The organism is Hymenobacter baengnokdamensis (assembly GCF_008728635.1).
Classification (GTDB): domain Bacteria; phylum Bacteroidota; class Bacteroidia; order Cytophagales; family Hymenobacteraceae; genus Hymenobacter; species Hymenobacter baengnokdamensis.
In genome coordinates this window covers 2806990-2864029 of record NZ_CP044285.1, presented here as the reverse complement: position 1 = coordinate 2864029, position 57040 = coordinate 2806990, and the positions used below count along the sequence as shown (strand labels likewise).

Sequence of the window (57040 nt, the reverse complement as noted above, 5' to 3'; positions counted from 1 at the left end):
GCCGCCAGCATCTGTGGGGCAGCTTTGGGCCGGCAGCGCTGGCTATCCTCAACCCCATTATGAAGCCCACGCGGCTGATTGAGTTTAAAAGCGGCGACGTACAGGGCATTACCTTCGACGAGTACCTCGACCGCCAGCACATCACGGGCCAGATGCGGGCCAGGTACAGCGGACTGAAATTTGAGTTTCTGGGCTACAAAAAAGGCGAAGTAAAAAAGACGCTGCTGGGCCGCGTCAAGAGCGGCGTGGTCAACGGTCTGGTTATCCGCGACCAGAACCCGCGCCCCGACGGCCGCTTCGTGGTGGGCGAGCTGACCTCGCGGCGCGAATTGCAGTTTTCGGTGTTTACGGCCTGGCGGCAGGGCCTGCTCAGCGGCCTGCTCAACAGCACCGGCGTGCCCACCAAGCTGGCCCAGAAATACAGCGAGTCGTCGGATAAAGGGCCGCTGCCGCCGCACTAGCAACACCCTTTTCCTGGTCCCCGAGCTTTACTCATCGTCATCCTTGCGCTTGGGGGTGAGCTGCAAAAAAGCGCCGCGCCGGGGCGCCGGCATGGCCGACTGCTCGCCTTTCACCGACTTCCAGACTACTTCATTGAGGTCGAGGTCGGGCACGGCATCTTCGTGCGCAAAATCAAATTTGGCCGACCGCTCGGCGCTGCGGTTCCAGGCAGTGTTGCGGGTATCGAGGGGCACCTGGGCAGCTTTGGCCTGGTAAGGAGTCGCGTTGGGCGCGGCCTGGAAGAGGCCGAATAGCGGGCGGGCCGCCGCGTCGTACTGGCTCATGGGCGGCAGGCCCAGCAGCAGCTCGATAGTGCACATCACGCCGGCCGTGGTGTAGAGCGTGTGGTCTGCGGCCTGGCGGCGCACGTAGGGGCCGATGACCAGGGCCGGCGAGCGGTGGGCGTCGATGTGGTCGGGGCCGTTCTGGGCATCATCCTCCAGTACAAAAATGACCGACTCGCCCCAGATACGGCTGTGGGCAATGTGCTCCACCAGCTGCCCCAGCGCCAGGTCGTTGTCGGCCACGGCCGAAACCGGGCTGACCTTCCCCAGTCGCTGCCCACTGGTGTGGTCGTTGCTGAGGCGAATGGTGCTGAGCTGCGGCACCTTGCCCACGGCCAGCAGCGAGTCGAAGTCCTGCGCCCAGATGCGCACCCGCTCCACGTCTTTTACATCCAGGTCAAAGCCCGGCGACCTGGGGCAAACGTGTCCGCGCAGCGACTTAAGGGGCGTTTTGCCATTCTCGGCAAACTCGCCGTAGGTGCGGTAGCTGAGGCCGGCGCGCTGGCAGTAGTCCCAGATAAAGCCGTCGCGCGGGTAGGCAATCTTGCGGGTACCCTCGAAGTCGTAGGTGCCCCCGCGCCCGCCGTAGCTGATGGGCCACGACTTCTCCACGTAGTCGGTGGCGTAGGCGGCGGTGCTCCAGTTGTGGCCGTCGGCGCTCACCTCGGCGTTGACGTAGAAGTTGTCGAGCAGCACAAACTCGCGGGCCAGGGCGTGGTGGTTGGGCGTCACTTTTCGCGGAAAAATGCAAAGCGAGGAGTCGCCCTCGCCTTCGCGCACATCGCCAAAAATCTGGTCGTAGGTCCGGTTTTCTTTGATGATATAAAAGACGTGCTTGATGGGCGACTTCTCGCCCGCCCGGCGCGGCACGGGGTTGCCGGCCTCGCCGAGCGCCAGCTTTTCGCGCTCCTTGGTGAAGGGCGTATTGGCGTACACCTGCTGCGAATAGCTTTTCAGCCGCGCCGCGTCGGGCACCGGAATAAAGGAGAGCGTGCCGGTAAACAGGCTGCCGATGTACTGAACCGGCCCATCGGCCAGGCCATTGCCGAGGTGGTGGCCGCTGCTGTCGGTTTTCTTCACCGGCTGCGGGCCGCCGGGGTTGGCCTGGCTGGAAAAGCCTTTCCCATTGGCTACCAGTATTTTATTACCCAGCGTGCGCACGCAGGTGGGGTACCAGCCAGTCGGGATAAAGCCCCTGGCCGCGCTGCGGCCGGGCTGGCGCACGTCGAACACCGCCAGGCAGTTGTTGTCGGCGTTGGCGATGTAGAGCGTCTTTTCATCGGCTGAGAGCGCCAGGCCGTTGGTAGTCGAGCCGGTGAGGCGCGTAGGATATAGCGAAGTGGAGATATTTTCCAGCACCTTCCAGCTCTTCACATCAACTACCGAGACGGAGTTGTCATTGGCATTGGCCACGAACAGATAGCGCCCGTTGCGGCTCTGAATCAACTCATTGGGGTGGCTGCCAGTGGCCAGCCGGGCCCGGATGCGGCCGGTGGCGCGGTCGTAGGCCAGCAGCTTGTCGCCGCCCCAGAGCGTGATGTAGAGTGTTCGGCCGTCGGCCGACAGCAGGCAGCCGTACGCTTCGGCGCCCAGCTTCAGGCGGCTGAGCGTGCGCCTGGCTTTCAGGTCGAGCACGTAAAGCGCGCTGTCCTCCTTGGTCACGGTGTACAGGCGCTGCCCGGCGGCGTCTACGGCAATGCCGACGGGGCTGATTTTGGCCCTGGGCCAGGCCGGGCCGAGGCGCAGCGTGTCGGGCGCGCCGAGCTTGCGGCCGGCTGTGGGATAGGTCAGGATAATATTGTCGTTGCCGCCCGAGGCGTAGAGGCGGTCGCCCTTCGCACTGAATGCCAGCCCATACCAGGCTTTGCCAATAGGGCGCTCGTCGAGCAGCTTTTCAGTAACCGGGTCAATGAGCTGGAGCTTTTGCTTGCCCTGTCCGTTGTTCGTGATGGCCAGCATCTTGCCACCCGGGGCCAGCTGCATATTCAGCGGCAGGTCGCCGAGGGGCAGCGCGGTGCCGGCCGGCGTGAGCGACCAGCCATTGGGCAGCAGTATTTTCCGGGCCTGGGGGTCGTTGGTAGGCCGCTGGGCCTGGGCTGCGCCCGTGAGCAAGGCCAGAACAGCAAGGGAGAGCACGCGCTTCATAGCAGGAAGGTAAAAGTGGCAACGCGCAAAGGTCTGCCCGCCAGGTGACTTCCGGGTTAAGCCATTGTTAGGTAAGCGGGCCGCCGCCTCAAAACGTGAGCCCGAGCATAGTGGTGGCGGCCGCATCGGTACGGCGGGCTACTTTGTCTTTGACATAGACCTCGTTGCGGTCTACAAATTCTTTGACTTCGGCCCGCAGGATGACGCGGGGCACGGGCAGATAATCGAAGCCCAGCGAGTAGCCCGTGGTGTGCAGGCCGCCCACCCGCGTAGGGGCCAGCACCCCGCTCGGGTCATGGTAGTATTCGACACGGCCCACCAGGCCGGCCCGCTCCCAGAGGCGGCGGCGCACGATAAGTACCCCGCCCTGCCAGGCATCGTAGCCGCCCTTGCCATCAAGCTTTTCCTGCCAGCCCGTGTCGTAGGCGGCGGCAATTTTCCATTTCCTGGAAGGGTCGTAGGTGAGGTAAAAATCGTGAAAATAGCGGAGGCGGATGCCCAGCGAGTCGGGCACATTGCGGCCCTCTCCTACAAAAGTGCTGGAGTTGAAGAGCAGCTTGGCACTGGGCCGGAACTGGATTTGGGTGCCTATGGCCTCGTTCTGGTTACGGTCGCGGATAACCTGCCAGCCGTTGACGGCCAGCACCGAAAACAGCCACTTCTTGCCCTTGTCATACGTGAGCTTGGCCCCGGTTTCGTAGTAAGGACAGTTGTCGGCCATGATGGAGCGCGTCAGGGTGAGGTTATCGCGCGAGTTGGGGCCTTCCAGGCCAATGTGCGAGAGAAAGATGCCCGCATCGAGCCACAGGCTTTTGGCCACGCGCACGCCGCCCCAGGCCTCATAGATGTTTTTGAATACTCCCGGCTCGGCAGCGTAGTTGGCATCGGGGTAGGTGCCGGTCTGGATGGCAAACGTGCCGCGCACCCGGTCGCTGGTGTAGCGGGCGCCGAGCAGAGCCAGGTTCACGGCAATCTGGTTGTGCAGGTTTTCAGAGTAAATAAAGCCGGGCCGCTGCAAGCTCGCCGGGTTGTTGAAATCGTAGCCGTAGTACACGCCCACGTAGCCAAAAAACTCGGGCTTGGGGTCGGCCCTGGCCGTGTCGGCGGCGGCAGCGGCCGTGGGCGCAGCTGCGGTGGCCGTAGGGGCGGCGGGCGGCGCCGTAGTGGTAGTACTGGTAGGCGCCGGCGGAACCGTTTGGGCCAGGGCGGGCCGCAGAAAAGCTGTGCTGAGCAGCGCGGTGGCAAAAACTCGGATAGAAACGGGCATAGGCGCTTATTCGCGGGTGAGGTGTAATTCGGGGCGCTCGGGGATGAGCAGCGGAATATTTTCGATGGTGAGCGAGGAGTTATCCAGTCCAAAGCTTTCCTGCTGGCTGGCCCCCAGCCAGCGCAGCACGCCCGCCAGCCGGGCCACCAGCCGCTGCCAGCTGGTCAGCGACTGCGCGTAGGGCAGCGTGCGGTTCAGAATCACGAACTGGAAATCGCCCACCACGTCCTGGTCGCGCAGCGAGTTGTAGCGCGAGGTGATATCGACCTCCTTACTCTGAACCAAATCCGTGACCACCTGCCGGAACATATAGTTAATGGCGTGGTCGACCCGGAAGCCCAGGTGAAACTCAATGCGCACTAGGTCGTCGGGCAGGATAGTGTCGACGTGGTAAGTCTTCGTATAAGGCTCATCGGTCGTTACGATGTGGATAAGATAGTACACATCGGCCCGCTTGGGGCTTTTCTGAAAAATGCTGTGCGTAATGCCCCGCTCAATCTGGCTCGGGTCTACCGAATCGGTGAGGTACACGAGGTGAGTAGCAAACTTGGGCACCGATTCATCCCGGCTCAACTCCTTAAGCAGGGGCAGCCAGTCGGCCAGCGGCACGTATTTGACAAAAGCCTCGCGCAGGCGCTGGCCCTGAATCCAACTCACCATCACGGCCAGCAGCACTAGGCTCATGAGTACGCTCACGTAGCCGCCTTCGGGAAATTTGCGCAGGTTGGCAATCAGAAACGAGCCTTCGACGGTGAAATACACCAGCAGCAGCAAGCCAATCCAGACCGGGCTAACCCGGCGCAGGTACAAAAAGAAGGCCAGCAGCACCGTGGTCATGAGCATGGTAAAGGTGATGGCCAGGCCGTAGGCCGCCTCCATATTCGAGCTTTCGCGGAAGTGCAGCACCACGCCCACGCAGCCCGCGCACAGCAGCCAGTTGAGCGAGGGCACGTAGGCCTGCCCGCGCAACTCAGTGGGGTACAGCACCTTCACCTTAGGCCAGAAATTCAGCCGCAGCGCCTCAATGATAAGCGTGTACGAGCCCGAAATGAGCGCCTGCGAGGCAATGATGGTCGCCAGCGTGCACAGCCCGATGGCCGGCAGCAGGCCCCAGGCCGGTATCATGGCAAAGAAAGGGTTATTATCGCCGAGCGGCTTGCCCATATGCTGGAGCAGCCACGCGCCCTGCCCCAGGTAGTTGAGCACCAGGCATATTTTTACAAACGTCCACGACACGTAGATATTCGGCCGGCCCACGTGGCCCATGTCGGCGTACAGCGCTTCGGCCCCGGTGCTGCACAGGAAAATAGAGCCCAGCAGCCAGAACCCACCCGGAATAGTGGCCAGCATGTGCAGGGCGTAGTACGGATTGAAGGCCCGCAAAATGCTTAAATCGTGCAGCATAAACTGCACACCAAGCACCGCTATCATACTGAAAAACACGAGCATGACCGGCCCGAACAGCTTACCGATTATGGCCGTGCCGAACTGCTGAATGGCAAACAGCCCCATCAGGATAGCCAGCACGATGGGCACCGTATGCAGGTGGGGCCGCAGAATCCGCAGCCCCTCAATGGCCGACGACACCGAGATGGGCGGCGTGATGACCCCATCGGCCAGCAGCGCCGCCGCCCCCACGATGGCCGGCAGGTAGAGGTATTTGAAATTGAGCCGTTGCAGCAGGGCGTAGAGCGACAAAATGCCGCCCTCGCCGTTGTTGTCGGCCCGCATGGCAATGAGCACGTACTTGATGGTCGTGAGTAAGGTAAGCGTCCAGATAATGGCCGACACGGTGCCCAGCACCACGTCTTCCGTCACGGGCCGGCCCTCAAACACGCCCCGCACGGTGTAGAGCGGCGAAGTGCCAATGTCGCCGTACACAATGCCGAGGGCGATGAGCGTACCGGCCGCCGATGCCCCGGCTTTTAAAGCCTGGTGACCACCGGACTCGTCAACGGCAGGCAGGGTGGAAGGAGGAGAAGTTTGCATAGCCAGGCTGCTAGAGTAGTTTGTCAGCGGATGTCCGGCACTTGCCGGCCGTGCTTCCTACGGCCCTTACCCGCGGAGGTTGACGGCAGAAAAGCAACCGCCTGCCTGCAAGAACGAACAACCCTGCTCTTACTCGATGCGCGCTGGCTGGTTTATTCGTAGCTCATAATTTATTCATTTTATAGCACAGCATCGCTAAAATTCATTAAATAGTAAATTTATTATATTTTAAATACCCAATAAACAGCCACCTGCTCGAAGTGCGGCAGCTTACTCTCCGACCGCTACAGGCGAAAGTTGACGGCGAAGATGAGGCGGTTCTCATAGTCGCGCAAATCGGGCACGTAATGGGCCGGCAGGGGCTGGTCGGCGTAGCCGCTGGGCGAAGTAGTGCCGCCCGGCCCGGCGAAATAAGGCACGTTGGCCGAGCGGTGCAGGTACTCCACCCGAAAGGTGACGTAGTCGCTAGGCATCACATCGAAGGTAGCGGTTGCCTCTTTGGCCGTGAGCTTGCTGGCATCGGTATCGGTGAAGCCCACCACCGACGGGTTGAAGCTGAGGTAGCGGCCAGGGTTTTTAACAAAGCCCACGCGGGTAGTGAGCGCCAGCTTATTTTTGGCAAACCAGATGCGGTTGGCCAGCGACGAGCCCACCATGTAGTTGTCGGCCCGCTTCACCTCATTGCCGGCGGCATCGGTGCCGCTCTGGAAGCCGTAGTGCGTGTTCAGACTAAACGCGGCCTGCGTAATGCCGCGCAGCGGGCCCTTCTTGTCTTTGTGGTAATAGCGCGCCACAATGGAGTTGTCGTGGTGAAAGCGCTGGATATTAGGGTAGGCCGCGCGGCCCACGGCCAGCGAGTCGGCGCCGGGGCGCGAATCGTTGCCGTAGTAGAAGTTGGCCACCAGCTGGATATTTTCACTGGGCCGGTAGTAGTTCGAGTTGCCCAGCGCCGGGCGGTTGTTAACCGTGTTATAGGTTTGCCAGCCGTTCATCACCCACAGCTCGGTCTTGAAGTTTTTGGCCGGATAAAACTGGGCCCGCGCCCCCTGAAAATAGAAGGGTGTAAAATCGCAGACCAGCGAGCGCTGGTAGCTCCAGTTTTCCTGGGTCACGTAGCTTTCCAGGCCGATGTAGCTCATAAAAATACCCAGCTCCAGGTTCAGGCCATAGGCCACGTTGAAGTGGTAGCCGGCCGCCGCCTCGCGGATATACTTGAGGTTGTTGGTGGTGATACCGGTGCCGACGTTCACGCCGTTGGCCCCGATGGTAGTGCCCGTGTTGCGCCCGCGCAGCACCGAGGCGTCGGTTTCCTGCACCACGTTCAGCATGGAGCCGGTTTGCAGCCATAGCCGGCCGATAATATTCTTGTAATTGCTCTCGATGCCGATGCTGGCCAGCGCCAGCGAAAACTCCTGGGTGCGGCCCGTCACGGCCGAAATCGTCTGGGTATGGTCGAGCGGATTGGCGAAGTTGTAGTTGTAATAGCCATCCAGAAAAGTGGTGGCCGTGAGCACAGTTTCACCCGCCTGGTCCTTAAACTGGAGCGGGAAATTCTGTTGGCGGTTCTGGCCATTGACCCAGCTCAGGTCCATGCCGTCGAAGGGCACTTTGGCCATTACCGTGTCGGCTTTGGCGGGAGCCTTTGCCGCAGTGGCAGCCAGGCGGGAGGTGGCGCTGGGTTCGGTAGTCTGAGCCAGAGTCTGAGCCAGGGCTGCACTACTGGCAGTAAGGGCGGCTAGTAAGCCGCAAGCAAAGAGATTATTCATTCAAGAGCCATGAGAGGGCAAGCCAGCCTATGCCAATTTCAGCCCTTCATTTAGTGTCCGGGAAATCTTACTTGCTAAGCGCCTTTCTTTCAAGCAGTAATAATAAAATAATCGAGGCTTTAAACCGGTTTTAATCCCCCAACCAAGTCATTTTGACCCAGCGTCTGGGCATAATAGCCCGGTTTGAACACGAACAGCCGCCCGGCCAGTCGTGAAATTTTCCCGCCTCTGCGGGTGTTTTAACTGCTCGTCACGAGGGGCGAACTTCACTACCGCGCCCGGATAGCCCGGGCCGGGCCGTACCTTTGCCCCGCCACTGGTATAGGCCAAGCTAGCCGTTTAGCCAAACCTTTCGTACCGCGCCTCGCTCGCTACCAGTGGCCGCAACCGGCCCCGCCATGATTTCCATTTCCGACCTCGACTTCCATTTTGGCTCGCGCACCCTCTACGATGGGGCCAGCCTGCACATCAAACCCAAGGATAAAATCGGCCTGGTAGGCCTGAATGGTACCGGCAAATCGACCTTGCTGCGCCTACTCGTGGGCGAGTACAAGCCCGACGGCGGCTCCATCTCCATGAGCAAAGACGTGAGTCTGGGCTTCCTGAACCAGGACTTGCTGAGCTATGACTCGCACGAGTCTATCCTGGTGGTGGCCATGCAGGCCTTTGCCGAGGCGCTCGAATTGCAGAAGAAAATCGACGAGATTCTGCTCAAGTTTGAAACCGACTACACCGATGACCTGGTCGATAAGCTCGCCAACCTACAGGAGCGCTTTGAGGCACTGGGCGGCTACACCATGCAGTCGAAGGCCGAAGAGATTCTCGAAGGCCTGGGCTTCTCGACCGACGACTTGCAGAAGCCGCTCAAGACCTTCTCGGGCGGCTGGCGCATGCGCGTGATGCTGGCCAAAATTCTGCTGCAACAGCCCTCGCTGCTGCTGCTCGACGAGCCTACCAACCACCTGGACCTGCCGAGTATCAAGTGGATTGAGAACTATCTAGCCGGCTACGAGGGCGCGGTAATTATTGTGAGCCACGACCGCGAATTTCTGGATGGCACTACCAACACCACCGTGGAAGTGAGCGGCGGCAAGCTGCACCCTTACGCCGGCAACTACTCGTTCTACCAGGAAGAGAAGGTATTGCGCACCGAGATTCAGCAGGGCGCCTACGACAACCAGCAGGCCGCCATCAAGCAGGCCGAGCGCTTTATTGAGCGCTTCAAGGCCAGCGCCAGCAAGGCCAAGCAGGCCCAGAGCCGCGTGAAGGCGCTCGACAAGCTGGAGCGCATCGAGGCCGTGGCGCCCGACGCAGCCAAGGTGAATTTCAAGTTTACCTTCTCGCAGCAGCCCGGCCGCCACATCCTGCGCATGGAACATGTAGGCAAAAGCTACGGCGACAAGCTCATTTTCCGCGATACGCACTTGCACATCGAGCGGGGCGATAAAATCGCGCTTATCGGGGCCAACGGCAAGGGCAAATCGACGCTGATGCGCCTGGTGGCCGGGGCCGAGCAGCCTACCGCCGGCAAGCACCAGTTGGGCCACAATGTGATTATGGCCTTCTACGCCCAGCACCAACTCGAAAGCCTGACCATCGACAACGAGATTATCCAGGAAATGAACGAGGCCGGCTCGAAGCGCAACGAGATGGAATTGCGCGGCGTGCTGGGCTCGTTTCTGTTCACGGGCGATGATGTATATAAGAAAATCAAGGTATTGAGCGGCGGCGAGAAAAGCCGCGTAGCGCTGGCCAAAACCCTGATTTCGGAAGCTAACTTCCTGCTGCTCGACGAACCGACCAACCACCTGGATATGCAGTCGGTGAATATCCTCATTCAGGCCCTGGAGCAGTACGAGGGCACGTTCATCGTGATTAGCCACGACCGCTACTTCGTGGAGAACGTGGCCACCAAAACCTGGTACATCGAGGATTTTCAGCTCAAGGAATACCCCGGCACCTACCACGAGTACGAGCAGTGGCAGGACGAGCGCGAGAAAGCCGCTAAAAAAGCGGGCCTCCCCAGCCCCTCGGCCGCCAAGCCCGCCCCAAGCCGGAGCCTAAAGCTGACCCTACCCCCGCCAAAACGCCCTCACCCGACCAAAAGAAAGCTCTGCGCGAAATAGCCGAGGTAGAAGCCAGCATCGACAAGCTGGAAAAGGAGCTGGCCATCTACGAAAAGCAATTGGCCGACCCCAAAATCTACCAGAATGCTTCGCAGTTAAAGGACACTACCCTCAAATTTGAGCAAACTAAAAAGGAATTGGCGCGCCAGAACGACCGCTGGGAAATGCTGGCCGAGATGTAATGTTTTCAGTAATAGAAAAGCCCTGCTGGCATCTGCCAGCAGGGCTTTTCTGTATATTAGGCTAGCTCTATTGAGCTGCCAGGATAGTTTTCCAAACGGCGGCCGAAGTCATTGCCAACGTGGTTTCGCTCAGCTTTTCGTAGGTATCGGTGGGTTGGTGGTAATGCCTGAATAGCGGGGCCTGCGCTAGTATTTGCATCAGCTTAGCAGTGTCTGCCTGCTGTGCAATTGCCTGGAAATAGTGCTGCGCAACCGCCATATCCTGGTCTGTGATGCACGTAACAGTAAAAGCATCGCGCATCCCGGCTTGGCGAAAAGGCACGTGGTCGGCGGTATTCGTCACTATCTGGTCAAACCGGTGACAGCCCACCTGCTGCCAGGCGACTGCCTCAAACCGCTCCAGTAACGGCCCGCTGCGTGTGGCCTCCACGGGCCATAAGGCAAACTTATTACCCATACCAACCATTTCCAGATTTATTAATCCGGTTAGGTCTGCTACGCCATATTGCGCCACGTAGGCGCGCGAGCCTTTCAGGCCCGTTTCTTCTTCATCGAAAAAAAACACCCGCACGCCCGCTTTGCTGCCTGCTTCCAGATGCCTGCGAATAATATCAAGGCCGACGGCGATGGCCGAACCATTGTCATTCGCACCGGCCGAAACAGGTACGCGGTCAAAATGAGTACCTACGCCAACCTTGGTTTCTGGCCGGCCCAAATCAACGAACAGGTTAGTACCAGTGGCATATTTCTGCATTACGCAATGAACCCCAAGTGCATCAAGGTGCTCTCTTATTAAAGCACTACGCCCGGCATTGGGCTGGTTATCAAGCAGCTTTACGATTTCCAGAAGTCTCATTGACTTGAAAACAAGAGTATTCCTGAGGTTAGCCGGTTGTAGCTAATAGTACAACAAAATATGTGTCGTCAGAAACGTCGATTACTTATGAAGGCGCTATTAGCGTACTTAGAGCCTGTCCAGAAAATGAAAGATTTTCTGATAAGCGTCTTTCAGCTCATTCGCGTTCGGGCTGTGCTGCCCTTCGGGCACAAATAGCACTTCATTTTTCTTCGGCTCCTGTTTGAGCAGCGCGACAAACTTTTCAAACGTTACGGGCGGAACCTGGTCGTCCTTACCACCTTGCCAGATAAAAAAGGGCGGGTCGTTTTTATCGAAATACGTGATGGGTTCAAATTTGCGGATGTATTCTTTCGGCGCATAGTCGGTAGTTTCCGGGAAAAGCGCGACGCCGATTGCCTTCATTACCGGCACGTCGTTGCTCATAAATACTTTCTCGACGACGTCCAGGCCATCGACCGGCCCCGAAAAATTAACTACGGCGGCAATTTTAAGGCCGCTGGATAATTTAAAGGGATAAGTCGGGTCGTTGGCCGTTACCGCTACCAGGCTGGCAATGTGCGCCCCGGCCGAAAAGCCCGAAACCACTATCTTATCCAGGTTCAGCCGATAAGCTGCGTTATTAGCTTTTAGAAAATTCAGGGCATACGTCAAATCTTCCGAGGCAAGGGGAATACCGCGTTTGATACGGTAATTCATATTCACCACATTCATTCCTTTTTTCAAATACGGCTGAATGTACCTTTCCTCTTTCGACTTGTCGCTGACGTAATACCCGCCGCCGTGCAGAAAAACGATGGTCAGGTTTTTATTTCCCAGCTTCTGCGCGTCCCTGGAAAGATAAATATCCATCGTTTCTTCCTTATCAGTGCCATAGGCTACATCCTTGGTTATGGAATAAGTCGTTGTTAGCTGCTCGGGGGTTTTATCAGCCAGCGAAGCCAGCTTAGGCGAGCAGGCGCTTACGGCCAACGAAATAGCGAAGCTGAGAGAGAGGATATTCTTGTTCATGGAAAGGCTATGCGCTGGGTCGTAGAAAGGTAGACCTCAGCCGTTTTCAAGCTACCGGGGCGGGCAGGTACCGGGTGCCACGAATATAAGGGCCGATTCCCCAGCCAGGGTTTAGGCCTGAGCGCCAGCCGCCAGCAGGGGCGGCCTCCAGGCGCCCGGCCCGGCAACTGAATGGGCCGTGCGTAACGTTGTAGTATCGTTCAACGGCTCGTGAAGCAACGCTTCGCGCTACTACCTTATGCGTTTTCGTCTTCTTTGCCTTTCGCTGCTGGCTACGGCCTGCGTGCCCCTGGGCACTCCCATCACCAACCCCAACCTGCCCGCCAGTCAGCAGCAGAAACCCGCCGAGTATTACGCTGACCGCACCTTGCGCTACCAGGACTACATCTATGACCCCAGCGTGCGCAGCGTGCAGTGCTACGTACCCACCGGGCAGGCCAACGGCATCTTCAACCCGCCCATTGTGCCCCTGAGCCAGGACCAACCCGTGACGCTGGAGTTTGACGTGCTGGGCGAGCAGGCGCCGCGCCTCACGGCCAAGCTTATTCACTGCGACCTGAACTGGGCGCCCTCGCAGCTCACCGACATGCAGTTTTTGAGCGAGATAAACGAGTTTACGCTCACCAACTACCAGACTTCCGTTAATACCAAGACGCCCTACTACCACTACACCCTGCAGGTGCCCCGCGTAAAAATCAGCGGCAACTACCTGCTGCTGGTGCAGAATCAGGCGGGCGTGCCGCTGGTTTCGCGCCGGATGCTGGTGTATGAAAATCAGGTGGTTGCTACGCTCCAGCAAGGCATTCCGGCCGGCGGCCTGGATGCCCGCTATGCCTATCAGCAGCTCGATTTTACCATCAACTATAGCGCCGTGGAGCTGGTGAACCCGGCCGCCGAGGTGAAGGTGGTGCTGCGCCAGAACTACCGCTGGGATAATGCCCACTACAACCTCACACCCACCTTCGTGCGCGATGCCGAGCGCCGGCTCGAATACCAGTATATCAACTACGAGAACGCCTTTCCGGGCCTGAGCGAATATAGGTATTTTGATATGCGTTCACTACAAGCCAACGGCCTGGGGGTGTCACGACTGCTGCGCCAGACCAACCCCGTGCAAGTAGAGCTGCTGGAAGAAACGACCCGCAATGGCCTGACTTACAACCAATACGTGGATGCCAACGGTCAGCGGGTATTTGAAAACCGGGAGTATGGCAACGGCGCTTACAACGGCGACTACGCCCAGGTAACGTTCAACCTGAAAGCGCCGCAGCCCGCGCCCGGCCCGGTGTATGTGTTCGGGGCCCTCAGCGACTGGCAGCTGCGCGACGAGTTCCGGCTGACCTACGACTCGACGCAGCAGCGCTATACCGGCCGCGCACTACTCAAGCAGGGGTACTACAACTATAGCTATGCCGTGGCCCCCAGGCGGGCTGGCGGCGTGCCCGACGAAGTATACTTTGAAGGCACCCATACCGAGACGGAAAACTTCTACGACCTGCTGGTATACTACCGCCCGCCGGGCACCCGCACCGACCTGCTCATCGCCTACCAGGCCCTCGACCTCAATAAGCGCTAAGCACCGCCTGCCCGCGCCATAAAGCCGTGTTACCCGCAATCCGGGCGGCACGGCTTTTGCGTATATCACCTGGATATACTAACAAATGTTAGCCAAATAAATTAGCACTCAGACGCTTGAAGTTCCACTTCTTTAACCAGACTTAATTTCATGCTTTTAGCCTACTAAATCGCGGAATATTAGGCTAAATTTTTCTTGCCAATATTTTTAGCTTAGCAATCTTTTTTGTATCTTTGGCTATGCGTAAGACCCAGCTCCCGACCCCTCTGCCCGTGCAGCAGTTTGCCCGCTGCATCGACGACACTGCCCGCCCCACCGGCTATATTGGCGACTGGCCCCAGGCCGGCCGGGTGTACCCGGTGCGGGTACTGCCCCATGTGCGCACCGGCAAAAAACAGGTGCACGTACTAGGCTTTTATGCCGAGCGGCCCTACGGGGCCTTTGCAGCCCACCGCTTCGAGGAAGTGGCTACTCTGTGGATGAACTAGCCCCGCTGCCAAATGCCGGCAGCCCGCCCCAGCCAAGTTGTACGCGGACTTACAAACCGCGCCAAGGCTGACTAGTCAACAATGCTGCGGGTTGGGTAACCGGAGTAACTGCAAGAGCCCGCTGCACTTGGTGCAGCGGGCTCTTGCAGTTATAATATGTTATTTTTTCTATATTATCACCTGCGCGGCCACGTCGAACGTGGCGGCTGGTGGCTTGGGGTGCATTTCGGCCAGCGCAGCCACTACGATTTCGGCCACGGCCAGGTCACGGGCCCGCTTGTCGTTGGCGGGTATCACATACCATGGGCATTCAGCCGTGGAGGTAGCGGCCAATGCTTCCTGGTAGGCCACCTGGTAGCCCTCCCAGAGCTGCCGTTCCTTAAGGTCGCCGGGCTCAAATTTCCAGCGCTTCTTAGGATTGTCGAGGCGGGCCTGCAGGCGGGTAGCCTGCTCTTCTTTCGATATATGCAGAAAAAACTTTAGTACCCGGGTGCCGCTGTGGGTGAGCAGCTGCTCAAAATGCACAATATCCTGGTAGCGCTGCTGCCAGACGAAGGGCTCGATGAGGCCGTGCACCCGCGTTACCAGCACGTCTTCGTAGTGTGAGCGGTTGAACACGCCAATGTGCCCCCGCCCCGGCGTACGCTGGTGGATGCGCCACAGAAAATCGTGATTCAGCTCCTCGCTGCTGGGCTGCTTAAACGCCGCTACTTCTACGCCGGCCGGGTTTACGCCCGTGAGCAGCGCCCGAATGGCCCCATCCTTCCCACCCGTATCCATGGCCTGAAACACCAGCAGCAGGCTGCGGTGGTGTTCGGCATAGAGCTTTTCCTGGTAGTCGCTAAGCTGTTTGCGTAGCTCATCCAGGCGCTTATCGACCTTCTTTTTATGGTCAAATGGCTCATTGTTAGCCGGGTCGATGTCGGCAAGGCGCAGAGGTTTGCCGGGCTGCACAAGCACGGCGGGCGTAGTAGCGGAGGGGGTAGCTGCCATAGAAAAGTGACAAAAAAACGGCCAACAACAGCCGCCGGTTTATTAAACGAAAAAGCCCATTGGCAACGTTGTATAAATAAGCTGCTGGCCGCCAACAGCCGTTCTTTCTGGCGCTGATTTTGCACTTTCCAGCTGTCTCTATCCTGACTTTTCGCCATGACTAATCTTCCCCGCTTTTTTCGTCGGCTGGCCGTTACGCTCGGGCTGCCGACCCTGCTGCTGGGCTCAGTAGCATTGCCCGCTAATGCCCAGGCCCAGACTCTCGCCGCTGACGTGCCGGCCAGCCAGGCCGAAGGCATTATTCGCGAGATTACCGATGCCGTGGGTTTACAGCCGCGCTTCGAGCTGCGGGCTACTACCCAGGTCGATAATGCGGCTGCCGTGGTGTACGATGGCCGCCGCTACCTGCTTTATAACCCGAATTTTCTGGCGGCCGTGAACCGCGCCGGCCACACCGATTGGGCCGGCATCAGCATTCTGGCCCACGAGATGGGCCACCACCTCAACGGCCACACCCTGCGCGCCGGCGGCTCGCAGCCGCAGGATGAGCTGGAGGCCGATGAGTTCTCCGGCTTTGTGCTGCGGCGCCTCGGGGCTAGTCTGGCCCAGGCCCAGGCGGCGATGGCCGCCGTGTCGCCCGAGGCGGGCTCGGCTACGCACCCCGGCCGGGCACCGCGCCTGGCGGCCATCAGCCGGGGCTGGAACCGCGCTACGGCCCAGATTGTAGCCAGCACCCAGGCCGGCAGCGCCCAGCCCTCGGCGCAGCCTGTTGCCATTGCGCCGCGCCCGGTGCAGTCCAGCGCCCCGGCCAGCTACGATGACATGGCGGAGTCTGCTCCCGCTGCCGTGGCCCTGGCCAGCAGCCCCAACGCTGCCCCGGTGCGCGTGGTGGGGCAGCTTACTTTCCGCGACAACCCCGAGATGCCTTTTTACCTCACCAGCTCGCTGAATGTCGTGCGCCTGGCCGATGAAAGCAGCGCCGCCGAGGATAACGCCGTGCGCGATGCCGAAGTAGTGGGCCACCTGCGCCGCACCGGCAACGCGGCCTTCCCCTTTGTACTCGAAGATGCCCAGCAGCGCCCGCTGTTCGTGACGCCCCGCGGCGACGTGTACAACCAGGCCGGCCAGCGCGTGGCCAAGCTGCACGACTAAAATCAGTGAGCAGTTAGTAGTGAGCAGTGAACAATGAGCCTGGCCTCAACTGTTCACTGCTCACTACTAACTGCTCACTGATTTATAATGCCCGAATTACCCGAAGTCGAAACCTATCGCCGCTTTATTGATGAAGTGGCCGTGGGCCAGACGATTACCGGCCTCGATATAGTTGATAAGCATGTGCTGGCCGTGCCCGAAGACGAGTTGCGCGCCGCCGTGCTGGGCCGCACCATCACGGGCACCGGCCGGCTGGGCAAAAACTGCTTTCTGGAGCTAGACAACGGCCGCCTGCTGGTGCTGCACTTTGGCATGACGGGCGACATTGGCGCTTACCGCGATGCGCCCGATGCGCCGCGCTTTACCCGCGTAGCCTGGCAGCTGAGCGACTCGGGCTTAAATCTCGCGTTTATCGACCCACGCAAGTTTGGTCGCATCCGGCTGGCTGATAGCGTCGAGGCCTATCAGAAAGCCAAAAAGCTGGGCCCCGACGCGCTGCAAATAAGTGCCGCCGAGCTGCACCAGAAGCTCAGCCGCCGCAAGGTATTGGTGAAGCCGCTGCTGCTCGACCAAAGCCTCACCGCCGGCCTCGGCAACTGGATAGTGGACGAGGTATTATTTCAGGCTAAAATTCACCCGGAGCGGCTGGGTTCTTCCTTAACTCCAATGGAAACTGCGTTACTGCACGCGGCTATTCAGGAAGTGCTGACAACCGCCATCCGGCACGAGGCCAATTACAAGCATTTTCCGAAGAAATTCCTGATTCATGCCCGCGAATGGGACGACTCGGCCACGCCGGGCAGCGATGCGCACACGTTTTGCCCGCGCCATGCGAAAGTAAAAATAGAGAAATATTATGTCGGCGGCCGGGCTACGTACACCTGCCCGGTATGCCAGCCGGCGCCAGTTTCAATGCATATTACTGAGGCTGCTCGCGAAAATAAAAATGCCTGAACACGCCCCAAATCCGATAATGAGCACTAGCAGCATACTTAAAAGATAAGGCGCTGGCCCCACCTTGTCAGGACCTTGACCAATATGCGTTAAAGCCAGTACCAGATTCACCAGTGCCTGACCCAGATAGATGAAGCCAAACATGAAAAGGGCAGATTCAGCAATAACTTTTGTAGCTAGCCCCAGCACAATAGCTGTAGTCAACAAAATCAACAGATTATTGCGAATAATGCTGTTAAAAGTGGGCTTTTTCATCAGCTGGCAAGGCTACGTTTAATTTTTATATTCCTGGCTATCAACTAAATAATCCGCCGCACATACTCCAACCTATTAGTAATAAAACCAGGCCAATAAGCAGGATTATCAAACAACCATTTCATTCAGGCTTATTAGATGACATGCTATTACTTCCAGCTGTTTTCCATTAGATAATTCCTAGGCGCTCACCGCGTAGCTCTTCCAGCCGCGCCAGCTTTTCCTGGTCGCGGTAAAAAATATTCATCGTTTCGAACGGAATAATTTTCAGGTCCTTGCTCACGATGTGCACGCAGGATTTTTTGACGGCCCGCACGTCGAAATTCCAGGCGTCCATAAATTGCAGAATAATTATCCGGAATAAATTATCGTAGCCCAGATTGGGCGCCGATACCTGCGGCAGGCAGCATAGTAGCTGGTTGATTTCGGGCACTACCGTATCTACCGTATTAGCGGTGCTGAATAATCTCAGCATATGCTGGCGCAGGCGCGGGTCGCGCTCGTACACAATGGTATTACCCCCGCTCTGGAGCAGGTCGGCGGGGTCGACGTAGCGGGTGAGCGGGAAAACTTCGCCGTCGAGTTTGAGCGCGTAGGCCATCGCCAGCGCGTCGGGGTTGCAGGGCACGGGCAGCAGGTCGGCGGCCGTGAAAACCGGGCTTTGGTCGATGATGCCCTGGCGCACTTCGGTGAGCGAAAACGAGTCGGTTTCGGGGTTAAAATTGTCGAGCCGCCCGGCGGCCTGCGTGGGCTGAAACGTGACGCCGCGCACGCAGCGCTGCTTCAGCGCGTAGTCGATAATGTCGCCCATCTCATCGTCGTTCAGCCCTTTTTGCAGAGTCACAACGAGCGTCGTGCTGAGGTTATATTTATTCAGATTAGCAATTGCCTGCTGGCGCACCTGGCGCAGGTCGCGCCCGCGCATGGTGAGCAGCACGTCTTCGCGGAACGAGTCGAACTGCAAGTACACCTCGAACGCGCCCGCGTAGGTAGCCAGCCGCGCCACGAAGTCCTCATCTTTGGCTAGTCGCACGCCGTTGGTGTTCACCATCAGGTGCTTGATAGGCTTGCGCTTGCACATATCCAGAATTTCCCAGAACTGCGGGTGCAGCGTGGGCTCACCGCCCGAAAGCTGGACCACGTCGGGCTCGCCTTCGTTGGCCACTACCAGGTCGAGCATCGCCTCTATTTCTTCGAGCGTGCGGTGGCGCCCGTGGGTGGGGCTGCTTTCGGCGTAGCAGGTGGGGCAGGTGAGGTTGCAGCGGTCCGTCACCTCAATCACGGTGAGGCAGGAGTGCTGCTCGTGGTCGGTGCAGAGGCCGCAGTCGTAGGGGCAGCCGTAGTGCGTGGCCATGTTGAAGCGGCGCGGCGTCTCGCTGGGCTTCACGTAGTTGCGGATGCTTTTGTAATACTCGATGTCGGTGGCGATGCGCACCCGCTGCCGCCCGTGCTCGGGGCAGCGCTTAAGCATGAACACGTTGCCGTCCTCAAACACAATTTTGGCCTCGATGCGCCGCAGGCACTGCGGGCACAGGCTCAGGGTGAAGTCGTAGTAGGTGTAGGGACGTTCGGGCATGGGAAGAGAGGAAAGAGCTATTTCTACTCAGAATAATGGAAGTTGTGCCTGATTGATTACTAAATCTTTGGAACTTTTCTTAACACGCCCCATAGCAGAACGCGATGAGTTACAATCCTTCCGCACTACACGCAAAGTAGCTTTATCACGATGATAGGATATAAAACTTTGCACTAATTCCTGGTCTTTGAAGACAATCATATTGTCTCTCGTAGTCCGATACTCCAAATTATCTAATACGATATTTTTTACCTCTTTAAATCTGTCTATTATTATTGAAAGTGTATTAGGTTGCCTATGGTCTACTGCTAAATCCTCCCACTTTGAAAGTGTACTTGTCTCTTGGCATTTGACTTTACCTTGAATAGAATATTTTTTAAAGTATTCTTGCTTCAAAAGCATTAATTCCTTTTGGATGCAATTTCTACACGCAGTACTAAACAATGACTCTGGCGTATATTTTTTCCTATTAATTATCATTAAATTAGGAAATGTAACAACTTGTATTGTCGCTATAGAAAACCTCAAAACACTTCGTATCAAACTGAACTTTGGAAACAATTATATCTTTTACGACTGCCATTTCTGAGTCGCTCTCAGATTCTTGTACTATTTCGTCAACTTCTTCTACATGCGGCACTTGAGCCAGGCTAAGCTGATACTCATAATTAAGCAGAGCCATTAAGTCTTCAAAATCATTGTTACTCAACGATTGGCCGAATTTATAAGAATTGAGTGTATTCTTGTAGTGGAGCAATGCGTCCTTTTTAAAGGAGAAACTTCGCTCACCAATTTTGATAGGATGTTTCATACGTTATATAAATAGCAATCCCCGAAACTCCACCGTATCCACCACCGCTACCTTTGGAAACTCAATTGCCCGCAACGGCAGAAAGTCGCGGTCGTGGCTGACGATGCACACGGCGTTGGCGGCAATGGCACAATCCACGAATTTATTGTCGTCGAGGTCGCGTAGCACGTTGAAGCGAAAGCGCGGCGTAACGCGCTCCAGATTCGCCAGATTTTCCAGCGTCATCATCGTATCATAGAAATACTGGTCGCCCATGTGCCGGGCTATTATCTCACCATATTCCAGTAGAATTTCCGTAGTTACGCACAGCGTAAAACGCTTATCCAGCAGGACATCAAAAACCAGCGATAACGGGAGCGCGGCGAGATGGAAACGAGCAGCACATTGGTATCCAGCACAATCTTGAGCATGGCTTATTGTGGCTGAGGCGGCGAACTACTACGCATTTTGGTGCGTAGAAATTCTTCCATTGTGTCGTCAGTCCATCCTTTTTCTTCCCAAAACTGGTCGGCACGACGGGTCAGCTTTTCGGCAAAATACCGCGCTAGCAAATGCTTAATCTCTACTAAGTCTGCCTCGGGCAAGTCGCGCGAATAAAGTCGTAGCAACTCCAATTGCAGATTGCTGAAGCGGGGCGAAGTTTCGGGAATCGGTTGCATAGCGTTTCTCACTAAATTAAACGGCCTAATGTACTTCCAACGCGGCACTTGCCTCACGAGTGCCCTGCCGCCACCACCCCCAAACATAGTATCCCAGCCCCGCTACGCAAGCCCACTGTATCGCCGTGAGGCCCAGGCCCGGCAGCGCCACCGTGGGCTTGAGAAACTCTATTAATAAGCGAAACAGCAGGTACGCGCTCAAAAATAGCTCGAAGCGCCGGCCCTCGGGCAGCGGCCGGCGGCGCTCCCGCAGCCAGAGCAGGCCCGCCAGCAGCGCCAGAAACGTGATTTCATATAGATTGGTGGGGTGCCGCCGGATACCATCGCCAAAATCTATTCCCCAGGGCAGGCGGGTGGCAGTGCCGAAGGTGCCGTCTTCAAGGCCGCTGAAGTGGCAGCCGAGCCGCCCGATGGCCAGCCCCAGCGCCAGCGGAAATACCATAAGGTCGCCGCTGCTGGCCCGGATGCCGAGGCGCTTTTTGGTCAGCTCCACCCCCACCAGCCCGCCCAGAAAGCCGCCCACGATGGTTTTGTTGGTGGTGTAATAGAGCCAGCCGCCGGGCGGGTGCAACAGCAGCGCTGGGTGCTCAAGCAGGCCCAGCAGACGCGAGCCGAGCAGGGCGCCGGTGGCCGCGCCCACAAATATCCATTGCCGGCCGTGGTCGCTGATGCGGTCGGCCGTGCGGGCGCGCAGGATGGTATAGAAGCGGTAGCCCAGTGAGTAGGCCAGCACCTCGCACAGCAGGTGCACAGGCAGATGGAAGTTGCCCCAGGCCAGCTCAACGGGGTAGCGCATAGAGCGCAAGGTATGTCTGAACCGCGGATTTATCGGATTACTCGGATTCGTCGGATTTTGTGAATGATTAGGGTTGTCTGAACCGCGGATTTGTCGGATTACTCGGATTTTGATGACAAAAGGCCGCCCAAGTGGGCGGCCTTTCGAAGGTGGCGGTGAGAAAGAGCCAATCGGTAATCGTCACCAAAATCCGATAAATCCGCGGCTCGGACAAACTACCGGCCTACCATGGCCATCATGGCTTCGGGGTAGCGGGTGCCGGCGGCGGCACCGGGCGGCAGCAGCTCATCGAGGTGGCGCAGCTCGTCGGGGCTCAGCGTCACGGTAAGCGCGCCCACGTTTTCTTCGAGGTATTTCACACGCTTGGTGCCGGGAATGGGCGCCAGGTCGTCGCCCTGGGCCAGCACCCAGGCCAGCGCCAGTTGACTGGCCGTTACGCCTTTCTGCTGCGCCAGCTCGCGCAGGTGGCTTACCAGGCGCAGGTTTTTGGCGAAGTTCTCCCCCTGAAAGCGGGGCGAGTGGCGGCGGTAGTCATCGGGCGCAAAGTCTTCGAAGCGCTGAATTTCGCCGGTCAGGAACCCCCGACCCAGTGGCGAATAGGGCACTAACCCTATATGCAGCTCGCGCAGCGTGGGCAGAATCTCCTGCTCCACGTCGCGGCTCCACAGGCTGTACTCGGTTTGCAGCGCCGAGATGGGGTGCGTGGCGTGGGCCCGCCGGATAGTGTCGGCACCGGCCTCGCTCAAGCCCAGAAAGCGCACTTTCCCTTCTTCCACGAGCCGGCTCATGGCCCCTACTGTTTCCTCAATGGGTACGGTGGGGTCTACACGGTGCTGATAATACAGGTCGATGTGGTCGGTGCCGAGGCGCTGGAGGCTGCCCTCACAGGCCTGCCGCACGTACTCAGGGCGCCCGCTTATGCCGCGCCGGCTGGGGTCGTTGGGGTCGCGCACGATACCAAACTTAGTGGCGAGCACCACGCGCTGGCGGCGCGTTTTGTCTTCTTTGAAGAAGCGGCCCAGCAGCTCCTCGTTGGTGAAGGGACCGTACATGTCGGAGGTATCGAAGAAGTTAACTTCGAGCTCCAGGGCGCGGGCCAGGGTGCGCAGGCTTTCGGCATCGTCGGGCTGGCCGTAGAAATCGGACATGCCCATGCAGCCGAGGCCGAGCGCAGAAACGGTGAGGCCGGAACGGCCCAGTTGGCGGGTTTGCATAGGAAAAAGGGGAAAGAACAGGCTAGTAATTGGGGTTTTCGCGGAGGGGCGACTCCGCGGCGTAACGTCAGCTAGTAACTCGCAAAGTCTTTTTTTGATTTAGCTGCGGGGCGCTTACCTGCGCAGAACCTGGCGGCGCCTACGCCCCCCGAAGCCGCCGCCGGATGCGGCCGTACCTTTGCGGCATGAAAAAACTGCTGCTTTTGCCGCTGGGTGCGGCGCTCGGATTGCTGAGCCTGGGGCTGCCGGGCTGTGGAAACAAGACGGCTACTACGACCGAAGCCGCCGCGCCCGCCCAACAGGCCCGCGCCCTCGAAGACAGCCTGATGGCTCACCACGAGCAGGCCATGAGCCAGACCGAACAGCTTTTTGCCCTCAAAGCCCAGCTGCTGGCGGCCAAAGTACCGGCCAACGCGCCGGTCATCAGCAAGATGCAGGCCGCCGACCACGCCATGATGACCTGGATGCACACCTACCAGGCCCCCGACAGCACCGCGCCGGCACCCCAGCGCCTGGCTTATCTGCAAGACCAGCGCAAGCAGCTTACGAGCATTGAGCAGCAGCTGCGCACGGCCCTCGATTCGGCCCAGGCCACGCTGCACCGGGCCACCGCGCCCGTGGTGCCCGCCGCCAAGCCGGCTCCTGTGGCCAGGTAGCGCCGGGCGAACCCGCCGCTGCCCGCCGGGGTTTACCAAGCTGGGCCGCCGGCCCGGTAGCACTGTTATTTTATTGTAGTTTATATGTTGTTGAAATTTCTGCCTCTGGCAACGCTGCTGGCGCTGGCCAGCTGCGGCGCTGATGATACCGCTAGCTTTGGTGCCGATTCTCAGGCTGCCAGCACGAGTACCTTGCCCTACATCGGCAATTCGGAGCGGCAGGCCGTGCCCGGCCACGACTCCGTAACGGTACACGCCACGGTGCCGGCCTTTCGCCTGCACGACCAGGACGGCCGGCTGGTGACCAATCAAACCCTGGCGGGCAAGGTCTACATTACCGATTTTTTCTTCGCCACCTGCCCCGGCATCTGCCCCAAAATGCAGAGCGAGCTGCTGAAAGTATATAAGCAGTACGCCGCTAACCCGAATGTAGTGTTCGTGTCGCACACCATCGACCCCGAGCACGATAGCCTGCCCGTGCTGCGCGACTATGCCCGCCGCCTGGGCGTGGCCACACCTACCAGCACCTGGCGCTTTGTGCGGGCCAGCCGCGATACCGCCTACGCTCTGGCCAAAGCGTACTTCACCGGGGCCATGCCCGATGCCCAGGCGCCCGGCGGCATTGCCCACGCCGGCACCTTCGCTCTCGTCGACGACCAGGGCCACGTGCGGGGCCTCTACGATGGCCTTAACCCTCAGGAAACCACCAAGCTGCTCGAAGAGCTGCCCGTGCTGCTGGCCGAAGTAAAGGCCCGACGCAGCACGGCAGCTTTGTAATATATTTGATTTTTACTATGTATTACAAATTATTGCCGGGCTGCCGTTTCCCGCTGTTAGTCAAACGTGTAGGCATGGCAGACCACGAATAACTAACAACGACCAACCGCTTTATGTCTTTCGCTACCCTTACCCCTTTTCTGCTGCTTGGTCTGCTGGCACTGCCCGGCTGCTTCACCAACAAGGGGCACCAGGGCGAGCGCCTATACGGGCAGCACTGTGCCAGCTGCCACGGCGAGCAGGGCGAGGGCATCGGGCAGCTGGTGCCGCCGCTGGCGGGCTCCGACTACCTGGCCCGGCACCCCGGGCAGCTGGCCTGCATTGTGCGCCAGGGCTTAAAGGGGCCCATCGTGGTAAACGGCGTGGCCTACAACCAGCTGATGCTGGGCGTGCAGGATACGACCACCCACCGCAAGCTCTCGCCGGCCCAGATTACCAACCTGCTGAACTATATCGAAACGCATTGGGGCAACCACCCCGGCCCCGCCGGGGCCCGCACCATTGCGGGCACCGAGACCGAGCTGCACGCCTGTGGCGAGCGCTAGATTACCTTTGTTTCAGGCTTTGCCTGCTGAATTGCCCCTTGTGAGCTGCCGGGGCTGGTTTACCCGGCACCCGCTACTGGCAATCGGCCCCTACTACCTACCAACGGACAACGAGCAACTAATTCTTATTTCCTCATGGGTCTCTTTGACTTTCTAAAAAACAAACCTGAATCGGCCGCGGCCACCCCTTCGGCCCCCGCCGGCAGCGAGGCAGGGGCGGCTGCCAAGACCGGCCCGCGCTACCAGGGCTCCAAGTACGTAGCCCCGGTTGAGCCCGCCCCGGTGATGCCGCCCCTGTCGGGTACGCCGGCCCCGCCCCCCGCGCCCGAATTCCCGTTTGAGCCGCAAAATGTGCTCGAACACCTGCTGCTGCTGGCTCCGGTTGATGAGAATGCCCGCCCGGCATTTTACCAGGCGCTGCTTCAGGAAAATATTCTGATGGTGCTGGCCCCCGACGAGACTATCGGCACCGGCGAAGTGCAGCTGACCGAAGGCCAGCAGATTCAGCTGCAGGTGCTGCAGGATGGCCGCCTGCCCATCTTCACTTCCGAGGCCCGGCTCAGCGATGGCAACATGGACGCCAGCGCCATTGCCTGGGTAGCGATTCCGGGCCAGGCCTTTTTTGGCATGACTCAGGGGCAGGACTGTGTGCTGAATCCTTTCTCGCCCGCCGGCAAGCTGCTGCCCGCCGCCGAGATTCAGGCCCTGCTGTCGGGCCAGCTCACCCAGGGCGGGGGCCTGCCCGCCGATGCGCAGGTAGTGCTCAGCGCCCCCGAGCTGCCCGAAGGCCTGGCCGGGTCACTGACCGAGTTTGGAGCTGGCAATGCCGACATCCGGGCCATTTACGTGGCCCAGATGCAGCTGGCCGGCGATCCCAGCCAGCCCCCGCGCCTGCTGCTGGGCTTCGATACCATCAGCCACGACCCCGAGTTTATGCAGCAGCTGGGCCCGGCGCTCGAAGGCCGCACGGGCAGCTTCCAGCACGTCGATTTGATGCTACTCGACCTGACCTCGGACGAAGGGGTAAATCCGTATTTCCGCCAGCCCGAAGTGCAGCCCCTGTACGTGGCATAAGCCCGCAACCGGTTTTCTAAACCAAGAAGGTCAGGCTGCCTGGGGCAGCCTGACCTTCTTGGTTTATTTTCCAGGGCACCGGCCCGGCTACACTACTAAGGTGGCCTGCTCCTCGGCGGCCTCCTGGCGCTTCAAAAACCTCCTGAACAGCGGCTGCAGCCCCACATAGAGCGCCAGCACTACCGGAATGGCGGCCACAAGCCAAATCATGAGGGCCCCCAGCTCGGCCCGCCAGAGCAGGTGCAGTACGTGGCTCCAGCCATTCACCTTTACCATCATTTTAATCTGGGCCATGCTGAGGTGAGCTACCTCGTGGCCGTGCCCGAGCAGCGTAGCGCCCCAGCGCAGAAAAGGCAGCAGAATAAGAATCTGCACCGGGCTTAGCAGGTGGCATACCAGCTGCATAGCCGCCACGTTGAGTCGCAGCTTCAGGGCTACGGCCGTGCTCACGAGCGTGGTGATGCCAAAGGTGGGTGCCAGCCCGAAAGCCACGCCCAGGCCGGCCGTAAGGGCCAGGCTGCTGGGCTTGAGGCCGGCCTTGAGCAAGCTCATGAAGGGGTCAATCAGGCGGCGCTGAATCCAGGTGCGGGGCGGGGGCTCGGGCAGGGCCCGCACCCCGGTGGCGGAGATGGAAGTAATTGTCATGCGTAACTAGCCCAGGGAATACGTGTTTAGTAGCGCGCCTGCCCGGCGGGCAGCCGTGCTTTCCCGACAGCCGCCCTTTGTACCGAGTCTGGCGCAAAATGTTGTCGGACCAGCAGTAAGTATCTCATGCCCAAGACCTCAACTTTACCTGGCGCTCCGTCGCACCGCCATTTTCCGTGGTGGCTGGAGCTATGGCTGCTCCTGCGCCGCGCCGCCCGCGAGCTGGCTGCCAACGACCCGCTGCGGCTCGGCGCGGCCACGGCCTTCTTTACGTCGTTTGCGCTGCCGCCCATTCTCATCATTCTGGTGCAGCTGCTGGGCTCGGTGTACTCGGCGCACGGTGCCCGCGTACTGCTGCTTACCAAGCTGGGCGAGCTGATTGGCAGCACCGCCACCGGCCTCGTGGGCCAGACCGTGCACAACGTGGCGCACGCCAGCCGCAACCGGGTTATTAGCTGGCTGGGCTTTGCGTTTTTGGTTTTTATTGCCACTACGCTCTTTACCATTATCCAGCACTCGCTCAACCAGCTCTGGCACGTGCGGCCACGGCGGCAGCTCAGTCAGGTATCGGTGGCTCTGCGCGAGCGGGTGCGCTCGGCGGGCGTGCTGCTGGCCACGGCGGCGCTGTCGATACTGGCTTTTTCGGCCGATGCGGCGCTGGCCATCTTCGCCGATTTTGTATCCGACTTCGACCCTACGTTTGCCTTTTACGTGCTCTGGGTGCTGAATCTGGTGGTGAGTCTGCTCATCCTGGCGGCGTGGTGTGGCTTCGTGTTCCGCACCCTGAGCGCGGCCAAAGTACCGTGGCCGGCCGTACGGCGCGGCGCCCTGCTCACGGCCGTGCTTATCGAGCTGGGCGAGCGGGTGCTGGGCCGGCTGCTGGTGGGGCGCGACCTCGGCCCCATCTACGGCCCGGCCGCCAGCTCGGTGCTGGTATTGCTGTTTGTGTTTTACTCGGCCATGATTTTCTACTACGGCGCGGCCTTCACCAAAGCCTACGCCCACCATGTCGGCCTGGATATTCGGCCCAAGAAAACCGCCGTGCGCTACCGCCTGGTGAATGTGGCGGAGCAGCTTGCTGGTTAATGATTAATGGTTAATTGCTTAATTGCTTAATGGTTAGTGACTAATAGTACTGAGCGTGGCGAGTTAGCCGCAATGGGCTCGCAGACAGTCTTAATTACCATTAATCATTAACCACTAATCATTAACCATTACTCCCGACCTTTGCCGGATGCAAGCTGACTCCGCCGTTCCGGCCTCTTTTTCTGATTTTAACCTTTCGCCCGAATTGCTGCAAGGCCTGGCCGAGCTGAATTTTACCCAGCCTACGCCCGTGCAGGCACTGGTACTTCAGCCCGCGCTCGACGGGCAGGACGTGGCCGGGCAGGCGCCCACCGGCTCGGGCAAAACCGCCGCCTACGGCCTGGCCATCCTGGCGCAGGTTGACCCCGCGGCAAAGGCCGTGCAGGCCATCGTGCTGGTGCCGGCCCGCGAGCTGGCGCTGCAAGTGCGCGACGTGCTGAAAAGCCTGGGCAAGTATATGGCGGCCCCCGGCCTGCGGGTGGCGGCGCTCTACGGCGGCCACGCCATGCGCGACGAGGTGCAGACTTTGCAACAGACGCCGCACGTAGTAGTGGCTACGCCCGGCCGCCTGCTCGACCACCTCGAAAAGCGAAACATCATCCCTAACCAATTGAAAGTATTGGTATTGGATGAAGCGGACAAGCTGCTCGACCTGAAGTTTCAGGAGGAAATGGCGACCATCATCAGCCGGCTGCCGCGCCGCCGCCAGACGCTGCTGTTCTCGGCCACCATGCCCGATAAGGTGCTGGCGCTGGTGCGCGACTACCTAACCCGCCCGCGCATGCTGACCGCCGCCGGCGGCCTCAATGGCGAGATAACCGGCGCAGCCCTGCCCGCTTCGCTCACCCTGCGCGGCCACGTGCTGAACGCCGTGGAGGACAAGCCCGCCGCGCTTTACCACCTGCTCCAACAGCCCGAAACGGGCCAGACGCTCATCTTCGCCAACACCCGCGACAAGGTGGAGGAGCTGGCCCAGTTTCTGCGCGGCCGGGGCGTGGCCGCCGAAGTATTGCACGGCAAGCTGCCCCAGCCCGAGCGCGACAAAGCCCTGATGAAGCTGCGCAACAACTCGGCCCAGGCCCTGGTAGCCACCGACGTAGCCGCGCGCGGCCTCGACGTGCCGGCCCTCGACACGGTGATTCAGTACGACCTGCCGCACGATGCCGAAACCTTTCAGCACCGGGCCGGCCGCACGGCGCGCGCCGGGGTGGCCGGCACCGCCCACCTGCTGGCCACCCCGCCCGAGCAGGCCCGCGTGCAGGCCTGGCCCAGCGCCCAGGGTGCCCAGTGGAAACGCCTGGTGCCGCCGCCCATGCCGCCCGCCAACGCCGCCAACAAGCTGCCGCGCCCCGAAACCGTGACGCTGCACGTCACGGCCGGTAAGAAACATAAAGTGAGCGCCCACGACCTGGTTGGCGCCTTCGTAAAAGTCGGCGGGCTTGAGCATCACACGGTGGGCCGCATCGAGGTATTCGACTTCTATTCCTACGTGGCTGTGCCGCGCAAGCAAGCGGCTGAGCTGATAGAGAAACTGAACGGCGCCAAGATAAAGGGCGTGAAAGTGCGCGTAACGGAGGTGGCGTAAAGCAAGCCTTTTTCTATGCCCATCGCCCGCAAGCCAGGTGGCCGCTGGCAGCGTGGCTTGCGGGCGATGGGCTTTAGCGCTGCGGCGGCTTCGACATCGAAAAGGGTGCATCTTCTATTCCGATGCCCCGCGCTTTATTGGGCTGGCTGCCCATTTCAAAGTCCAGGGTCGCGCCCTGCACCAATTCCCGGTGGCTGAGCCAGTTGCGGGTATATTCCTGACCATTAACAGTCAAGCGGTTGATATAGCGGTTTTCGGCATTATTGGCGGGCGCGTTCAGCACTACGTCGTGGCCGCCGGGCAGGTGCAGGGTGGCTTTGGGGAAGAGCGGCGCACCAAGCACGTACTGGTCGGTGGCGGGGCATACCGGGTAAAAGCCCAGCGCCGAAAACACGTACCAGGCCGAGGTCTGGCCGTTGTCCTCATCGCCGCAGTAGCCATCGGGGGTAGGCTGGTAGAGGCGATTGAGCACCTCACGGGTCCAGTACTGCGCCTTCCAGGGCTGGCCGGCGTAGTTGTAGAGGTAGATGACGTGCTGAGCGGGCTGGTTGCCGTGAGCATACTGGCCCATGTTGGCCACCTGCATCTCCCGGATTTCGTGGATGACCTCGCCGTAGTACGAGGCATCGAACGTGGGTGGCAGGGTGAACACGGAATCGAGCCTGGCCGCGAATTTTGGGCGGCCGCCCATCAGGTTTATCAGCCCCTGTACATCGTGAAACACCGACCACGTGTAGTGCCAGGCGTTGCCCTCGGTGAAGGCATCGCCCCACTTAAACGGGTTGAAAGGCGTCTCGAACGTGCCGTTCTGGTTGCGCCCGCGCATGAGGCCGGTTTGCTTGTCAAACAGCTGGCGGTAGTTCTGGCTGCGCCGGGTGTAGAGGTCGATTTCCTTTTGCGGGCGCTTTAACGCCCTGGCCAGCTGCGCGATGGCAAAGTCATCATACGCATATTCGAGGGTACGGGCCGCGCTTTCGTTAATTTTGACATCGTAGGGCACGTAGCCGAGCTTGTTGTAGTAGTCGACACCGGCGCGCCCCACTGCCGTGAGCGGCCCGGCGTGGTTGGCATCCTTGATGAGCGCCTCGTAGAGCGTGTTGGCATCGCGGGCATCGGCGGGGCGCACGCCCTTGAGGTAGGCATCGGCCACCACGGCGGCCGAGTTGTTGCCCACCATCACGTTGCGGTAGCCGGGGCTGGCCCATTCGGGGAGCCAGCCGCCCTCGCGGTAGTCGTTGGCGAGGCCGGCCTGCATGTGGGCATTTTCCTCGGGATAAAGCAGATTCAGGAGCGGAAACAAGGCCCGGAACGTGTCCCAGACGCCCGTATCGGTGTAGAGGTAGCCGGGCAGCACCTGCCCGTTGAAGGGGCTGTAGTGCACGGGTTGGCCGGCCGCATCCAGCTCATAAAAGCGGCGCGGGAACAACAGCGCCCGGTAGAGGCACGAGTAGAAGGTGCGCTGCTGCTCGGCGCTGCCGCCCGCTAGTTCGACGCGGCCCAGCACCTGGTTCCAGGCGGCCTGGCCCTTTTGCTTTACTGTCTCAAAATCGTCAGTACCAATCTCCTGGAGGTTGCGCTCGGCCTGCTCGGGGCTGATAAAAGAAGAGGCTACCCGGGCCTGCACCTGCTGGCCTTTGCGCGTGCGAAATCTTACGGTGGCGCTTACGTGGTCGGCCGTGAGCTCAGTGGCCCCGGCAACGGCGGCCTTCCCATTGAATACCTGTGCGCTGCAAAAGGGCTGGTCAAATTCCACTACGAAGTAGTTGCGAAAATTGGCAGGCACGCCGCCCCGGTTTTTTGTGGTGTAGCCGATAAGGCGGTTCTGGCCGGGCAGCACCCTGATAAACGAGCCTTTATCGAGGGCATCCACGACGACGTACGCGCTGTCGGAGCGCGGAAACGTAAACCGAAAGCGGGCAGCCCGCTCGGTGGGTGCCAGCTCGGTGGTGACGTTATAATCAGCCAGATAGACGCTGTAATAATAAGGGCGGGCCACTTCAGCCTTGTGCGAAAACCAGCTGGCGCGCTCCTCTTCGTCTACTTTAAGGCGCCCCGTACCGGGCATCAGGGCAAACTGGCCGTAGTCGTTCATCCAGGGCGAAGGCTGGTGGGTTTGCTTAAAGCCCCGGATTTTGTCGGCTCCGTACTGGTAGGCCCAGCCATTGCCCATTTTGCCGGTTTGTGGCATCCAGCAGTTCATACCCCAGGGCCGGGCAATGGCCGGGTACGTATTGCCGTTGGAAAACTCGGGCTTAGAATCGGTGCCCATCAGCGGGTTTACCAGGTCGGCAGGTGCCTGCGCCCGGCCTGCCCGGGCAGTTAGCAAAGCACCCAGACCGAGCAGCACAAAGAGCTTAAGCATAGAAAAGCGGACATCTGAAATGGTTGGCTTGCTCACGGCCAGTGAGCTCGCAGGCCGCTATGACCTGCTCATACATAGCAAATTTACTATTTTTTACCGCTGGTAATCCCCGGCCAGGTATCGGTGCGGAAGGGCACGGCCGGCAAGCCTGCGGTATTGTACAGGTTGCCCGTCGGGTTGTCGGCCCAGTCGTAGCGCACCGCTACGGGGGCCGCCACCTGGCTGCTTTGCACTACTACCTCCTTGCCCGCCAGCCGGGCCGTGGCCCAGTAAAATTGATGGTCGGCTCCGGCTACGGCAAACCCTTGCAGGGTGGGGCCGCCTCTGGCCAGCAGGCCCGCGCCGGTATTTGCAAACTTCAGGCGAACGGCCGGCCCGGCTATAGTCATGCCCGCGAAGGTGGGGCCGCTGTACACCAGGTTTGCCTCGTCGTACACTACATGGCGGGCGGCCAGGGCCAGGCGGCGGCCCACCTCCTGCTTGTTGTGGGGGTGAATGTCAGCCGCTTCGCCGATATCAATGGTGGTGGCCATGCCGGTGCAGGGTAGCCGCAGGGCCAGCGCCTGCGCCTCCCGCAGCTCGGCCCATTCCGACTCGGCAGGCTGAGGCTGAGTGGGCTGCCAGTTGGCCAGCTGCACAAACAGAAAGGGCAGCTCCGGGCCCCAGTGCCGGCGCCAGTCGGCAATCAGGGCCGGAAAAAGGGTGCGGTACTGCTCGGCCCGCTCCACGTTGCTTTCGCCCTGATACCAGATTACGCCCGTGAGTGCCAGCGGCTGGAGCGGCGCAATCATGCCATTGTAGAGGGCAGTGGGCTGCATTTGGGGGCCGCCGGGCAGGGAAGCGTCAGTGCGGATATCGGTGTTTTTGTGCGTAAAATCGGCAACCCTCGCCTCAAACTCCGGAAAATGCCGGAGGCCTTCGGCGCTGGTCCAGGCCTCGGCGGGCGTGCCGCCCCAGCTGCTCACCACCACCCCCACCGGCACCTGATATCGCTGCCAGAGGTCGCGGGCAAAAAAGTAGCTCACTGCCGAAAACTGCGCCACCGTAGCCGGGCTGCACACCTGCCAGCCGCTGCCGCTTACCTCGGCCTGCGGCTGGTAGGCCACGGCCGGGCTCACGGTAAAAAACCGGATGCGCGGCCAGGTAGCCGCCGCTATTTCCTGGTCGGCCTGCTGCACGGGCTGGTAGCCGTTGGGGTTGCTATCCTTCACCTTAAACTGCATATTCGACTGCCCCGAGGCCAGCCACACATCGCCGAGCAGCACATCGGTCAGCTCCAGGGTGTTCTGGCCCTTCACCGTGATAGTATAGGGCCCGCCAGCGGGCATAGCCGGCAGCGTGACCTGCCAGCGGCCGGCCGAATCGGGTGCAGTAGCCCGATAGGTCTTCCCCAGAAAGCTGACGCTGACAGCCTCGCCCGGCGCGGCCCAGCCCCAGAGCGGCAGCGGCTGATTGCGCTGCAGCACCATGTGGCTGCCCACCAGCGCGGGCAGGCGTACGGTAGCGTGGGCGGCTGATAGGGTCAGGCCGGTCAGGCAGACTATAGCCGCCAGCTTATTACGAAACATAAAATGGGAACGAGAAAAGTATCGGTGCCGCCGGGACGAAGGTCGGGCCGGTAAGTCAATTAGCTCAGGTAATTTTTAGCAAAAGCCGCTCCCCGCCCCCTGGCAAAAGTCTTTTGCCGGGCGGGGCATTTCAGAAACGAATACCTTGTGGGTTCGTTTCTGAAACATCCTGCCCACATGGCCATTCCCACTTCCTCTTCTCCCACCCAGCCCGCCAGCGCGGCGGGCGCTGCCACCGAAACCCCACGCTATACGTCGGCCCTGAGCGCCGTGACGACCTTGTTTTTTCTCTGGGGGTTTATTACCTCCCTCAACGACATTCTCATACCGTATCTGAAAGCCATTTTTCAGCTTTCCTACACCCAGGCCAACCTGATTAACCTGTGCTTTTTCGGAGCGTATTTTCTAATGAGCATTCCGGCCGGCAAGCTGGTAGCGCGGGTGGGCTATCAGCGCGGCATGCTGCTGGGCTTTGTGGTAGCGGCCGTGGGGGCCTTTCTGTTTTACCCGGCGGCCGCTCAGCGGGCGTATCCGCTGTTTCTGGGGGCGCTGTTTGTGCTGGCATCGGGCATCACCCTGCTGCAAGTGGCCGCCAACCCCTACGTGGCCATTCTGGGGCCGCCGGCTTCGGCTTCGGCCCGCCTCACGCTCACGCAGGCATTCAACTCGGTGGGCACCACGCTCGGGCCGGTACTGGGCAGCGCCTTTCTGCTTAGCCGCCTGCCCGCACTGAATACTGCTACTACGGCAGCCAGCATTGATGTGCGGGCAGTGCAGCTGCCCTACCTGGTAATTGGTAGTATGCTGCTGCTCATCAGCTTGCTGCTGAGCCGGGTAAACCTGCCCCAGCTCATACCGGCCGAAGCGGAAGCCTCGGCCGCCAGCCACCGCCGCGCCTGGCACTACCGCCACCTGATGCTGGGCGTACTAGGCATTTTTGCCTACGTGGGCGCCGAGGTAGCTATCGGCTCGCACCTGGTAAGCTACCTGGCCCTGCCCAGCGTGCTGGGCCTTGCCCCGCAGGCGGCCGGCCAGAAAGTCGCCTTTTACTGGGGAGCGGCCATGGTTGGGCGCTTCGCCGGGGCCTACCTGCTGCAAAAATTCTCCCCTACCAGGCTGCTGGCGTTCAACGCGGCGGGTGCCATAGCGCTTATTCTGCTCTCCATCAGCTCGACCGGCGCGCTGGCCATGTGGAGCCTGCTGGCAGTGGGCCTGATGAACTCGCTCATGTTCTCGACCATCTTCACCCTGGCTGTAGCCGGCCTGGGCCGGCACACTGAGGAGGCTTCCGGGCTGCTGTGTACGGCTATCGTGGGCGGGGCGCTGGTGCCGATGCTGTTCGGGGCCGTGGCCGATGGGCCGGGCTTGCGCTGGGCCTTGGCGCTGCCAATGCTCTGCTACCTCTACATCGGCTGGTATGGGCTGCGCGGTAGCCGGCCGGCCGCTGCGGTAGCGCCCGACCCCATTTTTCACTAAAATAAAGCGAAAGCCAGCCGCCCGACTGCGGACCCAGCCTGGCCTCGGGTTTGCCACAAGGAGCGCTGCCGTACCTCCCGCTCATGGCGCGGCAGCGCAAGCTCCGGCGGAACTATTGCGGCGAAAGTACGGTCGGGTTTCACTAGCGGGCGCACCCGTACTTTTGTAGCCTATGAAGTTTACTGTTGGTCAGATAGCCCAGGTAGTGGGCGGCACCGTAGAGGGCGACGCAAATGCCGCTGTTTCGAGCCTGGCAAAAATTGAAGAAGCTGGCGCGGGCGCGCTGGCCTTCCTGGCAAATGCCAAGTACGAATCCTTTTTATACACTACGGGCGCTACCGCGGTGATGGTCAGCCCCGGGCTGGTGCTGCGCCAGCCCGTGAGCGCGGCCCTCATCCGGGTAGACGACCCCTACCTGGCGTTTACCAAGCTGCTTGAATTTTACCAGCAGGCAACCCGCACGGGTCGCCGCGGCGTCGAGCAGCCGGCTTTTATGGGCGAAAGCTCTACTATCGGTACGGGGCATTACCGGGGCGCTTTTTCGTATATCGGTGAAGGCTGCGTACTGGGCGACGATGTGCTTATATTCCCCCACGCCTATATTGGCGACCGGGTCACCATTGGCCAGGGCTCAGTTATTCACGCCGGAGCCAAGATTTATGCCGATACGGTTATTGGCCGCTACTGCGTAGTAAAGGCCGGGGCCGTGGTAGGCACCGATGGCTTTGGCTTTGCCCCCCAGCCCGACGGTTCCTACAAAGCCATTCCGCAGATTGGCAACGTGGTGCTGGAAGACTTCGTGAGCATCGGGGCCAATGCCACCATCGACTGCGCCACGCTGGGCTCGACGGTGGTGCGGCAGGGCAGCAAAATCGACAACCTGGTGCAGCTGGCCCACAACGTCGAGATTGGCCGCCACACCGTAGTAGCGGCCCAAACGGGCATTGCCGGCTCGGCAAAAGTGGGCGACTACTGCGTACTGGCCGGGCAGGTGGGCATGGCGGGCCACATCTCGCTGGCCAACAAAACAACCGTGACGGCGCAGTCGGGCGTCGGCAAAACGGTAAAGCAGGAAGGCACCATTCTGCAGGGCTCTACGGCCTTCGATTTTAAGCAGAACCAACGGGCCCAGGTCACCTTTCGGCGGCTGCCCGAACTCGAACAGCGCGTGGCTCAGCTCGAGAAGGCCCAAAGCACGCCGGAAAAGCTTTAGCTTTGCACTGGCTTAGTTGTCAGTTGCTAGTTGTCAGTTGTTAGCTGCCCGTTGTCGGCAGGGTAAAAAGCGGCGTAAGCAGCCTGTCTTTCAACCCACTGCTTACGCGGCGCATTCCTCTGATAACTGACAGCTGGCAGCTGACAACTCGAAAAATGAACGATAAACAACACACTATCAAGGCGCCCGTAACGGTACGGGGCATTGGCCTGCACACCGGCGCGGAAGCGACCATGACGTTTTGCCCCGCTCCGGTGGGCCACGGCTACAAGTTTCAGCGCGTCGATTTGCCCGGCCAGCCCCTCGTCGATGCCGACGTCGACAACGTGGTGGACCTTTCGCGCGGCACTACCATCGAGCAGAATGGGGCCCGCGTCAATACCGTAGAGCACACCCTGGCCGCCCTGGTCGGCCTGCAGCTCGACAACGTGCTCATTCAGCTCAGCGGCCCCGAGCCGCCCATCATGGATGGCTCGTCGTATGAGTTTATCCGGGCCCTGAACTCGGTAGGCTACGAAGAGCAGAACGCGCTGCGCAACTACTACGAGATTCCGGATACCATCCGCTACATCGACAGCGCCCGCGGCGTGGAGATTGCCGCCCTGCCGCTGGCCGACTACCGCCTCACGGTGATGGTCGACTACAACTCGCCGGTGCTGGGCTCGCAGCACGCCACGCTCACCGATATCGGGCAGTTCAGCGATGAGATTGCCTCGTCGCGCACGTTCTGCTTTCTGCACGAGCTGGAGCAGCTCTACAAGTCGAACCTGATTAAGGGCGGCGACCTCTCCAATGCCATTGTGGTGGTAGACCGCGTAGTGGGTGAAGACGAGCTCGACGAGCTGGCCGCCATGCTGGGCAAGCCCAAAGTGTCGGTGAAAAAGGAAGGCATTCTCAACAACGTCGACCTGCGCCACAAAAATGAGCCGGCCCGCCACAAGCTGCTCGACCTGGTGGGCGACCTTGCCCTGGTGGGCCGCCCCTTAAAAGGCCAGATTCTGGCCGCCCGCCCCGGCCACGCCGCCAACGTAGCCTTTGCCAAGCGCATCAAAAAGAAGATGCTCGAAGGCAACACCAGCCCCGTGCCGGTGTACGACCCCAGCCGCGAGCCGGTGATGGACATCAACCGCATTATGCAGGTGCTGCCCCACCGCTACCCGTTTCTGCTGCTCGACAAGGTGATTCACCTCGACTCGCAGATGGTAACGGCCGTGAAGAACGTGACCATGAATGAGCCTTTTTTCCAGGGCCATTTTCCGGGCAACCCCGTGATGCCGGGCGTGTTGCAGGTGGAGGCCATGGCCCAGACCGGCGGCATTCTGGTAATGAACACGGTGCCCGACCCCGAAAACTACTGGCAGTACTTTTTGGGCATCGAAAATTGCCGCTTCCGCAAAAAGGTGTTGCCCGGCGATACCATTATCTTCCACTGCCAGCTTACCTCGCCCATCAAGCGCGGCATTGCCAAGATGAAAGGACAGGCCTTCGTGAATGGCAAAGTGGTCATGGATGCTGAAATGAGCGCCGCCATCGTTCGCAAGGATAACGTGTAGTCATTTAACATTTACCAATTAACATTTAACAGCCGTTCTTTTTGCCTTGCTTTCTGGACGATGTGGAATGTTCTTTCAAAAGTTGTTAATTGTTAACTGTTAATTGTTAATTGAAAAAATGATTTCCCCTCTCGCTCATATCCACCCTGCCGCCCGGCTTGCGCCGGGAGTTACCGTCGAACCGTTTACTACTATTTATGGTGACGTGGAGATTGGCGAAAACACCTGGATTGGGCCAAATGTGACCATCATGGACGGCGCCCGCATCGGGGCCAACTGTCAGATATTTCCGGGTGCTGTCATATCGGGGATACCCCAGGATTTGAAATTTGCCGGCGAAATAACCACGGCCCATATCGGCGACTACACGGTGCTGCGCGAGTGCGTGACCGTGAACCGGGGCACCATAGACCGCGGCCGCACGGTGGTAGGCAGCCACTGCCTGCTGCAAGCCTACGTGCACATTGCCCACGACTGCCTGGTAGGCGACCACTGCGTTATCTCCAACGCGACGCAGATGGCGGGCCATGTGCAGGTGGGCGACTGGGCCATTATCGGCGGCACCACGGCTATTCATCAGTTTACAAATATAGGCGCTCACGCATTTATTGCCGGCGGTTCGCTGGTTCGTAAAGACGTGCCGCCCTTCGTAAAAGCCGCCCGCGAGCCGCTGGCCTACGCCGGCGTCAACTCGGTAGGGCTGCGCCGCCGGGGCTTCAGCGAAACGCAGGTAAACTCTATTCATGAGCTGTACCGGGCCTTGTATCTCAGCGGCTTACCCATGACCGATTCGCTGAGCCGCATTGAGGTAGAGCTGCCGCCTTCGCCCGAGCGCGACCAGATAGTGGAGTTTGTGCGAGCCGCCGCGCGCGGCATCATCAAGGGCCCAAGCCGCGGCAGCTTGCCGGAAGAAGGCGCCGAATAATGTATCTCAACGCCCAGGCCCTGGGCCGCCGCTACGGCCGGCAATGGATTTTCCGGCGGCTCAGCCACGACTTCCGCCCTGGCACCGCCACGGCTATTCTCGGCCCCAACGGGGCGGGTAAAAGCACCCTGCTCAGTATTCTGGCCGGGCAGCTGCTGCCTACGGAAGGTCAGGTAGCCTATTCGCTGGCCGGGCAGCCGCTAGCGGCTACCGAAGTGCCGCGCCACCTCGCCTACTGCGCCCCCTACCTGGAGCTGCCCGAAGACTTTACCCTGCTGGAGCTGCTGGCGTTTCATACCCGCCTGAAGCCACTGCGGCCAGGCCTCACGGTAGCCGGCCTGGTCGATATTATGTACCTGCACAAAGCGCGGCACCAGGCAGTGCGCACGTTTTCGTCGGGGATGAAGCAGCGCCTTAAGCTGGGGCTGGCCCTGTACACGGCGGCGCCGCTGCTGCTGCTCGACGAGCCCACCACCAACCTCGACGCCCAGGGCGCGGCCTGGTATCAGGAGCACGTAGCCCAGGTGCGCGATGCGGACCGCCTGGTTATTGTGTCGTCCAACGTACCGGCCGAATACAGCTTTTGTGAGGCGCAGGTACGCATTACCGACTTTCAGTAAGGATAACGTTACGGCTTATTTTTAGGCTACTCCAACGTGCTCGCCTGGGCACCTGGCGCGAGCATAAGGTATGGGCCTTCGATACGTTTGAAGGGCTGGATGCCGTGGTGCCCCTGCCGGCTATCGGAGTGGGGCTGACGCTGGCCGACATCTACCGCAAGGTGCCATTGACGGCTTGAGGCTGGCTTGGGGCAACTTATTGGCTGCGGCCCGCCAACCCATTTCGGCGTTGGCCGTATCTTCGCCCTACGCTCAAAAACCTTTTCAACTACCCTCTACTGCCCTTTTGCTATGCGACAGTACGATAACCTGGACGACGACGAACTAGACGACGACGATAAGCTCGACACTTTTGCCCGCACTGGCGGCGCTAAAACGCACGGCACCGGCGAAGACCAGCTTTCGGCCAAATACGCCGATTACCTGATGTGGCGCGACACGGGCTCTTCGCACGACGAAGCCCTCGACCTTGCGTCGATGACCGAAGAGGAATTTGCGACCGCCGAAGCGGCCGAAGACCCCGACGGCAGCAGCGGCCTGGCTCCCCTCGACGAGGAGGACGACCTCGATGCCGAAGACGATGATGACCTTTTCGGGAGCTCTCCGCGTGGCCGCAGCCGGGGCGACGACTACGACAGCGACTTTTAATTATGGATAATGACGAATGGGTAATGGGTAGTGCCGTTTATATAGGCAGAATGCATTACCCATTACCCATTCGTCATTACCCATTACTCACTGGCCTCATGGGTAGATACTTGCGCGCTGCGCCCGGTGAAAGCCCCAGCCGTTGGCGGCGCTCATCTGCATCTCGAACAGCACCTTGTGGGTAGCGTAATCGACCTCAATAATCTTGCCGCCCAGGCCACTGCCGTTGGGCACCTGGTAGCCGGGGCAGAACATGATGTGGTTGGTAGCCGGCAGGAACTGCACCCGCGACACAATAGCTGAATACGTGTCCTCGCCCCGCTCCTTGCCGTACGTCCATACTTGCTGCACGGTGCGCCGAATCGGGTCTATGTGGTACTGCACCACCCGGCTGTAGTGCTCGGGGGCATTGTGGATAAAGTTGCGATTGGTACCGTTATCAAACAGCAGCAGGTCGCCGTTGGGCATCGGCAGGGTAGAATGCTGGTACCAGTTCCACTCAAAATCGGGGTGGTTGGCCGAGCCATTTACCACGGCCGTATCGGTAATGGCCCGGCCGCTGGCATCGAGTGGGGTTAGCAGCAGCTGGCTCAGGTCCTGGCCCTGGTGGTTAGGGCCCCAGCCCCGGTGCGGGGCCAGCACCCACTTCACGTGGTTGTCGTAGGTGAGCTTGACTACTGCCTGGTAGCGGGCCGACACCACGATGGTATTATCAGTAGCATCATAAAACAGCGCGTTTACGTGGGCCCAGTCGGTGGGGTCGGGCTCCAGGGCATGGCGGGTTTCATTCAGGCTCTGCTTGAGGTCCCACTCCTGTACTACGCGGTTGGCGTGGCGGTCTATCTCCACAATATAATCTTCGTCGGTGGGGCTGCCGTCGGGGTGGGTGCTGCCCACTTTACTTACTGATACCAGAAAATTGCCATCGGGCTTCTCATACATTTCGTGGTGGAAGGTATAGCCGGGCAGGCTCCACTGATTTACTATATTGCCCAGGGGCGATACCTCGTACAAGCCACTCGTGGTTTTATCGCCAAAGTAGAAGTTGCCATTCTGAAGCCGGGCAATGCCGCAATCGTACGAAAGCTGCTTTAACACCGGGTGGCTGCTGTAGTCGAGCAGCCACCGGATGTCGCCGTAGTTGTCTACAATAAGCGGCACCTGCGGGTTGGAGGCGCTGAAGTTGCTTACCAGCGTAAAATTGCCGCCCAGTGGCAGAGTTGGTGCGGTAGTTACCGTAATGGCGGTAGGCATTGCGGGCGGTAGCGCCCCGGTATGGATGGTAAGGGTCGTATCGGCGAGGGCCAGCCCCTGGGCATCGGTCAGCTGCACCTCTACTTTGTTATCGAAGTCGGCATAAAGCCCCAGAATGGGCACCGAATGAGCAGTACCGCTATCGTCGAACTGCTGCACCACGTCGGAGTCGGCGCCGTGCTTGCCGTGTACGACCAGCTTGGTGCGGCCCGCCACCGGATAGGTAAAGGAAAGCTGCGCCGCCAGGGGCGCATAACCCGTTGGGTTAACCACCACCGCGCCGGGCGCCAGCGCCAGCTGCGCCGTAACATGGGTAGCCGGCTGGGGAATTACCTCTTCGTGGTGGCAACCAGCCAGCGCTACTGCGCCTAGTGCCAGCGTTGCATAATAGAATTTCATGTGCAGAAAAGAAAAGTGTTTGGGTAGGTAGTGTGCTCGAAAGCACAGACCGCAAGACACTGGCTTCTCGGCAAAGTTTAATACGGGTAGTAAGAATATTCTAACACATAGTTTCTTTACACAAGATTGTAGCTGAGAATGAGCTGATAAGGTTTTCAAGGGTCATTAAATGAATTTTTAATGCATTAGCCAGACTATCTTACAACGCAAAAAGCGCCGGCGGCACATAGCCGCAGGCGCTTTTTACTTCATTCAAAACTAATAAATATCCTACTTGCCTCCAAACACGCGCTTGAGGATGGCGGTGGACTGCGCGGCCGGGTTCTGACGGATTTTGGCTTCCTGCTGGGCCAGCAGAATAAAGAGGCCATCGACCGTTTCCTTGGTCACGTAGTCGGTGAGGTTGGTGCTGGCGGGCGTCATGAGCGGAATCTTGTTGTAGCGCTCGATGAGCTTGCTGTAGGCCGCGTTGGCCCCTACCTGGTCGAGGCTCTGCACGATGCTGGGGCGCAGCGCCGCGTTGAGGGCCGCCTCCGAGTTTTTGCGCAGCAGCTGAGTGGCCGCATCTTTCTGCGAGCTGGTCACGAGCGAGAGCGCGTCGGTGAGGGTCAGCTGCTGCACGGCGTTCAGGAAAATATCCTTGGCCTGGGGCGCGGCGGCTTCGGCGGCGCGGTTGAGCAGATTGGTAGCCTGCTCCACGGCCTGCTTGCCCAGGGGCAGGGCGCCGAGCGTGGTAGCCACCAGCTGCGCATCGGGCGGAAACTGGATGCGAATGTCGTCGTTGAGGTTAAAGCCATCAGGCTCGGAGGCGAAGGCCACGGCTTTGGTCACGCCGGTAGTGAGGGCTTCGCGCAGGCCGCTGGCCGCTTCGGCCTGCGTGAGGGGGGCTGCCGGGGCGGGAGCCGGCGTAGCGACGGTCGTCGATTTGGGGGCCGTCGTGGTAGTTTTTTTGGCCGTAGTCGCCTTCGCGGGTGCTTTCTTTACAACCGTTGCTTTCTTGGCAGTCGTTTTCTTGGTAGTTTGGGCTAGGGCCGGCACGGCAGCCAGCAACGCCACCAGAAGGAAGAGGTTTTTCATATTTACCTAAAAAAGAAAATGCGCGGCCTAAAAAACCAGACGGCCGACGTGGCTGTCCTGCAAGCATCGCGCTGCAAAGTTCTCTATAAAACCCTGCCAAACTATTCAGGCTACGCTCATGGACGTTGAAATAATGACAATCGGCGACGAGCTGCTCTACGGGCAGGTCGTGGATACCAATTCGGCCTTCATGGGCCAGCAGCTCGGCCGCCTGGGCTTGCGCGTGCGCCAGATTACGAGCGTGAGCGACCGCGCCGACGAGATAGTGGCCGCCCTCGACCAGGCCCGGCAGCGCGCCAAGGTTATTCTGACTACCGGCGGCCTCGGCCCCACCAAGGACGACCTCACCAAGCACGTGCTGGCCCGGTACTTCGGCCGCGAGCTGGTGCTGCACGAGCCCACGCTGCACCACGTGGAGGAGATATTCAAGCGCTTCAACCGGCCCATGCTCGACGTGAATCGCCAGCAGGCGCTGGTGCCGGCCGGCTGCGAGGTGCTGCCCAACGCCGTGGGCACCGCGCCCGGCATGTGGCTGGAGGACGGCGGCACGGTGTTTATCAGTATGCCCGGCGTGCCGTTTGAGATGAAAAAGCTGATGACCGACGAGGTGCTGCCCCGCCTCCAGGCGAAGTTTCAGCTGGCGCCCATCGAGCATGTGGTTATCATGACGGCCGGGCTGGGCGAGTCGTTTCTGGCCGAGAAAATCAAGGACTGGGAGGCCGCCCTGCCGCCCAACGTGAAGCTGGCCTACCTGCCCAGCCTGGGCAGCGTGCGCCTACGCCTCACCGGTACCGCCGACGATGAGCCGAACCTGCGTGACCGCATGCTAAAGCTACTGCCTGCTCTGCGCGAGCACATTGGCAGTTATATATTCGCCGAAGAAGATATTCCGCTCGAAGTAGCGGTGGGCCGGCTGCTGCAAGCGAAAGGCTGGCAGCTCGGCACCGCCGAAAGCTGCACCGGCGGGGCGGTGGCCCAGCGCATCACCAGCGTGCCGGGCAGCTCGGCCTACTTTCGGGGCAGCGTGGTGGCGTATGATAACGACCTGAAAGAAAGCCTGCTCGGCGTAGAAGCCACCACTCTGGCCCAGCACGGCGCCGTGAGCGAGCCTACTGTGCGCGAGATGGCTGAAGGTGCCCGTGCCCGCCTGGGCTGCGACGTGGCCCTGGCCACCAGCGGCATTGCCGGCCCCGGCGGCGGCACGCCTCTCAAGCCGGTGGGTACTATCTGTATTGCCTGCGCCACGCCGGCCGGCACCGTGAGCCGGCAGTTCAGCGTCGACCGCGGCCGGCAGACCAACATCGAGTACACCACCCAGGCCGTACTCATCCTACTGTGGCAGCAACTGGCCGGGCACCACGAAGCCGCCCTGCTGAAGGTGTGATTGAAGCGGTTCAGGAATGCGGAAAACCAATCCTGAACCGCTTTATTTTCAGCATTGCTACAGCTCCTACAGCTCAGCGGGCGCTCCCGGACATCCACTCATCCGATTTGCCGCTACCTTCGGGCAGCAATCAGCTGGAATTATGAGGGATTTTACTATTTTCATAGTTGTACTTTTCAGCTACTTAACCGGCTACTCGCAGGGTCGGGATAGGGCTTTTGCCGTGCACAAGCTGTTTGTGCAGAAGCGCCACGGCAGCGAAACCACGGCGGCCACCCTGAAGTTTTACGTGGGGATAGAAGGCATTCTCTATGCTAATCAGCTAACGAAGTTGTCGCCGGGCGCACCTAATCTGGCAGCGCAGGGCAAAGAGCTGATTCAGGGCAGAGAGGTATTGCCGGGCGGGGCACTGACCGGCGGCTACCGCTTTTCGCCGCGCTTCAGCCTGGAGGCTGGCGTTCAGGACCTGCCCGTGCTGACGGGCTACACTTATGAGTGGGAAGACGGCAGCAGCTACCTCGGTTTCGGCCAAAGCTATACGCACGACTACCTCTACGTGCCGGTGCGCGGGGTGGTGCAGGTGCTGGGCCTGGGCGGCCGCCTGGGGCTGAGCGTGATGGCGGGCGGCGGCCCGGCCTGGACCGGGTCGGACGCCAACGCCGTTATCAGCCCCTACGGTACGGAAGTACACTACACCGACGGCAACGGGGGCGTCGGCGTCGGGCCTGCGGCCCCCTCGGGCACTACTACGCTGGCAACGGCCACGCTCGGGCTCGCGCACGAAGCCACTACCATCGCCGTTTTCGAAGCCGGCCTGCGCGGCAGCTGGCGCGTGCGGCCGCACCTGCACCTCGACCTGACGGTACGGCAGCTGTGGAGCCCCGTGCGCTCGGCCCGCGACATCCGCCTCGACCTGCAAACGCCCACCGCGCACGTAGCCACTACCCTGACTACGCCCGTGCAAAGCCTCGCCAGCGGCCTAAGCGTACGCTATTTATTCTAGCGCGGTTTGGAAGTCGCTGGACTGTAGCGCGGACTTTTAGTCCGCCAGTAGGTCGGCCGGAGGCGGGCGGACTAAAAGTCCGCGCTACTTGACTGGCCGTACACTAACTCCGCAATTGCGCTAGGGATTTAGTTGAGTTGGCTGAAAATTGCTGGCAGATGAGGCAATTGGCTGGTGTGGCGAGTAGTTCGAGCACGGTCGGGTTGTTTTTCAGCATAGCCCTATCAGGCGCAATGGGTCAGCTTGCAGGCGTAGGCGGCTGCCGCTTACGCCTCCGAACAGCATCAGGGTTGTCGGCGCAGGTCGGCAATGGTCATGAGCGCAAAGTTGCTAGTACGGGGCAAAGGAGCTGGCCAGCTGCTGCTGAAATATCCCAGCCAGGCCGGGAGCCGTGCCGCGCGGGCAGGCTGGGCGGCCATGATGCGAGTCGTGCAGGGAATAAAAAACGGCGGACTGGTGTTGCCAATAGCCCAGCTTAAAAGAGCCAGCTGTTGGGCGGGCCAAGCACTAGCCAGCAAGGACGTCGGACGGGCAGATTATTGAGATAAAACTTTTTTAAACAAAATGCTGGCCGGCTTCCTTAATCGCAAGCTCTTGAGTACGCTCAACCGACTTCCAGAAGTAAGCTGGCAGCGCTTTGCCAAAATCTTTTGCCGGCAGCACCCAAACCTAAACAGTATTTGCTGGTAATTTGCTCGTATTTCCAGTTTTTCGGGGAAAGGCTTCAACAATACATAATAATTTTTACATATTACTTTACATCTCAAACCTTAGCTACTCACTTTTTTTTGCAATGGCTGAAGACCACAACAAGCACGCTCCCGCATCCAACACCACGGAGCATTTCATGAACGACCCGTCGGCGGCAAAATGTCCGTTTCTGGCGGGCACACTGCCGCAGCAAACGGCCGGCGGTGGCCCCCGCAACCGCGACTGGTGGCCCAACCAGCTGCCGCTCAACATCCTGCGCCAGCAGTCGGCCCTGTCGAACCCGCTGGGCGAGAACTTCAACTACGTGGAGGAGTTCCGGAAGCTCGACCTGGATGCCGTGAAAAAGGACCTGTTCGAGCTGATGACCACCTCGCAGGATTGGTGGCCGGCCGACTACGGCCACTACGGACCTTTCTTCATCCGCATGGCCTGGCACAGCGCCGGCACCTACCGCATTGCCGACGGCCGCGGGGGCGCCGGCGCGGGCATGCAGCGCTTTGCCCCGCTCAACAGCTGGCCCGACAACGCAAACCTCGACAAAGCCCGGCTGCTGCTGTGGCCCATCAAGCAGAAATACGGCCAGCAGATTTCCTGGGCCGACCTCATGATTCTGGCCGGTAACTGCGCCCTGAAGTCGATGGGCCTGAAGCCCTTTGGCTACTCGGGCGGCCGCGCCGACGTGTGGGAGCCGATGGAAGACGTGTACTGGGGCTCGGAGCGGGTGTGGCTCGGCGACAAGCGCTACACCGGCGACCGGCAGCTGGAAAACCCGCTGGCCGCTGTGCAGATGGGCCTGATTTACGTGAACCCGGAAGGCCCGAACGGCAACCCGAACCCGCTGGGCTCGGCCCGCGATATCCGCGAAACCTTCGGCCGCATGGCCATGAACGACGAGGAGACCGTGGCCCTGATTGCCGGTGGCCACACCTTCGGCAAAACCCACGGCGCGGCCGACCCCGCCAAGTACATAGCGCACGAGCCGGCCGCCGCCGGCATCGAGCAGCAGGGCAAGGGCTGGCTGAACTCTTATGGCACCGGCAACGCCGATGACACCATCACCAGCGGCCTGGAAGGCGCCTGGACCTCCACCCCCACCAAGTGGGGCAATGGCTACTTCGACAACCTCTTCGGCTACGAGTGGGAACTGACCAAGAGCCCGGCCGGCGCTCACCAGTGGAAGCCCAAAAACAACGGCGGCGCCGGCACCATTCCCGATGCCCACGACCCGAGCAAGTCGCACGCGCCGTTTATGCTGACCTCGGACATCGCCCTGCGTGAAGACCCGATTTACGAGAAAATCTCCCGGCGCTTCCACGCCAACCCCGAGGAGTTTGCCGATGCCTTCAGCCGGGCCTGGTTCAAGCTCACGCACCGCGACATGGGCCCCCGCTCGCGCTACGTAGGCCCCGAGGTGCCCGCCGAGGTGCTCATCTGGCAAGACCCGATTCCGGCGGCCGACTACGCTCCGGTTGACGAGACCGACATCGTAGCGCTGAAAGACCGGCTCCTGGCCTGCGGCCTCTCTGGCGCGCAGCTCATCCGCACGGCCTGGGCTTCGGCCTCCACATTCCGCGGCTCCGACAAGCGCGGTGGCGCCAATGGGGCCCGCATTCGGCTGGCGCCCCAGAAATACTGGGAAGCCAACAACCCGGCCGAGCTGAGCCAAGTGCTTGATACGCTGGAAGGCATTCAGCAGGAATTCAACGCCGCGCAAACGGGCGGCAAGCGCGTGTCGCTGGCCGACCTGATTGTGCTGGGCGGCTCCGTGGCCATCGAGCAGGCGGCCAAGGAAGCCGGCTATGAGGTGCAGGTGCCCTTCGCCCCCGGCCGCACCGATGCGTCGCACGAGCAGACCGACGTGCAGTCGTTCGAGGCGCTGGAACCCCACGCCGATGGCTTCCGCAACTACCTGCGCGCCAACCACGAGGCCGCTGCCGAGGCGATGCTCATCGACCGGGCGCAGCTGCTGACCCTCACCGCCCCTGAAATGACGGTGCTGGTGGGGGGCCTGCGCGTGCTGAACACCAATTACGATGGCTCAAGCCACGGCGTGTTCACCGACCGGCCGGGCACGCTCACCAACGACTTCTTCCTGAACCTACTCGACCTGGGCACCACCTGGCAGGCCACTTCCGACGCCGACCAGGTGTTTGAGGGCCGCGACCGCAAAACCAACGTGGTGAAGTGGACCGGCACCCGCGTCGACCTCATCTTCGGCTCGAACTCGGAGCTGCGCGCCATTGCCGAAGTGTACGGTACCCACCACGCCGGCCCGAAGTTCGTCCACGACTTCGTGGCCGCCTGGACCAAGGTGATGAACCTGGACCGCTTCGACCTGGCGAAAGCGTAGGGCCAAGCCAGCGAATGGCAAGTAGGAACCGGCAACGGGCCACCACTTGCCTGCTATACTAAAAAACGCCGCCCTGGCAACGGGGCGGCGTTTTTTTATACTTTTTTGAGCCTGCTTAGTCGGCTGCAACCAGCTGGCGACCAAGCCCGAATTTGCGACGAGTGAGGACCAGCCCCGGCCCGGCCGCTCGGCTGGCCGGGGCGCAAAGCCTGGTTACTAACGCCGGCTTCAGCGGTGGCCCAGGGGTGGGCAATTGCCTTGGCTAGTAAGCCAGAAGCTGTCACTAAGCGTCCAGCTAAGTCTTTCTACTGATAAAAGTCGGCTGCTTCGTTACCAACCTGCCCCGTACGCCAGGCAGTTCATCTGCCCAGGCAGCCGGCCCGGAACGATGCCTCGCGCCAGCAGCTTGGAAAGCAAGGATGCCCAAATTTTGTGGCAGTCGCCCGCAAACCCACCTGCGAGTTAAGCTGTATTCTACCTGGATTTTCGTCTACCTAACCAACCCTACCCTAATGGCTACCCAGGAAAACTCTTCGGACCAGAACGGACACGATACGTCCGCCAACGCGACCGGCACCGCCGTCAACGGCGTGGGCTCGTCGCAAGACCAGCGCACTGCCAGCGGCGAAACCGCCCAGACCCTGACCACCCGCCAGGGCCATCCCGTTTCCAACAACCAGAACCTGCGCACTGTGGGCAACCGCGGCCCGGCTACCCTGGAGAACTACCAGTTCATCGAAAAAATCAGCCACTTCGACCGCGAGCGCATTCCCGAGCGGGTGGTGCACGCCCGCGGCGCCGGCGCCCACGGCGTATTCGAAGCCTACGGCACCGTGGGCGGCGAGCCCATTGCGAAGTACACCCGCGCCAAGCTCTTCAATACCAAGGGCAAAGAGACGCCGGTGTTTGTGCGCTTCTCGACGGTGGGCCACGGAGGCCACTCGCCCGAAACGCTGCGCGACCCGCGCGGCTTCGCCGTGAAATTCTACACCGAAGACGGCAACTGGGACCTCGTGGGCAACAACCTGAAGGTATTTTTCATCCGCGACGCCATCAAGTTCCCCGACCTGATTCACTCGCAGAAACCCGACCCGGTGTTTAACCGCCAGACCGGCCAGCGCATCTTCGATTTTATCTCGAACACCCCGGAAGCCATGCATATGGTGGCGTTTCTGTTCTCGCCCTGGGGCATTCCGGCCAACTACCGCCAGATGCAGGGCTCGGGCGTAAACACCTACAAGTGGGTGAACGCGCAGGGCGAAGCCGTGCTGGTGAAGTACCACTGGGAGCCCCAGCAAGGCATCAAAAACCTGACCGCGAGCGAAGCCGAAGCTATTCAGGCCAAGAATTTCAATCATGCAACCCAGGACCTGTTCGACAACATCAAGAAAGGCAATTTCCCAAAATGGGAACTGTGTGTGCAGATTATGTCGGACGACGATCACCCCGAGCTGGACTTTGACCCGCTCGACGATACCAAAATCTGGCCCGAAGACAAGTTCCCCTTCCTGCCCGTGGGCATGATGACGCTGAACCGCAACCCCGAAAACTACTTTGCCGAGGTAGAGCAGGTGGCTTTCGGCACCGGCGTGCTCGTGGACGGACTTGATTTCTCAGATGATAAGATGTTGCAGGGCCGCACCTTCTCGTACTCCGATACCCAGCGCTACCGCGTGGGCCCCAACTACCTGCAGCTGCCCATCAACGCGCCCAAAAAGCACGTGGCCACCAACCAGCGCGACGGCCAGATGACGTACCACGTTGATGCCGCGCCCGGCCAGAACCTGCACGTCAACTACGAGCCCAGCAGCCTCAACGGCCTGAAGGAGTCGCCCGCACCGGGCCCCGACCACACGCCTTCGTATAGCGCCAAGCTCGTGCGCCAGACCATCGACCGCACCAACAACTTCGGGCAGGCTGGCGACCGCTACCGCAAGCACGAAGACTGGGAGCGCGATGACCTCATCAACAATATGGTGGGTGCGCTGGCCGATGCCGAGCCGGTTATTCAGGACAAGATGATAGAACTGTGCACCAACTGCGACGCTGATTGGGGCCGCCGCCTGGCCGAAGGCATCAAAGCGGCCAAAGCCAACAGGCAAGCCGAAGGCAGCAGCCAGTACAACGAGCGCGAGGCTACTCAGGCTGTAGCGCAGGCCGAGGCAATGGCCCACGACGCCAAGCCCTACTAACTCTGTAAAAAGCAGTCAGCAAGAAACGCCACCCCGTTGCCGGGGTGGCGTTTTTATTGGGGGCCAGGCTGCGCTCAGCGTACCGCTGCAGGAACTTCTTGCCCGGCTTATCCCCACCAAAAACTTCCGCCACAAAGGCATGTGAATCATATATATTAAATATTATATATTATCTGTATACCAGCGCCGACGCAGCCAAAACGCCACATTTACCAGTCCGATAAGCGCGGGCACCTCAATCAGCGGGCCGATAACGCCGGCGAACGCCTGCCCCGAATTCAGCCCGAATACGCCGATAGCTACCGCCAACGCCAGCTCGAAGTTGTTGCCGGTGGCGGTGAAGGCGATGGAAGCATTTTCGGCGTAGCCCGCACCCAAATATTTGCCGGCGGCGAAGCTGATGCCGAACATGATGACGAAGTAGAGCGCCAGCGGCAGCGCCACGCGCAGCACATCGAGCGGCATCTGCACGATAAGCTCGCCTTTCAGGCTGAACATCACGACAATAGTCAGCAACAAAGCAAGGAGCGTAATGGGGCTGATGGCCGGCAGGAATACCTGCTCGTACCAGGCGTTGCCTTTGAGGCGGCGCAGAATAACCCGCGAGAGAAAACCGGCCGCAAATGGCACGCCCAGGTACACCAGTACGCTTTGGGCAATTGCCCCGATGCCGATGGCGACGGGGTAGCCTTTAAGCCCAAAATAAGGAGGCAGCACGGTGATAAACAGCCAGGCCAACACGCTGTAAAACAGCACCTGAAAGATAGAGTTGAGCGCCACCAGCCCAGCCGCATACTCGCGGCTGCCGTCGGCCAGGTCATTCCACACAAGCACCATGGCAATGCAGCGGGCAATGCCGATGAGCATAACGCCCATGCGGTAGTCGGGCCGGTCGGGCAGCAGCCAGGTGGCCAGCCCGAACATCAGCAGTGGCCCCACCACCCAGTTGAGCACCAGCGACAGCCCAATGAGGCGCGTGTTGCGAAATACCGTCGGCAGCTGCTCATATTGGACTTTGGCCAGCGGCGGGTACATCATCAGGATGAGGCCCAGCGCCAGCGGCACATTAACGGTGCCCACCGAAAAGTACTTGACGGCCCGGTTCAGGCCGGGTACGCCGTAGCCCAGCGCCACGCCCAGGGCCATCGCCAGAAAAATCCAGAGCGTGAGGCCCCGGTCGAGGCCCGACAGCTTTTTCTCAGCTATGGCCCCACCGGGCGGCCGGGCTATTGCATTAACTTCCATAGTATAAAGGATATATCACACCCCGACCAGCTCGCTACGACGCTCCAGCAGCAGCATGTCGCGCCACACGCCGGCCAGGCGGCCGATGCGCTCGCGGCGGCCCACCACCCGAAAGCCCGCCGCCTGGTGGAGGCGCACGCTGGCTTCATTTTCGGGGAAGATACCGGCTTGCAGCATCCATAAGCCCTGGGTTTCCGACTGGGCCACGAGGGTCGCCAGCAACTGCCGGCCTACGCCCTGCCCACGCGCCTCGGGGGCCACGTATACGCTTACCTCGGCCACGCCGGCGTACGCGCAGCGGCCCGATACGGGGGTGAGTGCGGCCCAGCCCAGCACCTGGCCAGTTGCTTCGTCGAAGGCCACCAAGCGACTGTGGGACAGGTGGCTGCTATCCCATTCCTCCCAGGCAGGCGCCTCGGTTTGGAAGGTGGCATGGCCAGTAGCAATGCCTTGCAGGTAAATGGCCCGCACCCGCGGCCAGTGCGCAGCAATCAGCGGCTTTATAGTCATTTTATATTTAAAATACACTATTTTTAACAGCAGTTGCTGCCCGGTGTGCACGCTGCAGCAGCCGTAGCCAGCGGGAAAGCCATGGGAGCCGGTTGTAGCGCTACGGCTGCCGCAGCGGGGGCAATGCAGCACTGGCTATTGGTCGCTTCGTCGTACTCGTGCTGGTAGCGCGGGTCGTTGAACTCCGCGTCTTCGTGGAAATAATAGACCTCCCACTCCACGCCATCGGGGTCGTTGACCCAAAATTTATCCTGCTTGGCGTAGCAGCAGGCCGTGCCTATTTCTTCGCGGGCGACCAGGCCAATGGCACGGGCCTGCGCCAGGCGCTGCGCCATCTCGGCTACGGTTTCGACCTGAAAGCCCAGGTGCCCGAAGTTGCTGGCTACGCGTGCCGGGTTTTCGACAAATGAAATGATAAGCGCCGGCTTGTCGAGCACGTATTTGGCGTAGCCGCGCCGGATTTTGGCGGCCGGCTGCCCAAAAAAAGCAGTGTAGAAGTTGACCGTAGCGGCCAGGTCGGCCACGTACAGCGAGACGTGCATCCGGGGAAAAGTGACGCTATCCATTGCATTGAAGATATAAAAGGCTGGGAAATACTTAGCAGGCGCAGGCATCGCCGGGGCTGCACGCCGGGTTGGCAACCGCAGCGGCAAAGAAGGCGGCGAACTGCTGCTGCACCTGCAGCAATAAGCTGGTATTCAGGCAATAGCAAACCGTTAGCCCGTCGATTTCGCCGCGAATCAAATCCAGCGCTTTCAGCTCCTGCAAGTGCTGCGACACCGTGGCGCGCGCGAGGGGCAGCTCAGCGGCGATATCGCCCGAGATGCAGGTTTGCTTGCTGGCCAGCAGCTGAATGATGGCCACCCGCGCCGGGTGCGCCAAGGCCTTGGCCAGCCGCGCCAGCTGCTGCTGCTCGTCGGTGAAAGGAGCGGTTTTGGCGTACGTCATAGCTACAAGGTAATGTATGACGCAAACATACGTCATACATTAGAATAAGGCAATAACGTACATTAGTACACCGCGAAAATACAACAGGGCTGCCGGAGACGGTGGCCCTGCTTCGTTTGGGGCCGCCCCGTATATTTGCCGCCCTACCACCCACCTGCCTATGGCTTAGACCACTGATTCATATCGCACTTATCAAGTGCTGCTGCTCGTTGCTGCGAAACCGACCAAATTTTCCCTCAACTATACGAACCAGCAAGCTGCACTCATGCCAAGAGGCGTGAGGCTGTTTGTCGTATAGTAGGTTCTTGGTCGGACCTCGCAGCGGCGAAGGAGGCTTCACGCCTCGACTCGTTTATAAACCGCTGCGAAACCGACCAAGTATGAAGCGATTATTGAGCAGCCTTGTGCTGCTATGGCTGTGCTGCGCGTCAGCTACAGCCCAGATGGCTGGCTATCCTAAACCAGTACCTGACACTCCCGACCAAATCTTTAACGACCAGCTCTATCGGTGGTGGTGGGGGTATAGTGACTACCAAGTCCGAATGAATCTTGAATCAGAGCCTGGCTGGGAAGTGAGCAAGCCAGTTGTAGATGACACCTACAAAGACCCTGACTTTACATTAGTAACAGCTCAGTATGCAGGCAGTAGCCCCATCTTCCTGTTCTTTTCCTTCTTCAAAAACCAACTGTACGTGCGGGGGTATGAATACCCTGAAAATCATCCTAACGCCCAAGAATGGGACAGAGAATTAGCCAAACTGTCTTATGACCCGTTGGCTAAGAAGTGGTATGATTCTTACCTGCGCTCAGAAATATCCCGCCTATATTACCAAGGCAGAGTGCTATACACAGTTAGGATATACTCTAGTGAATCAGCCAGTAGGCAGAAAAGCTCACAATAAGAAACGGCCCCGATAATTCGGGGCCGTTTCTATTTCGTCTCTTTCGGTGGTTTCGGCTTAGGCTTGCTCTTTCGTTGCACTGGGGGCGGCGGCGTCTTAAGCAGGTGCCGCAAGCCCTTGTTCAGCTCTTCCAAGGACATGCCGCCCTGCTCGTCTGTGTTCGGAAGTTGGGGATGGCTAGGCATGAGCAATGAGCGCCTGGTAAGTAAGGCGGCCTGCAATATTACCTAAAATCTTGTTGAAACGTTCGCTCGTCTCCATCCTCCGCGTGTTCCACCGGCGTGAGAACTCGTTCACGTACGTTTGAAGGTGCTCCAAGCTAACGTGGTGGTAAATACCATCAATCATGCGCTTGAAGTGGCTCCAAAAGCCTTCTAGGCCGTTAGTGTGCGCCATACCATTCACGTACTCCTTCGCGCTGTGGCGCACAAACTGATGCGTGTACACCTCGGCTACCTTGCGGTACACTTGGTACTCGTCGCTCACAATCGTAGAACCTGCCTCTACGGCTTCTTCAATGATGGGTAGCAGCGTTTCTGCGCTCACGTCGGGCACTACTTGGGCCACTACGGTGCCATCACGCTCCAACATGCCGAACACCGCCGCCTTGGTTTTCATGCTGCGGCCCTGATTGCCGGCTGTCTTCTTGCTCGCGTGCTTGTTCTTCTCTTTGCCGCCCACATAGGTTTCATCCACCTCTACCGTACCTACGAGTGGGGCGGCTGGGTGCCCAAATGCATAGCGCAGGCGGTGTAGCAGGAACCACGCTGACTTTTGGGTTACACCAATGTCGCGGGCCAACTGGTACGAGCTGATGCCCTTTTTATGGCTGGAAAAGATGTACAACGCCATAAACCACTTCACAAGCGGAATCTTGGTGTCCTCAAATACGGTGCCCACCTTCACGTTGAAGTGCTTGCCCGTGTTCTTGCACTTGTAGCGGTGCCCAGCACACTTGTACACCTTGCTCGTCGCATCAAACGGAGATACGGCGCCCTGGGGCCACAGGATAGATTCTAGATGCGCCAGGCAAGCTGCCTCGTCGGGAAAGGTATTCACCAAGTCGAGCAGCGTTTTGAAGTAGGGCAGCATTTTATATCTCAGTTTGCTTGTGTAAAGATACGCTTAATAGGGGCAAATGTTATCCTTCCTGCGAATTTTTCGCAGTTATATGTCCACTCAGCAATGAAAGGTGTATATTTGTCCTAGTGCCGCTCAAGCGTAACTGATGCTTCCCGGTACTAGCCCTTGGCTCCTAGCATGGCCTAGTGGGGATAGCCCCGCTCTCTTTCGAGGGCGGGGCTTTTTTTGCCCAAAAAGTTAGCGTCGTGCTTGGGTTGCGAATACCTGCTTGAGAATATCCACATGGTAGCTATTAACCTCGCCAAATTTGGCATCAGGCACTTTGCCCAGCGGATAGCCCAAAGTGCGGCTTAGCTGGGCTGCGAGCTTGCCATATGTCTTGGCAGTCGAAGTAGGAAGTTTGACCTTTACTAAGCTTGCATAGCCGGAAACAGCATAGTGCTTCTGGTCAATGGTTGTCTGCTTGGCCTCTACTTGCTCTACTCGTCCTTGCAGGCTCGATAGGCCAACCTCAACGCCTTTGAGGCGGCGGCTATGGTCAAGCAATGCTTGTGCCTGCTGTACTATCAGTTCCTCGGGAGAGAGTTGAGCCAACTCAACTTTGCCAGTGCGTAGTAGTTCGGCTATCCACTCGTCGCACTGGATTTCAAAGGTCACGTCTAGCCACTGCGCGAGCCTAAGAATAAGGCGCTCATCAATCCAAGTGCCTGGATTAGTGCCTCCCTGACGTGTTTCGACCAAAGTGTGAAAATCCCACTTTGCTTCCAGTGCAGCAATGTAGCGCTGGGTAGTAGGTAGGCGAAGCCATTCAATGGGCTTTTTGCCGAAAGCGGCGCACATGGCGGTCGCATTAGCCATCAAATGGCTATCAATAAGTTCGAACTGTATGGGCGCACCATTATAGTCCTTAGTAACTAGCTCTAGCATGAGTTAGTGGTTGACGAGCAAAGTACCCTCGCGTTTTACAAGGAACAAACGACTCCCCCAACAATCCAAATCCACCCTGCCAAAAAAATGCTATTTTCACAAAAAGAGCAGCCCCGTTTCCGAAGCCGCTCCTGTCGCCGTGTACCTTTGGGTGGCGGTGTACTAATGTATGTTATTGCCTAGAATAATGTACCTGGGTGCTGAAAACTATTTGCTTTATATCCTGCAACGCTAGCTATGGGTTTCTTTTTTTCGCGCCGCGAGTTGCTCATCCCCAGGCACTATCGGTTACAGACCCGGGGCGCGAGGATGGCCCCTGGCCGCGCCTGGCCGGCGGCCGGGGCTACTAATTCACAGCCGGGGCGCACAGGCAGTAAAGCAGGGTACCACAGCTACGGTGCAAGCAGCCGGCCGCAAACAACCAACTGCAAAAATTACCTCCACTTGCAGGTAAGTGCCTGACAATCCTAAGCTTTAGGGCTGATAAATTCGATTTGCTTGGGTGGAAAAGCTTTGCTGACCAAGCTGTTCAGCCTGGCCTGGGTACTGCGAACTTTCTTTTTAATTGGCAGCTGCCGATAATCAAACTTGTTTAAAGCAGCTACCTCTTCATCGACCGTACGATTTCTAAGGTGTGATTCCAGAAAAAAGGTGCTAATGACGCTGTTCCACTCCGCTTTGGTACTCCAGTAATGTCCGATATAAGGTCTTGCCTCATGAAGCGGGTAAGTCTCATGCAACGCTACGGATAACGCAAACTGCTCGATGAGCCGCGGGGTAACCTGCTGTTCGCATAGCTCGTCGCAGATGCTCAGCGCTAACTTAATTGCGGCCATATTTTGTGAGGCAGGAATGCCAACCACCCCAGCGTTCCACATAGAAAGCTGCTTATGGATGGTAATTCCCCCAAAAGACCGGTCTTTAACCTGCTGCCACATGCGCCGCTCCGTTTTACTGGCAAGGCTACTCAAGGCGCCTTCTACTTCGTGCATGAACGCCACCCCATTAGCCAATGCCTGGCTAAGGTAGCTCAAGGAGCCGTGCAGAAAAGTATCAGAATCCAAATAGATAATATGCTCTCCCGGATGCTGCTGCGCCGTATATTCCAACGCCTTAATCTTAACCCGCCAAAAGAACTTGAATTTCCCTTGCCATTCCTGAAGGGTAGCGGCCGGTATTGCCTGCACGGTCACAGCCGATGCCAGGTGCTGATACAAATCAGGGGCATCAGTAATAACCGTAATGCCAGTTAGAGAATGGCTGTTTTTTCTTAAAAATGATAAGATAGAAAAATTAGCCTGGAAATGGTTCTGTATAGTATTGCCGAATACCAAGTATAGAAGGCGCATGGCGTAAGAACTTGAATTATTGCTTTGATAGCGCCGAAAATCTGAGGCGGCCACTATCAATTGATACAGAGAAATAAAAACGAAGATAAGCTAAGCTAAAACCCGGATTAGGAATCTGCGCCAGATTACTCCCTCTTAGTACCTTACGCCTAAAATTATCTCTTATGCAAAAAGGTCGCCTGGAGGCATTCAGCGATGGTGTACTCGCTATCATCCTCACTATCATGGTGCTGGAGATTAAGGTACCGCACGGCGATGATTTCACGGCTCTGAAGCCACTGCTGCCTATTTGCCTGAGCTACGTGCTGAGCTTTCTTTACGTGGGCATTTACTGGAACAGCCACCACCACCTGCTTAGCAGCGCCCGGCAGG

51 protein-coding genes (2 of these 51 running past the window's edge) are annotated in these 57040 nt (G+C 59.5%); 24 read left to right on the top strand and 27 right to left on the bottom strand.

Annotated features, from left to right (window positions below; all coding sequences use genetic code 11):
• Window positions 1–461, top strand: partial view of a hypothetical protein gene (locus tag F6X24_RS12255; protein WP_151088278.1) — the 3' portion only. The gene continues 1714 nt to the left of window position 1, outside the view; only the last 461 of its 2175 coding nucleotides appear in the window; its start codon lies off the left edge, out of view; the stop codon is at window positions 459–461.
• Window positions 462–488: 27 nt separating this feature from the next.
• Here F6X24_RS12255 and F6X24_RS12250 read toward each other — a convergent pair whose 3' ends face one another.
• The 4 genes from F6X24_RS12250 to F6X24_RS12235 all read right to left on the bottom strand — a co-directional run bounded on the left by F6X24_RS12250 (window position 489) and on the right by F6X24_RS12235 (window position 7952).
• Window positions 489–2930 carry an alkaline phosphatase family protein gene (locus F6X24_RS12250; RefSeq protein WP_151088277.1) on the bottom strand — a complete coding sequence of 814 codons (2442 nt, stop codon included), beginning with the start codon at window positions 2928–2930 and terminating at the stop codon, window positions 489–491.
• Between the two features lie 88 nt (window positions 2931–3018).
• Window positions 3019–4197 (bottom strand): porin, encoded by a 1179-nt coding sequence (locus F6X24_RS12245; RefSeq protein ID WP_151088276.1) that lies wholly within the window; start codon window positions 4195–4197, stop codon window positions 3019–3021.
• A 6-nt stretch (window positions 4198–4203) separates the two neighbouring features.
• Window positions 4204–6186 (bottom strand): KUP/HAK/KT family potassium transporter, encoded by a 1983-nt coding sequence (locus F6X24_RS12240; protein WP_151088275.1) that lies wholly within the window; start codon window positions 6184–6186, stop codon window positions 4204–4206.
• A gap of 284 nt (window positions 6187–6470) precedes the next feature.
• Window positions 6471–7952, bottom strand: a complete 1482-nt coding sequence (locus tag F6X24_RS12235; protein ID WP_151088274.1) for an outer membrane beta-barrel protein — start codon at window positions 7950–7952, stop codon at window positions 6471–6473.
• Between the two features lie 398 nt (window positions 7953–8350).
• On the opposite strand from F6X24_RS12235, the gene F6X24_RS12230 reads away from it, so the two are divergent.
• Both F6X24_RS12230 and F6X24_RS19320 read left to right on the top strand, forming a co-directional pair.
• The gene (locus tag F6X24_RS12230) at window positions 8351–10078 is read left to right on the top strand and encodes an ABC-F family ATP-binding cassette domain-containing protein (RefSeq protein ID WP_317132480.1); all 1728 of its coding nucleotides are present in this window, start codon (window positions 8351–8353) and stop codon (window positions 10076–10078) included.
• Window positions 10066–10260, top strand: a complete 195-nt coding sequence (locus tag F6X24_RS19320) for an ABC transporter C-terminal domain-containing protein (RefSeq protein ID WP_317132525.1) — start codon at window positions 10066–10068, stop codon at window positions 10258–10260. Before F6X24_RS12230 ends, F6X24_RS19320 begins: the two co-directional genes overlap by 13 nt.
• A 67-nt stretch (window positions 10261–10327) precedes the next feature.
• Here the strand turns inward: F6X24_RS19320 and F6X24_RS12225 are convergent, their stop codons facing one another.
• Window positions 10328–11116, bottom strand: a complete 789-nt coding sequence (locus F6X24_RS12225) for a M28 family metallopeptidase (protein WP_151088273.1) — start codon at window positions 11114–11116, stop codon at window positions 10328–10330.
• A gap of 108 nt (window positions 11117–11224) precedes the next feature.
• Entirely contained in the window at window positions 11225–12127 is a 903-nt protein-coding gene (locus F6X24_RS12220) for an alpha/beta hydrolase (protein WP_151088272.1), read from the bottom strand.
• Between the two features lie 238 nt (window positions 12128–12365).
• Here F6X24_RS12220 and F6X24_RS12215 point away from each other — a divergent pair, with 238 nt between their 5' ends.
• Both F6X24_RS12215 and F6X24_RS12210 read left to right on the top strand, forming a co-directional pair.
• Window positions 12366–13703 carry a type IX secretion system plug protein gene (locus tag F6X24_RS12215; RefSeq protein ID WP_151088271.1) on the top strand — a complete coding sequence of 446 codons (1338 nt, stop codon included), beginning with the start codon at window positions 12366–12368 and terminating at the stop codon, window positions 13701–13703.
• A 239-nt stretch (window positions 13704–13942) separates the two neighbouring features.
• Entirely contained in the window at window positions 13943–14191 is a 249-nt protein-coding gene (locus F6X24_RS12210) for a hypothetical protein (protein WP_151088270.1), read from the top strand.
• Window positions 14192–14359: 168 nt separating this feature from the next.
• On the opposite strand, the gene F6X24_RS12205 is transcribed toward F6X24_RS12210, so the two are convergent.
• On the bottom strand, window positions 14360–15184 hold the full coding sequence (locus F6X24_RS12205) for a polyphosphate kinase 2 family protein (protein WP_151088269.1): 825 nt from the start codon (window positions 15182–15184) through the stop codon (window positions 14360–14362).
• Window positions 15185–15340: 156 nt separating this feature from the next.
• Between F6X24_RS12205 and F6X24_RS12200 the strand changes: the two genes are divergently transcribed.
• The gene (locus F6X24_RS12200; RefSeq protein ID WP_151088268.1) at window positions 15341–16336 is read left to right on the top strand and encodes a M48 family metalloprotease; all 996 of its coding nucleotides are present in this window, start codon (window positions 15341–15343) and stop codon (window positions 16334–16336) included.
• Window positions 16337–16423: 87 nt separating this feature from the next.
• Window positions 16424–17290 (top strand): DNA-formamidopyrimidine glycosylase, encoded by an 867-nt coding sequence (mutM, locus tag F6X24_RS12195; protein WP_151088267.1) that lies wholly within the window; start codon window positions 16424–16426, stop codon window positions 17288–17290.
• Here the strand turns inward: mutM and F6X24_RS12190 are convergent.
• The 8 genes from F6X24_RS12190 to F6X24_RS12155 form a co-directional block, all read right to left on the bottom strand.
• Window positions 17246–17545 carry a hypothetical protein gene (locus F6X24_RS12190; protein WP_151088266.1) on the bottom strand — a complete coding sequence of 100 codons (300 nt, stop codon included), beginning with the start codon at window positions 17543–17545 and terminating at the stop codon, window positions 17246–17248. The two genes, mutM and F6X24_RS12190, sit on opposite strands and share 45 nt — an antisense overlap.
• Window positions 17546–17714: 169 nt before the next feature.
• Window positions 17715–19121 carry a radical SAM protein gene (locus F6X24_RS12185; RefSeq protein WP_151088265.1) on the bottom strand — a complete coding sequence of 469 codons (1407 nt, stop codon included), beginning with the start codon at window positions 19119–19121 and terminating at the stop codon, window positions 17715–17717.
• A 27-nt stretch (window positions 19122–19148) separates the two neighbouring features.
• Window positions 19149–19517 carry a hypothetical protein gene (locus F6X24_RS12180; protein WP_151088264.1) on the bottom strand — a complete coding sequence of 123 codons (369 nt, stop codon included), beginning with the start codon at window positions 19515–19517 and terminating at the stop codon, window positions 19149–19151.
• An 88-nt stretch (window positions 19518–19605) separates the two neighbouring features.
• The gene (locus tag F6X24_RS12175) at window positions 19606–19932 is read right to left on the bottom strand and encodes a DUF3223 domain-containing protein (RefSeq protein ID WP_151088263.1); all 327 of its coding nucleotides are present in this window, start codon (window positions 19930–19932) and stop codon (window positions 19606–19608) included.
• A gap of 3 nt (window positions 19933–19935) precedes the next feature.
• The gene (locus F6X24_RS12170) at window positions 19936–20217 is read right to left on the bottom strand and encodes a putative toxin-antitoxin system toxin component, PIN family (protein ID WP_229725511.1); all 282 of its coding nucleotides are present in this window, start codon (window positions 20215–20217) and stop codon (window positions 19936–19938) included.
• A gap of 128 nt (window positions 20218–20345) precedes the next feature.
• Window positions 20346–20591: a hypothetical protein gene (locus tag F6X24_RS12165; RefSeq protein ID WP_151088262.1), complete on the bottom strand. Its 246-nt coding sequence runs from the start codon at window positions 20589–20591 to the stop codon at window positions 20346–20348.
• A 25-nt stretch (window positions 20592–20616) separates the two neighbouring features.
• Complete coding sequence (locus F6X24_RS12160; RefSeq protein ID WP_151088261.1) at window positions 20617–21387, bottom strand: prolipoprotein diacylglyceryl transferase; 771 nt, start codon at window positions 21385–21387, stop codon at window positions 20617–20619.
• Window positions 21388–21602: 215 nt separating this feature from the next.
• A complete protein-coding gene (locus F6X24_RS12155) occupies window positions 21603–22601 on the bottom strand; it encodes an aldo/keto reductase (protein ID WP_151088260.1) in 999 nt (332 codons plus the stop codon).
• Between the two features lie 185 nt (window positions 22602–22786).
• Here F6X24_RS12155 and F6X24_RS12150 point away from each other — a divergent pair, with 185 nt between their 5' ends.
• The 4 genes from F6X24_RS12150 (at window position 22787) to F6X24_RS12135 (ending at window position 25653) form a co-directional block, all read left to right on the top strand.
• Window positions 22787–23257: a hypothetical protein gene (locus F6X24_RS12150; protein WP_151088259.1), complete on the top strand. Its 471-nt coding sequence runs from the start codon at window positions 22787–22789 to the stop codon at window positions 23255–23257.
• Between the two features lie 84 nt (window positions 23258–23341).
• The gene (locus tag F6X24_RS12145; RefSeq protein WP_151088258.1) at window positions 23342–24034 is read left to right on the top strand and encodes an SCO family protein; all 693 of its coding nucleotides are present in this window, start codon (window positions 23342–23344) and stop codon (window positions 24032–24034) included.
• A 113-nt stretch (window positions 24035–24147) separates the two neighbouring features.
• Window positions 24148–24579 (top strand): c-type cytochrome, encoded by a 432-nt coding sequence (locus tag F6X24_RS12140; RefSeq protein ID WP_151088257.1) that lies wholly within the window; start codon window positions 24148–24150, stop codon window positions 24577–24579.
• Between the two features lie 135 nt (window positions 24580–24714).
• The gene (locus F6X24_RS12135; protein WP_151088256.1) at window positions 24715–25653 is read left to right on the top strand and encodes an enhanced serine sensitivity protein SseB C-terminal domain-containing protein; all 939 of its coding nucleotides are present in this window, start codon (window positions 24715–24717) and stop codon (window positions 25651–25653) included.
• 87 nt (window positions 25654–25740) lie between these two features.
• Here F6X24_RS12135 and F6X24_RS12130 read toward each other — a convergent pair whose 3' ends face one another.
• Window positions 25741–26298: a DUF2062 domain-containing protein gene (locus F6X24_RS12130; protein ID WP_151088255.1), complete on the bottom strand. Its 558-nt coding sequence runs from the start codon at window positions 26296–26298 to the stop codon at window positions 25741–25743.
• Between the two features lie 126 nt (window positions 26299–26424).
• On the opposite strand from F6X24_RS12130, the gene F6X24_RS12125 reads away from it, so the two are divergent.
• Window positions 26425–27384, top strand: a complete 960-nt coding sequence (locus F6X24_RS12125; RefSeq protein WP_151088254.1) for a YihY/virulence factor BrkB family protein — start codon at window positions 26425–26427, stop codon at window positions 27382–27384.
• Between the two features lie 148 nt (window positions 27385–27532).
• Window positions 27533–28969 (top strand): DEAD/DEAH box helicase, encoded by a 1437-nt coding sequence (locus F6X24_RS12120; RefSeq protein ID WP_151088253.1) that lies wholly within the window; start codon window positions 27533–27535, stop codon window positions 28967–28969.
• A 73-nt stretch (window positions 28970–29042) separates the two neighbouring features.
• Here the strand turns inward: F6X24_RS12120 and F6X24_RS12115 are convergent, their stop codons facing one another.
• Window positions 29043–31331, bottom strand: a complete 2289-nt coding sequence (locus F6X24_RS12115) for a GH92 family glycosyl hydrolase (RefSeq protein WP_151088252.1) — start codon at window positions 31329–31331, stop codon at window positions 29043–29045.
• A gap of 86 nt (window positions 31332–31417) precedes the next feature.
• Window positions 31418–32899, bottom strand: coding sequence for a sialate O-acetylesterase (locus tag F6X24_RS12110; protein WP_151088251.1), 1482 nt, complete (start codon window positions 32897–32899; stop codon window positions 31418–31420).
• A gap of 177 nt (window positions 32900–33076) precedes the next feature.
• Here F6X24_RS12110 and F6X24_RS12105 point away from each other — a divergent pair, with 177 nt between their 5' ends.
• From F6X24_RS12105 to F6X24_RS12080, 6 genes are all read left to right on the top strand, one after another.
• The gene (locus F6X24_RS12105; RefSeq protein ID WP_151088250.1) at window positions 33077–34375 is read left to right on the top strand and encodes a sugar MFS transporter; all 1299 of its coding nucleotides are present in this window, start codon (window positions 33077–33079) and stop codon (window positions 34373–34375) included.
• A gap of 172 nt (window positions 34376–34547) precedes the next feature.
• Complete coding sequence (lpxD, locus tag F6X24_RS12100) at window positions 34548–35588, top strand: UDP-3-O-(3-hydroxymyristoyl)glucosamine N-acyltransferase (protein ID WP_151088249.1); 1041 nt, start codon at window positions 34548–34550, stop codon at window positions 35586–35588.
• Window positions 35589–35743: 155 nt separating this feature from the next.
• Complete coding sequence (locus F6X24_RS12095; protein WP_151088248.1) at window positions 35744–37141, top strand: bifunctional UDP-3-O-[3-hydroxymyristoyl] N-acetylglucosamine deacetylase/3-hydroxyacyl-ACP dehydratase; 1398 nt, start codon at window positions 35744–35746, stop codon at window positions 37139–37141.
• Between the two features lie 118 nt (window positions 37142–37259).
• Window positions 37260–38066 carry an acyl-ACP--UDP-N-acetylglucosamine O-acyltransferase gene (gene lpxA, locus F6X24_RS12090; RefSeq protein WP_151088247.1) on the top strand — a complete coding sequence of 269 codons (807 nt, stop codon included), beginning with the start codon at window positions 37260–37262 and terminating at the stop codon, window positions 38064–38066.
• Complete coding sequence (locus tag F6X24_RS12085; RefSeq protein ID WP_151088246.1) at window positions 38066–38686, top strand: ABC transporter ATP-binding protein; 621 nt, start codon at window positions 38066–38068, stop codon at window positions 38684–38686. The genes lpxA and F6X24_RS12085 overlap by 1 nt, the downstream gene beginning before the upstream one ends.
• 291 nt (window positions 38687–38977) lie before the next feature.
• Window positions 38978–39334 (top strand): hypothetical protein, encoded by a 357-nt coding sequence (locus F6X24_RS12080; RefSeq protein WP_151088245.1) that lies wholly within the window; start codon window positions 38978–38980, stop codon window positions 39332–39334.
• Between the two features lie 96 nt (window positions 39335–39430).
• On the opposite strand, the gene F6X24_RS12075 is transcribed toward F6X24_RS12080, so the two are convergent.
• A complete protein-coding gene (locus tag F6X24_RS12075; RefSeq protein ID WP_151088244.1) occupies window positions 39431–40987 on the bottom strand; it encodes an aryl-sulfate sulfotransferase in 1557 nt (518 codons plus the stop codon).
• A gap of 270 nt (window positions 40988–41257) precedes the next feature.
• Window positions 41258–42064 carry a DUF4197 domain-containing protein gene (locus F6X24_RS12070; RefSeq protein ID WP_151088243.1) on the bottom strand — a complete coding sequence of 269 codons (807 nt, stop codon included), beginning with the start codon at window positions 42062–42064 and terminating at the stop codon, window positions 41258–41260.
• A gap of 118 nt (window positions 42065–42182) precedes the next feature.
• Between F6X24_RS12070 and F6X24_RS12065 the strand changes: the two genes are divergently transcribed.
• The 4 genes from F6X24_RS12065 (at window position 42183) to F6X24_RS12050 (ending at window position 49704) form a co-directional block, all read left to right on the top strand.
• The gene (locus tag F6X24_RS12065; protein ID WP_151088242.1) at window positions 42183–43448 is read left to right on the top strand and encodes a competence/damage-inducible protein A; all 1266 of its coding nucleotides are present in this window, start codon (window positions 42183–42185) and stop codon (window positions 43446–43448) included.
• Between the two features lie 142 nt (window positions 43449–43590).
• Window positions 43591–44451, top strand: a complete 861-nt coding sequence (locus tag F6X24_RS12060; protein ID WP_151088241.1) for a hypothetical protein — start codon at window positions 43591–43593, stop codon at window positions 44449–44451.
• A 793-nt stretch (window positions 44452–45244) separates the two neighbouring features.
• A complete protein-coding gene (katG, locus tag F6X24_RS12055) occupies window positions 45245–47512 on the top strand; it encodes a catalase/peroxidase HPI (RefSeq protein WP_151088240.1) in 2268 nt (755 codons plus the stop codon).
• A 512-nt stretch (window positions 47513–48024) separates the two neighbouring features.
• On the top strand, window positions 48025–49704 hold the full coding sequence (locus F6X24_RS12050) for a catalase (protein ID WP_151089598.1): 1680 nt from the start codon (window positions 48025–48027) through the stop codon (window positions 49702–49704).
• A 162-nt stretch (window positions 49705–49866) separates the two neighbouring features.
• Here F6X24_RS12050 and arsB read toward each other — a convergent pair whose 3' ends face one another.
• From arsB to F6X24_RS12015, 7 genes are all read right to left on the bottom strand, one after another.
• Window positions 49867–50949, bottom strand: coding sequence for an ACR3 family arsenite efflux transporter (gene arsB / locus F6X24_RS12045; RefSeq protein ID WP_151088239.1), 1083 nt, complete (start codon window positions 50947–50949; stop codon window positions 49867–49869).
• 15 nt (window positions 50950–50964) lie between these two features.
• Window positions 50965–51459, bottom strand: a complete 495-nt coding sequence (locus tag F6X24_RS12040; protein WP_151088238.1) for a GNAT family N-acetyltransferase — start codon at window positions 51457–51459, stop codon at window positions 50965–50967.
• A 23-nt stretch (window positions 51460–51482) separates the two neighbouring features.
• A complete protein-coding gene (locus F6X24_RS12035; RefSeq protein WP_191906306.1) occupies window positions 51483–52025 on the bottom strand; it encodes an ArsI/CadI family heavy metal resistance metalloenzyme in 543 nt (180 codons plus the stop codon).
• Between the two features lie 31 nt (window positions 52026–52056).
• On the bottom strand, window positions 52057–52407 hold the full coding sequence (locus F6X24_RS12030) for an ArsR/SmtB family transcription factor (protein WP_151088236.1): 351 nt from the start codon (window positions 52405–52407) through the stop codon (window positions 52057–52059).
• A gap of 1079 nt (window positions 52408–53486) precedes the next feature.
• A complete protein-coding gene (locus tag F6X24_RS12025; RefSeq protein ID WP_151088235.1) occupies window positions 53487–54401 on the bottom strand; it encodes an IS1595 family transposase in 915 nt (304 codons plus the stop codon).
• 228 nt (window positions 54402–54629) lie between these two features.
• Window positions 54630–55319 (bottom strand): KilA-N domain-containing protein, encoded by a 690-nt coding sequence (locus F6X24_RS12020; RefSeq protein ID WP_151088234.1) that lies wholly within the window; start codon window positions 55317–55319, stop codon window positions 54630–54632.
• 467 nt (window positions 55320–55786) lie between these two features.
• Window positions 55787–56668 (bottom strand): hypothetical protein, encoded by an 882-nt coding sequence (locus F6X24_RS12015; RefSeq protein ID WP_151088233.1) that lies wholly within the window; start codon window positions 56666–56668, stop codon window positions 55787–55789.
• Window positions 56669–56832: 164 nt separating this feature from the next.
• Here F6X24_RS12015 and F6X24_RS12010 point away from each other — a divergent pair, with 164 nt between their 5' ends.
• A protein-coding gene (locus F6X24_RS12010; RefSeq protein ID WP_151088232.1) for a TMEM175 family protein crosses the window boundary here: on the top strand, window positions 56833–57040 show its beginning. The gene runs 398 nt beyond the window's last position; only the first 208 of its 606 coding nucleotides appear in the window; its start codon is at window positions 56833–56835; its stop codon lies beyond the right edge, outside the window.

Bases quoted from the DNA above. Each gene is read 5' to 3' on its own strand.
- F6X24_RS12225 (WP_151088273.1), bottom strand. From the start codon at position 11,116: ATGAGACTTCTGGAAATCGTAAAGCTGCTTGATAACCAGCCCAATGCC.
- F6X24_RS12235 (WP_151088274.1), bottom strand. From the start codon at position 7,952: ATGAATAATCTCTTTGCTTGCGGCTTACTAGCCGCCCTTACTGCCAGT.
- F6X24_RS12160 (WP_151088261.1), bottom strand. From the start codon at position 21,387: ATGCGCTACCCCGTTGAGCTGGCCTGGGGCAACTTCCATCTGCCTGTG.
- F6X24_RS12080 (WP_151088245.1), top strand. From the start codon at position 38,978: ATGCGACAGTACGATAACCTGGACGACGACGAACTAGACGACGACGAT.
- F6X24_RS12020 (WP_151088234.1), bottom strand. From the start codon at position 55,319: ATGCTAGAGCTAGTTACTAAGGACTATAATGGTGCGCCCATACAGTTC.
- F6X24_RS12115 (WP_151088252.1), bottom strand. From the start codon at position 31,331: ATGCTTAAGCTCTTTGTGCTGCTCGGTCTGGGTGCTTTGCTAACTGCC.
- F6X24_RS12165 (WP_151088262.1), bottom strand. From the start codon at position 20,591: ATGCAACCGATTCCCGAAACTTCGCCCCGCTTCAGCAATCTGCAATTG.
- lpxA (WP_151088247.1), top strand. From the start codon at position 37,260: ATGATTTCCCCTCTCGCTCATATCCACCCTGCCGCCCGGCTTGCGCCG.
- F6X24_RS12200 (WP_151088268.1), top strand. From the start codon at position 15,341: ATGACTAATCTTCCCCGCTTTTTTCGTCGGCTGGCCGTTACGCTCGGG.
- F6X24_RS12130 (WP_151088255.1), bottom strand. From the start codon at position 26,298: ATGACAATTACTTCCATCTCCGCCACCGGGGTGCGGGCCCTGCCCGAG.
- mutM (WP_151088267.1), top strand. From the start codon at position 16,424: ATGCCCGAATTACCCGAAGTCGAAACCTATCGCCGCTTTATTGATGAA.
- F6X24_RS12085 (WP_151088246.1), top strand. From the start codon at position 38,066: ATGTATCTCAACGCCCAGGCCCTGGGCCGCCGCTACGGCCGGCAATGG.
- F6X24_RS12135 (WP_151088256.1), top strand. From the start codon at position 24,715: ATGGGTCTCTTTGACTTTCTAAAAAACAAACCTGAATCGGCCGCGGCC.
- F6X24_RS12070 (WP_151088243.1), bottom strand. From the start codon at position 42,064: ATGAAAAACCTCTTCCTTCTGGTGGCGTTGCTGGCTGCCGTGCCGGCC.
- F6X24_RS12040 (WP_151088238.1), bottom strand. From the start codon at position 51,459: ATGACTATAAAGCCGCTGATTGCTGCGCACTGGCCGCGGGTGCGGGCC.
- F6X24_RS12025 (WP_151088235.1), bottom strand. From the start codon at position 54,401: ATGCTGCCCTACTTCAAAACGCTGCTCGACTTGGTGAATACCTTTCCC.
- F6X24_RS12150 (WP_151088259.1), top strand. From the start codon at position 22,787: ATGAAAAAACTGCTGCTTTTGCCGCTGGGTGCGGCGCTCGGATTGCTG.
- F6X24_RS12205 (WP_151088269.1), bottom strand. From the start codon at position 15,184: ATGGCAGCTACCCCCTCCGCTACTACGCCCGCCGTGCTTGTGCAGCCC.
- arsB (WP_151088239.1), bottom strand. From the start codon at position 50,949: ATGGAAGTTAATGCAATAGCCCGGCCGCCCGGTGGGGCCATAGCTGAG.
- F6X24_RS12220 (WP_151088272.1), bottom strand. From the start codon at position 12,127: ATGAACAAGAATATCCTCTCTCTCAGCTTCGCTATTTCGTTGGCCGTA.
- F6X24_RS12060 (WP_151088241.1), top strand. From the start codon at position 43,591: ATGAGGGATTTTACTATTTTCATAGTTGTACTTTTCAGCTACTTAACC.
- F6X24_RS12145 (WP_151088258.1), top strand. From the start codon at position 23,342: ATGTTGTTGAAATTTCTGCCTCTGGCAACGCTGCTGGCGCTGGCCAGC.
- F6X24_RS12095 (WP_151088248.1), top strand. From the start codon at position 35,744: ATGAACGATAAACAACACACTATCAAGGCGCCCGTAACGGTACGGGGC.
- F6X24_RS12035 (WP_191906306.1), bottom strand. From the start codon at position 52,025: ATGGATAGCGTCACTTTTCCCCGGATGCACGTCTCGCTGTACGTGGCC.
- F6X24_RS12175 (WP_151088263.1), bottom strand. From the start codon at position 19,932: ATGAAACATCCTATCAAAATTGGTGAGCGAAGTTTCTCCTTTAAAAAG.
- F6X24_RS12230 (WP_317132480.1), top strand. From the start codon at position 8,351: ATGATTTCCATTTCCGACCTCGACTTCCATTTTGGCTCGCGCACCCTC.
- F6X24_RS12240 (WP_151088275.1), bottom strand. From the start codon at position 6,186: ATGCAAACTTCTCCTCCTTCCACCCTGCCTGCCGTTGACGAGTCCGGT.
- F6X24_RS12190 (WP_151088266.1), bottom strand. From the start codon at position 17,545: ATGAAAAAGCCCACTTTTAACAGCATTATTCGCAATAATCTGTTGATT.
- F6X24_RS12120 (WP_151088253.1), top strand. From the start codon at position 27,533: ATGCAAGCTGACTCCGCCGTTCCGGCCTCTTTTTCTGATTTTAACCTT.
- F6X24_RS12245 (WP_151088276.1), bottom strand. From the start codon at position 4,197: ATGCCCGTTTCTATCCGAGTTTTTGCCACCGCGCTGCTCAGCACAGCT.
- F6X24_RS12030 (WP_151088236.1), bottom strand. From the start codon at position 52,407: ATGACGTACGCCAAAACCGCTCCTTTCACCGACGAGCAGCAGCAGCTG.
- F6X24_RS12050 (WP_151089598.1), top strand. From the start codon at position 48,025: ATGGCTACCCAGGAAAACTCTTCGGACCAGAACGGACACGATACGTCC.
- F6X24_RS12250 (WP_151088277.1), bottom strand. From the start codon at position 2,930: ATGAAGCGCGTGCTCTCCCTTGCTGTTCTGGCCTTGCTCACGGGCGCA.
- F6X24_RS12125 (WP_151088254.1), top strand. From the start codon at position 26,425: ATGCCCAAGACCTCAACTTTACCTGGCGCTCCGTCGCACCGCCATTTT.
- F6X24_RS12215 (WP_151088271.1), top strand. From the start codon at position 12,366: ATGCGTTTTCGTCTTCTTTGCCTTTCGCTGCTGGCTACGGCCTGCGTG.
- F6X24_RS12015 (WP_151088233.1), bottom strand. From the start codon at position 56,668: ATGCGCCTTCTATACTTGGTATTCGGCAATACTATACAGAACCATTTC.
- katG (WP_151088240.1), top strand. From the start codon at position 45,245: ATGGCTGAAGACCACAACAAGCACGCTCCCGCATCCAACACCACGGAG.
- F6X24_RS12065 (WP_151088242.1), top strand. From the start codon at position 42,183: ATGGACGTTGAAATAATGACAATCGGCGACGAGCTGCTCTACGGGCAG.
- F6X24_RS12140 (WP_151088257.1), top strand. From the start codon at position 24,148: ATGTCTTTCGCTACCCTTACCCCTTTTCTGCTGCTTGGTCTGCTGGCA.
- F6X24_RS12110 (WP_151088251.1), bottom strand. From the start codon at position 32,899: ATGTTTCGTAATAAGCTGGCGGCTATAGTCTGCCTGACCGGCCTGACC.
- F6X24_RS12105 (WP_151088250.1), top strand. From the start codon at position 33,077: ATGGCCATTCCCACTTCCTCTTCTCCCACCCAGCCCGCCAGCGCGGCG.
- F6X24_RS12210 (WP_151088270.1), top strand. From the start codon at position 13,943: ATGCGTAAGACCCAGCTCCCGACCCCTCTGCCCGTGCAGCAGTTTGCC.
- F6X24_RS12155 (WP_151088260.1), bottom strand. From the start codon at position 22,601: ATGCAAACCCGCCAACTGGGCCGTTCCGGCCTCACCGTTTCTGCGCTC.
- lpxD (WP_151088249.1), top strand. From the start codon at position 34,548: ATGAAGTTTACTGTTGGTCAGATAGCCCAGGTAGTGGGCGGCACCGTA.
- F6X24_RS12185 (WP_151088265.1), bottom strand. From the start codon at position 19,121: ATGCCCGAACGTCCCTACACCTACTACGACTTCACCCTGAGCCTGTGC.
- F6X24_RS12075 (WP_151088244.1), bottom strand. From the start codon at position 40,987: ATGAAATTCTATTATGCAACGCTGGCACTAGGCGCAGTAGCGCTGGCT.